Annotated in this window: 44 protein-coding genes, 2 tRNA genes and 3 rRNA genes (1 of these 49 running past the window's edge); 12 read left to right on the top strand and 37 right to left on the bottom strand. The window is 33.6% G+C overall.

All coding sequences use genetic code 11. The features are described from left to right. From AAFU52_RS00245 to AAFU52_RS00235, 3 genes are all read right to left on the bottom strand, one after another. A protein-coding gene (locus tag AAFU52_RS00245; RefSeq protein ID WP_024771206.1) for a tetratricopeptide repeat protein crosses the window boundary here: on the bottom strand, positions 1-1,132 show its 5' portion. It extends 260 nt beyond the left edge of the window; only the first 1,132 of its 1,392 coding nucleotides appear in the window; the start codon lies at positions 1,130-1,132; the stop codon falls past the left edge of the window. Positions 1,133-1,463: 331 nt separating this feature from the next. Continuing rightward, positions 1,464-2,654 carry an aspartate aminotransferase family protein gene (locus AAFU52_RS00240; protein WP_438424574.1) on the bottom strand — a complete coding sequence of 397 codons (1,191 nt, stop codon included), beginning with the start codon at positions 2,652-2,654 and terminating at the stop codon, positions 1,464-1,466. A gap of 65 nt (positions 2,655-2,719) precedes the next feature. Next, positions 2,720-4,495, bottom strand: coding sequence for an OstA-like protein (locus tag AAFU52_RS00235; protein WP_035092386.1), 1,776 nt, complete (start codon positions 4,493-4,495; stop codon positions 2,720-2,722). A 484-nt stretch (positions 4,496-4,979) separates the two neighbouring features. Between AAFU52_RS00235 and AAFU52_RS00230 the strand changes: the two genes are divergently transcribed. Both AAFU52_RS00230 and AAFU52_RS00225 read left to right on the top strand, forming a co-directional pair. Then, the gene (locus tag AAFU52_RS00230; RefSeq protein WP_438424572.1) at positions 4,980-6,341 is read left to right on the top strand and encodes a hypothetical protein; all 1,362 of its coding nucleotides are present in this window, start codon (positions 4,980-4,982) and stop codon (positions 6,339-6,341) included. An 89-nt stretch (positions 6,342-6,430) separates the two neighbouring features. Beyond that, entirely contained in the window at positions 6,431-7,135 is a 705-nt protein-coding gene (locus tag AAFU52_RS00225) for a hypothetical protein (RefSeq protein ID WP_024771202.1), read from the top strand. 69 nt (positions 7,136-7,204) lie between these two features. Here the strand turns inward: AAFU52_RS00225 and AAFU52_RS00220 are convergent, their stop codons facing one another. The 11 genes from AAFU52_RS00220 to thrS all read right to left on the bottom strand — a co-directional run bounded on the left by AAFU52_RS00220 (position 7,205) and on the right by thrS (position 20,325). Further along, positions 7,205-8,476: an adenylosuccinate synthase gene (locus AAFU52_RS00220; protein WP_438424569.1), complete on the bottom strand. Its 1,272-nt coding sequence runs from the start codon at positions 8,474-8,476 to the stop codon at positions 7,205-7,207. Further along, positions 8,476-8,943, bottom strand: a complete 468-nt coding sequence (locus tag AAFU52_RS00215) for a Fur family transcriptional regulator (RefSeq protein ID WP_438424567.1) — start codon at positions 8,941-8,943, stop codon at positions 8,476-8,478. The genes AAFU52_RS00220 and AAFU52_RS00215 overlap by 1 nt, the downstream gene beginning before the upstream one ends. A gap of 176 nt (positions 8,944-9,119) precedes the next feature. Beyond that, positions 9,120-11,327 carry a RelA/SpoT family protein gene (locus AAFU52_RS00210; RefSeq protein ID WP_438424565.1) on the bottom strand — a complete coding sequence of 736 codons (2,208 nt, stop codon included), beginning with the start codon at positions 11,325-11,327 and terminating at the stop codon, positions 9,120-9,122. A gap of 169 nt (positions 11,328-11,496) precedes the next feature. Continuing rightward, a complete protein-coding gene (locus tag AAFU52_RS00205) occupies positions 11,497-12,729 on the bottom strand; it encodes a M48 family metallopeptidase (protein ID WP_438424564.1) in 1,233 nt (410 codons plus the stop codon). A gap of 94 nt (positions 12,730-12,823) precedes the next feature. Further along, positions 12,824-13,633, bottom strand: coding sequence for a TrmH family RNA methyltransferase (locus AAFU52_RS00200; protein ID WP_438424562.1), 810 nt, complete (start codon positions 13,631-13,633; stop codon positions 12,824-12,826). A gap of 51 nt (positions 13,634-13,684) precedes the next feature. Beyond that, entirely contained in the window at positions 13,685-16,459 is a 2,775-nt protein-coding gene (locus AAFU52_RS00195; RefSeq protein ID WP_438424560.1) for an ATP-binding protein, read from the bottom strand. Between the two features lie 6 nt (positions 16,460-16,465). Continuing rightward, positions 16,466-16,873, bottom strand: a complete 408-nt coding sequence (locus AAFU52_RS00190) for a hypothetical protein (protein WP_024771195.1) — start codon at positions 16,871-16,873, stop codon at positions 16,466-16,468. Between the two features lie 176 nt (positions 16,874-17,049). Then, on the bottom strand, positions 17,050-17,394 hold the full coding sequence (gene rplT / locus AAFU52_RS00185; protein ID WP_024771194.1) for a 50S ribosomal protein L20: 345 nt from the start codon (positions 17,392-17,394) through the stop codon (positions 17,050-17,052). A gap of 141 nt (positions 17,395-17,535) precedes the next feature. Continuing rightward, positions 17,536-17,733: a 50S ribosomal protein L35 gene (rpmI, locus tag AAFU52_RS00180; RefSeq protein WP_024771193.1), complete on the bottom strand. Its 198-nt coding sequence runs from the start codon at positions 17,731-17,733 to the stop codon at positions 17,536-17,538. A 60-nt stretch (positions 17,734-17,793) separates the two neighbouring features. Continuing rightward, positions 17,794-18,312 (bottom strand): translation initiation factor IF-3, encoded by a 519-nt coding sequence (infC, locus tag AAFU52_RS00175; RefSeq protein ID WP_084050423.1) that lies wholly within the window; start codon positions 18,310-18,312, stop codon positions 17,794-17,796. Positions 18,313-18,378: 66 nt separating this feature from the next. Further along, on the bottom strand, positions 18,379-20,325 hold the full coding sequence (thrS, locus tag AAFU52_RS00170; protein WP_438424556.1) for a threonine--tRNA ligase: 1,947 nt from the start codon (positions 20,323-20,325) through the stop codon (positions 18,379-18,381). A gap of 832 nt (positions 20,326-21,157) precedes the next feature. Between thrS and AAFU52_RS00165 the strand changes: the two genes are divergently transcribed. The 5 genes from AAFU52_RS00165 (at position 21,158) to rrf (ending at position 26,542) form a co-directional block, all read left to right on the top strand. Continuing rightward, positions 21,158-22,679 (top strand): 16S ribosomal RNA (locus AAFU52_RS00165). A gap of 185 nt (positions 22,680-22,864) precedes the next feature. Beyond that, positions 22,865-22,938: transfer RNA gene (locus tag AAFU52_RS00160), tRNA-Ile, on the top strand. A 198-nt stretch (positions 22,939-23,136) separates the two neighbouring features. Further along, positions 23,137-23,210, top strand: a tRNA-Ala gene (locus AAFU52_RS00155). 230 nt (positions 23,211-23,440) lie between these two features. Then, a 23S ribosomal RNA gene (locus AAFU52_RS00150) occupies positions 23,441-26,260 on the top strand. Between the two features lie 174 nt (positions 26,261-26,434). Further along, positions 26,435-26,542: ribosomal RNA gene (gene rrf, locus AAFU52_RS00145) — 5S ribosomal RNA — on the top strand. The 16S, 23S and 5S rRNA genes sit together here with 2 tRNA genes alongside, the layout of an rRNA operon. Before the next feature lie 112 nt (positions 26,543-26,654). Here rrf and AAFU52_RS00140 read toward each other — a convergent pair. The 4 genes from AAFU52_RS00140 to AAFU52_RS00125 all read right to left on the bottom strand — a co-directional run bounded on the left by AAFU52_RS00140 (position 26,655) and on the right by AAFU52_RS00125 (position 32,285). Continuing rightward, the gene (locus AAFU52_RS00140) at positions 26,655-26,858 is read right to left on the bottom strand and encodes a hypothetical protein (RefSeq protein WP_106794550.1); all 204 of its coding nucleotides are present in this window, start codon (positions 26,856-26,858) and stop codon (positions 26,655-26,657) included. A 133-nt stretch (positions 26,859-26,991) separates the two neighbouring features. Next, complete coding sequence (locus AAFU52_RS00135; RefSeq protein WP_438424554.1) at positions 26,992-29,952, bottom strand: DNA polymerase III subunit alpha; 2,961 nt, start codon at positions 29,950-29,952, stop codon at positions 26,992-26,994. A gap of 135 nt (positions 29,953-30,087) precedes the next feature. Next, entirely contained in the window at positions 30,088-31,302 is a 1,215-nt protein-coding gene (locus AAFU52_RS00130; protein ID WP_438426660.1) for a DNA polymerase Y family protein, read from the bottom strand. A 164-nt stretch (positions 31,303-31,466) separates the two neighbouring features. Continuing rightward, entirely contained in the window at positions 31,467-32,285 is an 819-nt protein-coding gene (locus AAFU52_RS00125; RefSeq protein ID WP_024770542.1) for a hypothetical protein, read from the bottom strand. A 298-nt stretch (positions 32,286-32,583) separates the two neighbouring features. Here AAFU52_RS00125 and AAFU52_RS00120 point away from each other — a divergent pair, with 298 nt between their 5' ends. Beyond that, positions 32,584-33,093, top strand: coding sequence for a DinB family protein (locus AAFU52_RS00120; protein WP_438424552.1), 510 nt, complete (start codon positions 32,584-32,586; stop codon positions 33,091-33,093). A 22-nt stretch (positions 33,094-33,115) separates the two neighbouring features. On the opposite strand, the gene AAFU52_RS00115 is transcribed toward AAFU52_RS00120, so the two are convergent. From AAFU52_RS00115 to AAFU52_RS00040, 16 genes are all read right to left on the bottom strand, one after another. After that, complete coding sequence (locus tag AAFU52_RS00115; protein WP_438424550.1) at positions 33,116-33,349, bottom strand: DUF6095 family protein; 234 nt, start codon at positions 33,347-33,349, stop codon at positions 33,116-33,118. Next, entirely contained in the window at positions 33,339-34,151 is an 813-nt protein-coding gene (gene murQ, locus AAFU52_RS00110; RefSeq protein ID WP_438424547.1) for an N-acetylmuramic acid 6-phosphate etherase, read from the bottom strand. The genes AAFU52_RS00115 and murQ overlap by 11 nt, the downstream gene beginning before the upstream one ends. Positions 34,152-34,380: 229 nt before the next feature. After that, entirely contained in the window at positions 34,381-35,196 is an 816-nt protein-coding gene (locus AAFU52_RS00105) for a DUF4249 family protein (RefSeq protein WP_438424544.1), read from the bottom strand. Between the two features lie 115 nt (positions 35,197-35,311). Beyond that, positions 35,312-37,690 carry a TonB-dependent receptor gene (locus AAFU52_RS00100; protein ID WP_438424541.1) on the bottom strand — a complete coding sequence of 793 codons (2,379 nt, stop codon included), beginning with the start codon at positions 37,688-37,690 and terminating at the stop codon, positions 35,312-35,314. A 227-nt stretch (positions 37,691-37,917) separates the two neighbouring features. Then, positions 37,918-39,108, bottom strand: coding sequence for a serine hydrolase domain-containing protein (locus AAFU52_RS00095; protein ID WP_438424539.1), 1,191 nt, complete (start codon positions 39,106-39,108; stop codon positions 37,918-37,920). A gap of 171 nt (positions 39,109-39,279) precedes the next feature. Continuing rightward, a complete protein-coding gene (locus tag AAFU52_RS00090; RefSeq protein ID WP_438424537.1) occupies positions 39,280-39,495 on the bottom strand; it encodes a hypothetical protein in 216 nt (71 codons plus the stop codon). Continuing rightward, complete coding sequence (locus AAFU52_RS00085; RefSeq protein ID WP_438424536.1) at positions 39,488-40,159, bottom strand: hypothetical protein; 672 nt, start codon at positions 40,157-40,159, stop codon at positions 39,488-39,490. The genes AAFU52_RS00090 and AAFU52_RS00085 overlap by 8 nt, the downstream gene beginning before the upstream one ends. A 122-nt stretch (positions 40,160-40,281) precedes the next feature. Continuing rightward, complete coding sequence (locus tag AAFU52_RS00080) at positions 40,282-41,388, bottom strand: hypothetical protein (RefSeq protein ID WP_438424534.1); 1,107 nt, start codon at positions 41,386-41,388, stop codon at positions 40,282-40,284. Further along, the gene (locus AAFU52_RS00075; protein WP_438424533.1) at positions 41,369-41,905 is read right to left on the bottom strand and encodes a hypothetical protein; all 537 of its coding nucleotides are present in this window, start codon (positions 41,903-41,905) and stop codon (positions 41,369-41,371) included. Before AAFU52_RS00075 ends, AAFU52_RS00080 begins: the two co-directional genes overlap by 20 nt. Before the next feature lie 4 nt (positions 41,906-41,909). Then, positions 41,910-42,449, bottom strand: coding sequence for an RNA polymerase sigma factor (locus tag AAFU52_RS00070; RefSeq protein WP_024770531.1), 540 nt, complete (start codon positions 42,447-42,449; stop codon positions 41,910-41,912). A 193-nt stretch (positions 42,450-42,642) separates the two neighbouring features. Beyond that, positions 42,643-44,868, bottom strand: coding sequence for an NADP-dependent isocitrate dehydrogenase (locus AAFU52_RS00065; RefSeq protein WP_438424531.1), 2,226 nt, complete (start codon positions 44,866-44,868; stop codon positions 42,643-42,645). 967 nt (positions 44,869-45,835) lie between these two features. Beyond that, the gene (rplS, locus tag AAFU52_RS00060) at positions 45,836-46,186 is read right to left on the bottom strand and encodes a 50S ribosomal protein L19 (protein WP_101449762.1); all 351 of its coding nucleotides are present in this window, start codon (positions 46,184-46,186) and stop codon (positions 45,836-45,838) included. A 268-nt stretch (positions 46,187-46,454) separates the two neighbouring features. Further along, positions 46,455-47,132: a tRNA (guanosine(37)-N1)-methyltransferase TrmD gene (gene trmD, locus AAFU52_RS00055; protein WP_438424527.1), complete on the bottom strand. Its 678-nt coding sequence runs from the start codon at positions 47,130-47,132 to the stop codon at positions 46,455-46,457. 65 nt (positions 47,133-47,197) lie between these two features. After that, on the bottom strand, positions 47,198-47,815 hold the full coding sequence (locus tag AAFU52_RS00050) for a tRNA (guanine-N1)-methyltransferase (RefSeq protein WP_438424525.1): 618 nt from the start codon (positions 47,813-47,815) through the stop codon (positions 47,198-47,200). Positions 47,816-48,167: 352 nt separating this feature from the next. Then, positions 48,168-49,616, bottom strand: coding sequence for a glyceraldehyde-3-phosphate dehydrogenase (locus AAFU52_RS00045; protein ID WP_438424523.1), 1,449 nt, complete (start codon positions 49,614-49,616; stop codon positions 48,168-48,170). Positions 49,617-49,755: 139 nt separating this feature from the next. Beyond that, positions 49,756-51,165 (bottom strand): trypsin-like peptidase domain-containing protein, encoded by a 1,410-nt coding sequence (locus tag AAFU52_RS00040; protein ID WP_438424520.1) that lies wholly within the window; start codon positions 51,163-51,165, stop codon positions 49,756-49,758. Positions 51,166-51,330: 165 nt separating this feature from the next. On the opposite strand from AAFU52_RS00040, the gene dapF reads away from it, so the two are divergent. The 4 genes from dapF (at position 51,331) to AAFU52_RS00020 (ending at position 54,665) form a co-directional block, all read left to right on the top strand. After that, the gene (gene dapF / locus AAFU52_RS00035; protein ID WP_438424519.1) at positions 51,331-52,116 is read left to right on the top strand and encodes a diaminopimelate epimerase; all 786 of its coding nucleotides are present in this window, start codon (positions 51,331-51,333) and stop codon (positions 52,114-52,116) included. After that, entirely contained in the window at positions 52,110-52,637 is a 528-nt protein-coding gene (locus tag AAFU52_RS00030; RefSeq protein WP_024770522.1) for a GNAT family N-acetyltransferase, read from the top strand. The genes dapF and AAFU52_RS00030 overlap by 7 nt, the downstream gene beginning before the upstream one ends. Further along, positions 52,627-53,670, top strand: coding sequence for an endolytic transglycosylase MltG (mltG, locus tag AAFU52_RS00025; protein ID WP_438424515.1), 1,044 nt, complete (start codon positions 52,627-52,629; stop codon positions 53,668-53,670). The genes AAFU52_RS00030 and mltG overlap by 11 nt, the downstream gene beginning before the upstream one ends. A 353-nt stretch (positions 53,671-54,023) precedes the next feature. Beyond that, on the top strand, positions 54,024-54,665 hold the full coding sequence (locus tag AAFU52_RS00020) for a hypothetical protein (protein WP_024770520.1): 642 nt from the start codon (positions 54,024-54,026) through the stop codon (positions 54,663-54,665). A 14-nt stretch (positions 54,666-54,679) separates the two neighbouring features. Here the strand turns inward: AAFU52_RS00020 and AAFU52_RS00015 are convergent, their stop codons facing one another. The 3 genes from AAFU52_RS00015 to dnaA form a co-directional block, all read right to left on the bottom strand. Then, positions 54,680-55,408 carry an SAM-dependent methyltransferase gene (locus AAFU52_RS00015; protein ID WP_438424513.1) on the bottom strand — a complete coding sequence of 243 codons (729 nt, stop codon included), beginning with the start codon at positions 55,406-55,408 and terminating at the stop codon, positions 54,680-54,682. Between the two features lie 270 nt (positions 55,409-55,678). After that, the gene (locus AAFU52_RS00010; protein ID WP_438424511.1) at positions 55,679-56,143 is read right to left on the bottom strand and encodes a low molecular weight protein-tyrosine-phosphatase; all 465 of its coding nucleotides are present in this window, start codon (positions 56,141-56,143) and stop codon (positions 55,679-55,681) included. A gap of 100 nt (positions 56,144-56,243) precedes the next feature. After that, the gene (gene dnaA / locus AAFU52_RS00005; RefSeq protein ID WP_024770517.1) at positions 56,244-57,671 is read right to left on the bottom strand and encodes a chromosomal replication initiator protein DnaA; all 1,428 of its coding nucleotides are present in this window, start codon (positions 57,669-57,671) and stop codon (positions 56,244-56,246) included.

The raw sequence follows: 57,671 nt of genomic DNA, 5'->3' as shown, positions 1-57,671 counted from the left end.
AACGATTTAACCAGGTTTCTAGTTCATAGTTTCCTAGCTCAATAGCTTTTCTATATCCTCGTTCTGCTTCTTCAAAAAATGCAAGTCTATTGTTTATTTTTGCATAGCGTTTCCAGTATAAAACATTCTCACTGTCAATATTTATAGCCTTGTTAGTATAGTATAGTGCTTTTTGATAATCGCGTTTACGCATATAGAAATCGGTAATGGCTATCCATCCCTTGTCTAGTAATGGATCTTCATGTACGGTCTTAGAATAATGTTGAATTGCCAGATCATCTACACCTAATTTTTCATAACATTTTCCTATTCTTAACAGAGCAAAAGAAGTAGGGTCATCCAGTTCTAATGTTATTCTGTAGTTTTCTATAGCTTCATTATGTCTTTTGAGCTTTTCTAATACTTTTCCTTTTTCTAAATAAGCACCAATAAAATATTCATCACTTATAATTGCAAAATCATAAGCCGCAAGTGCTTTTTCATATTCTTCTAAATCAAAATATTGTTTACCAACCTGATGCCAAGCTACTTCACAGTAGGGATTTTTATTTAGAAACATGTTTAAATATTCGATGGCTTCTTCGTGTTGTTCAAGAAAATCAAAACAATATATAACATTGTACAAAGCAGAATAATCCTGATCATCTGCTTCGAGGCATTTCATAAAATTGACTTTTGCATTTTCAAAATCATCCATAAAAAGATACTCCATTCCTATAAGGGAGTACACATCTGCTGCGTCATTTGTATAACTAAGAGCCATCATTAATAACTCTATAGCTTTTATATGATCATTTTGTTTAGAAAGAATATTAGCTTTTTGAATGTAGATTTCCTCATTTTCTGGTTCTATAGCATGTAGCTGAGCCAAAAGATTATCTGCTTTATCTAAGCGATTTTCAAAGACGAGAACTTCGACTTGCAATAATTTAAGATTAACAGAAGACGGATGTTGAGAAAGGCCTAAAGAAATTGCCTTTTTTGCTTTAGCAATTTTTCCGTTTTCCAGATAGTGATGAATAATAGATTCAAATTCATCTGAATCAAAAAATTTTACATCATTAGATCTCAGCATAGACTCGTATCGAGTAATCGAGAAATTATTTTCTTCTTCTTCGTGGTTAAATCTCATACACGTTGATTAAAGATGCTCAATAAATCATAAAATTGATGTAAATACCATTTTTGTCTTCCCCAACAAACAAAAGTATTTAATAAATCCATTACTTAATCTATTTTCGCATTATTGATTTCCTCAGTATTAAAATTACAAATGAAATCGAATGATTATACTTCAAAAACCAATTGTTTTTAACAAACTAATTAACAAAATACGTACCATTATATGATAATGATATAGAGTTTTTCTTTTATAGAAGCCGAAATGTATTAAGGGATTTGTGAAAATAATGGATGGTCTACTAAATATACGATTTTTTTAATAAGAATTCAATAATTGCCGTTTAAATTTTGATGTCTTGTATTTGGTCTAAAACAGTAAGAATGATTTGACACCCTTCTCTGATTTCACTTTCAGATATAGTGAGTGGCGGTGTAATACGTATTGCAAGGGGTTCAAAAAGTAACCAAAATAATATTAATCCATGGTCTTGGCATTTTAATATAACTTGATTCGTTATTTCTGCAGAAGGAGTTATAAAAGCTAGCATAAGGCCTAAACCTCTAACTTCTTTGATTAATGGATGAATTAATAATGATCTGAATAGTTTTTCTTTTTCCAGAGTAGCTGCCATTACGTCACTCTCGGTAATTTCCTGTAATGTTGCCAAAGCGGCAGCTGCAATGACAGGATTTCCTCCAAACGTTGTAATATGACCTAATTTTGGGTTATCCTGTAATTGATCCATCATTGTTGTTGAAGCTGTAAAGGCTCCAATCGGAAGTCCACCACCCATTCCTTTACCCATTACAACAATATCCGGAATGATATCATAATTTTGAAAACCAAATAATTTACCAGTTCTACCAAATCCAGGTTGGATCTCGTCTAAAATTAACAGTGCTCCAACTTCTTCACACTGCTTTTTCACCTTTTTTAAATATTCGTATTTAGGCTCAATAAATCCTGCTCCTCCTTGTATGGTTTCTAAGATGACTGCTCCGGTTTTGCGCGTAATCTGTTTTATATCTTTTTCATCATTAAACGTAATAAAAGCAGTATCAGGAATTAATGGTCTAAATGCTTGTTTACGTTCTTCATATCCCATTACACTCATAGACCCCATAGTGTTACCATGATACGCTAGTTTTGCTGCAATAATTTGGCTTCGACCTGTAACTCTTCGGGCTAATTTTAAAGACCCTTCAATAGCTTCGGTTCCTGAGTTGGTTAAGTAAGTTTTTTCTAATGGATGGGGTAGGTGAGAAGCTAATAGTTTAGTGAGTTCTACAGCGGATTGTTGTATGTATTCCCCATACACCATGACATGTAGATATTTATCTAACTGATCCTTTACTGCACGTATAATTCTGGGATGTTTGTGCCCTAAGCTACATGCTGAAACTCCAGCAACAAAATCCAAATACTTCTTGTTATTAGTGTCATAAATATAACTGCCGATAGCATGTGAAACTTCTATAGCTAAAGGATGCGGAGTAGTTTGGGCTTGATATTTGAAAAAATCCTGTTTCAAGATTGTTTTTTTACTAGATTATCTAGTTTTAATACATTATCCGATATTTTTTGCACAAAAAGAGATTAATGTTCGATGTTGGTACTATCTTTTTGATTTTTTTTCTTTTCGGTATTAAGTTCTTCTTTTACTTTCTTTTTTAAAGGAATAGAATCTAGTTGTTCGTTAGTTTCTTTAAGTTCAGCATCTTTGAGTTCTTGCTCTAGTAGTCGAGAACCTTCAGATTTATTATCCTCCAAACGTTTCACTGTTTCTTCATCAAAGAAATCTGCTTCGTCTTTTGGTAATGGGATTCCTGTTATTTTAATAAGTTCTGGAGGAGATTCTCCTCTAAATAAATCAGCCTTACTATTAATGCGTTCATCACCACGCCAATTAAAACCAGAGAGTTCACGAGCGTTTTCTGGTAGATCAATTTCACGATATAATGTACCATCGATATTCTGATAATAATAGACATCTTCTATTTCACGATTATTTAGTAATAATTTAATAGAACTAGAGAGTACTTTATTAATACCTATAAGTTTTAATTCACCTTCACTTTCTCTTTGATAAAATATAGTTTCTGTGTTTTTATCGATATCTACCTGATAGAGCTCATTATCTTTAAATAAGCCATAAAGTATTTGACCTTTTACCTGGTTGTATCCAGCTTTAAGGGTGTCTTCTTGAACCAAAAAAGCATTTTGATATACGATAAGTGAATCTAATTTTTCTGTCTTTGTATTTGAGATAATTTTTATGGTATCACCAGTCATTTGATTTCTTTGTGACCAAATAATAGGCCGGCCAATCATTTTCGTATAGCCTGTGGTTTGATCTACATTAATAGAATCACTTTTACCACTCATATTACTCTTATAGATTCTTACATCATAAAAACCAGTCATTATTCTTCGTTCGGGTTTACCAGTAACCATAAGTGTATCACTGTGAATGAAAATAGAATCTTTTTCTTGCAAAGTGGCTGCAAGTGCTCTCTTTGTAATAAAGACAGAATCTTTTTCTTTAAAAACCTCTGCATAATGGCCAGTAATTACAGAATTATTAGCTGTATCTAATACTCTAATATTATTAGTGGCCGATGCAAATTGATCAGCACTATTGTAAAAAATACTATCTCCAAAAACAGTACGTTTATCATAATCGATTTTGGCATTTTTGATGGCATATCCAGTCTTAGCTTTAGTGTCATAGAACCCTCGTTCACAATATAAAGTACTTTCTTTACCTTTAACTGTCGAAGGACCATACAGATATGCATGACCATTTTCTGTATAGTAATCTAATCGATCCGAATCTACTGTATTTTCTGGATTTACAATTTTTACTGTGGTATTAAATGAATATTGTTTTCGGTCCATAAAATACCTTCCAATTTGACTCGTCAATGTATTTGAAGAATCCCGAACCGTCCCACCACTACGGTAATAGGCTTGTTGTCTAAGTCGATCAAAGAATAAAGTATCAGTGCGCAATGTATTAGAGGGAGTTTCCATAAATACATTATCACTAGCGTATGCGAATTGAGTATTACCATTGTACTCGGCATATTTACTAGTCATAATAATGGTGTCTCCTTGTTTCATTTTTACATTTCCCAAAGCCTTGACAAACTTATCTTGACCATAATGAATAGCCTGATCACACCATATCTCAATCCCTTCATGTTGCATATATACCTGTTTGTCTACTTTAGCCAGGATAGTTGCCCCAGGAAACCGATTTTGATCTTTTATGGTACGATCAGATTGAACTTTGATTTGTTTTCCTTCCTGAGCAAATGATGCTACCGAAAATATAAAAGCAAGTATTATATAGAAGAATTTGTTTTTCAAGTGTTTCAAATTTGTATGCAAAATAACGAAAATTGTATCTAATGATTGTGGCTATGACGGTAAAATAAAAAGTAAGTCATTTTCAATTAATAACTTTATGTCTCATCTCATGTTACATTTTAACATGTTTTACCTCTATAATAACTTAAAAGCAAGTGATTTCTGTAATTGATGGATTGTTGTACATCAATAAAAAAAAGGATAATGTGTAAGTTTTGTACGATCAAAGGACTAATACCGATAAAAAGAAGCAAACAAAAGAAATTTTCGAATTTTTTAACACTAGATCTACTTAAGCATCAGTAAATTGCGATAGGAAACAACAAGGGAACGATCAATGCTATGGGGATAGCATCATCTTAACTTTTTATTTTTTATCAAACGCAAATTTGTTTATTCTGATTCATTTTAAGAATAGATATAGAGCTATTTTTTTAGAAAAAGAAAAGTTTAGGTCGTTATACTATTAACAAAAGGATAATAGATGGTTTTGAAAAAAAACTTAGGGGCTCTATTTTTTTTGTTTTTTTGGGGTGCTGTGTTTTCTCAGGAAAAACAGCTGGAAAAAGCAAATGAAGCTTTTAAAAAGTATGCCTATATCGAGGCAAGGGAAATGTACTTAAAAGCTATAGAAAAAGGAGGTAAATCAGTAGAGTTATATGAAAGATTAGGGGATTCATATTACTTTAATGGTGAGTTAGAAAAAGCAGCGCAATGGTATCGAGTATTGTCTTCTTTGTATCCAGAAAAGATAAAATCAGAATATCGAAACAGATATGCACAATGTATTAAGAGTACCGAAGGGTATAAAAATGAAGATGATATAGCTCATTGGTTATATGCAAATAATGATGTAAGAGAACAAAAAGCATGTGACTCATTAGGTGATGTTTCATCAAAGAGAGATAGGTCAGAGGAGTTTATAGTTGATGTCCTAAATATCAATTCGAAATATTCGGATTATGCTCCTAGTTTTTATAATGACGAATTGGTATTTGCATCTTCACGAGACACCAATAATTTTTCTACAGTATTACATGAATGGAATAATCAACCTTTTTTAGATTTATATACAACTACACACGTTTCTGAAGAAAAAAGTGTTGAAAAATTAAAAGGAAATATTAATTCGAAGTTTCATGAGTCTTCAGCAACTTTTAGCAAGGATAGAAAAACTGTATATTTTACTAGAAATAATTATTCTAAAAGAAAATCTAAAACGAATACAGAAGGTGTTGTTTTGTTAAAAATATATAGAGCACATTATGATAAAGGAAAATGGGGAGATATAGAAGAATTACCGTTTAATAGTAATGAATATTCGATAGCACACCCTGCGTTATCTTATGACGAGAAATTTTTGTATTTCGCAAGTGATATGCCAGGAACTCTAGGGAAATCAGATTTGTATGTAGTCGAAATAAATGAAGATAAGAGTTTTGGAACTCCTAAAAATTTGGGAGGTTTAATTAATACTTCAGGGCGTGAAACTTTCCCTTATATTAGTGATAAAGGAAAATTGTTTTTTGCAAGTGACGGGCATAAGGGATTAGGTGGTTTAGATATTTTTATGGCTATTCCAAATGAAGAGGGAGTGGTAGAAGTTTATAATTTAGGAAACCCTATTAATAGCCCCAAAGATGATTTTACCTTTATTATTAATGAAGAAAATAAAACAGGATATTTTGCAAGTAATCGTAAAGGAGGTAAGGGTGATGACGACATCTATGGTTTCAAGCAGATAAGTTCATTTCCTGAACGCTATTATCGTAAGCAGAAGATTATTCGAAAATTAGAAAGAGTAATAGAGTTAAAATCTAATAAAGAAGGGACTACTTCATTATAATATTTATAGATTGATAAAGAATATCTTTTAGATTTATTTTCTAATAAGTGTTTTTGGTTTTATATATTTATGGCGAAAGAAGTAACTATATGAGAGCAAAACTATTTTTAATTTTCATTTTTATATCCCATTTTTTTTATTCTCAGGTAGATAGGAATTCTATATTAGGGCTGCCTAATGTTACTACTGCCGAAATGAATGGTATTGCAACCCCTAATGAAGGGTCCATAGTGTATAATACTACAGATGATAAGATATATTACTGGGATGGAACAAAATGGGTTGCTGCAAATGAATCAGCATCAGATGGAGATGTGAAATTTAGTGTTGTTACTGCAGATCATGGTGGATGGTATATTTTAGATGGTCGTAGTACTGCAACACTTTCGGCTACTGCTCAAGCAGTTGCAACTAGTTTAGGATTTGCTACAAACTTACCCAATGCAACAGATAGAGTCTTAAAACATCCCGCAGGAGGAGAAAATATTGGAGATACAGGAGGCCAGGCAAATACAACCTTAGTTCAGGCAAATTTACCTAATGTGGATTTTACAGGTACAACTACAACCAGAGGGAATCATAGACATGGTTTTGCTGGTTTTTTTTCTAATCAACGTGTGCAAAATGGGGTAGATGCTAATAGAAGAATTTTATTAGCCGGAGGAAATACAAATACAGGTAATGCAGGTAATCATAACCATAATGTAACACTAAATAGTGGAGGAACAAATCAATCTTTTGATCGCTATCAACCTTATCTGGTAATTAATACTTTTATTTATTTGGGAAATTAATAGAGTATATATAAAAAAATAAGAGTGCTTGTTTTTACAAGCACTCTTATTTTTTTATAACACTATTTTTTACCTGTGTATGGTTTGCGTTCTATCTGGTCCTACAGAAACAATCGTAATTGGTGTTTCTAATTCTTTTTCTAAAAACGAAATATATTCATTTAACTCTTTAGGTAATTGAGAAGGATCTGTCATTCCAGTAAGGTCTTCAGACCAGCCTTTCATTTCGGTATAGACCGGAGTTACATTTTCAGGTTCTATATTGTAAGGTAAATGAGTAATTGTTTTACCTTGGTATTTATAAGCGGTACATATTTTTAAGGTTTTAAACCCACTTAGTACATCGCCTTTCATCATCATTAATTTTGTTACTCCGTTTACATGTACGGCATATTTCAGAGCTACAAGATCTAGCCATCCACATCTTCTTGGTCTACCTGTGGTAGCCCCAAATTCATGACCAACTTGCGCCATTGTTTCTCCATCTTGATCAAATAATTCGGTAGGGAACGGTCCACTACCAACTCGAGTAGTGTATGCTTTGAATATACCAAAAACATCTTTGATCTTATTTGGTGCAATACCTAGGCCTGTACATGCTCCTGCTGCGGTAGTATTTGATGAAGTTACAAAAGGATACGTGCCAAAATCTATATCTAATAAAGATCCTTGTGCCCCTTCAGCTAAAATTGTTTTTCCTTCTTTTTGTGCCTGATGAAGATATTCTTCACTATCAATAAAAGTAAGTGTTTTTAAAACTTTAACCGCTTCAAAGAATTCATTCTCTAATTCTACAAGATCGTATTCTATTTTGGAATCATAAAAATCAATCATTGCTTCGTGCTTATTAGCTAAAGCACGGTAACGTTCTTTCCAGTCATTTAATTCTAAATCTCCAACTCTAATACCATTTCTACCAGTTTTGTCCATATATGTAGGACCAATCCCTTTTAAAGTAGAGCCTATTTTTGCTTTTCCTTTAGAAGCTTCAGAAGCAGCATCCAGAATCCTATGTGTAGGAAGAATTAGGTGGGCTTTTCTAGAAATTAATAATTTGGATTTATAATCTAAATTAAATTTATTAAGATTATCTAATTCTTTTTTAAAAATCACAGGGTCTATTACGACACCATTTCCAACCAAATTAATGGCCTTGTCATGAAAAATTCCACTAGGAATAGTATGCAACACATGTTTGATTCCATCAAATTCTAAAGTGTGACCGGCATTGGGTCCACCTTGAAATCGTGCAATAATATTATAATCTTTTGTAAGAACGTCTACAATTTTTCCTTTCCCTTCGTCTCCCCATTGAAGACCAAGTAATAAGTTTACCGCCATTAGTTATCTTTATTAGTTGGGTTTTTTTTAGTTCCGTAGAAATACAAAGAATGATTTGTAATATCTACATCAAAAATTTCTTCTATTGTTTTTTTTATAGATTGAATTCTAGGATCACAAAATTCTAATACATCCCCTGTATCAGTTAAAATTAGATGATCATGTTGCCTGTCGAAATATGATTTTTCGTATTGAGCTTGATTTTGTCCGAACTGATGTTTTCTAACTAGTTTACAGTCTAATAAAAGTTCTATAGTATTATAAAGTGTGGCACGGCTTACCCTATAGTTTTTATTTTTCATTTTGATGTATAATGATTCTATATCAAAATGCTCATCACTTTCGTAAATCTCTTGAAGTATAGCGTATCTTTCGGGTGTTTTTCTATGACCATTTTCTTCTAAGAAACTGGTGAAAACATTTTTAACGATTATCTGGTCGTTTTGTGTAGTTGCTTTAGTACTCATACGTTTAAAAACGCAAAGTTACATTATTTTTTATTAGTGAGACTCTGATTTAAAAACGATTATTTAAGGATTTTTAAAATTAGCTGATTTGAACTGACCTTATCATAAAAAAGAATCTTTATAGAATAGTATAATTCTTAATTCATTATTCTTTTTAGAATAAAAATACCAGGTTTTTATTCTCTTACCACTTTATCAATACCACTTATTTTTGAAAGATTTTTCATAACTGTTTTCAAGGTATTTTTATTTTTAACACCAACTGTTATTTTACCGGTAAAAACTCCATCATTAGTATCAAAATTCATATTGTATATGGCAAGACTCATATTGTTTGAAATAATTTGAGTTACCTCATTTACTACTCCAATATTGTCAATGCCGTTAAGCCTTATTACAGCCTTGAATTCTTCTTGACTAGAGTCAATCCACTTCGCAGGAATAATACGATAAGCATAGTTGCTTTGTAACTGTAACGAATTCGGACAATTATTTTTATGAACTTTTATGCCTTCATTAACTGTTATAAAACCAAAAACATCATCTCCAGGAATTGGATTACAACAATTTGATAATTTGTATTCTAGTTTTTCTGAATCTTTTCCAAAAACAAGAAGATCGTATTTAGATGTAATTTCATCTTTATTGACGTCTTTAATATTACCTCTTCGAATTCTATTTTTGATAAAATTCATGAAGACATTACTTCGAGTAGTAGCGAACTCTTTGATTTTTTGATTGTCAATAGTTCCTATGCCTACTCTATAGAATAGATCCAAACTTGTTTTAAGTTTAAAATAAAGTACAAGTTCGTTAACCACTTTTTCGCTCATTGTTATTTTCTGAGAGCGAAGTTTACGTTTTAAAACGACTTTGCCATCTTCGGCAATTTGTTTTTTCTCGTCTCGTAAAGCAGATTTAATTTTGGCCCTTGCTCTTGCTGTAGTGGCATAATCCAGCCAACTAGAAGAAGGTTTTGATTTGGTCGAAGTAATTATTTCTACCTGATCACCACTTTTAAGCTCGTGGCTTAGCGGTACTAATTTACCATTTACTCGTGCTCCTCTAGTTCTTAATCCAACCTCGGTATGTACACTAAAACCAAAATCGAGTGCAGTTGCTCCTTTTGGTAATGATTTTAAATCTCCTTCTGGAGTAAAGACAAATATTTCTTTTGCATAAAGGTTTAGTTTAAATTCTTCTACAAAATCTACAGCATTTGTTTCAGAATTTTCTAATGCTTCCTGTAACCGATTAAGCCACCCATCTAATCCTTGATCCTGCTTTTCTTCGGTATTCTTATACTTATAATGTGCAGCGTATCCTTTTTCAGCAATTTCATGCATACGCTCACTACGAATTTGTACTTCAACCCATTTGCTGTCTGGGCCAATAACTGTTATATGTAAAGCTTCATAACCAGTGGACTTGGGTTGAGAAATCCAATCTCTTAATCGAATAGGGTTTGGCCTGTAATAATCGGTTACCACAGTATATATTTTCCAGGCAATAAACTTTTCATTCTCTACATTATCAGACTTGTATATTATTCGTATTGCGAATTTGTCATATACTTCGTCAAATGCGATGTTTTGCTTTACCATTTTTCTACGAATCGAAAAAATGGATTTTGGTCTTCCTTTTATTTCATAATTTAACCCTTCTTTATCAAGGCCTTCTCTAATTTGATCAGAGAATTTTTTGATATACTCATCTTGTTCCTCCTTACTCTCTTTAATTTTTTCCAGAATATCTTTATATACTTCGGGTTCGGTATATTTTAATCCCAGATCTTCTAATTCTGTTTTGATATTGTATAAGCCGATTCGATGAGCAAGAGGAGCGTATATATATAAAGTCTCAGATGCAATCTTTACCTGCTTATCTGGCCTCATAGCATCCATCGTTTGCATATTGTGTAAACGGTCGGCAATTTTAATAATAATAACCCTTACATCATCATTAAGTGTAAGAAGCATTTTTCTGAAATTCTCTGCTTGTAAAGAAATATCTCTATCCTTTTTAAGAGATGAGATTTTGGTAAGACCATCTACAATACGAGCTACTGTTTCGCCAAACATTTGCTCAATATCGACCAAGGTATATTCTGTATCTTCTACAACATCATGAAGTAATGCAGCTGCAATTGATGTAGCATCCAATCCAATTTCACTAGCTACAATTTTTGCTACGGCTATAGGGTGAAAAATATAAGCCTCACCACTTTTACGACGCTGATCTTTATGTGCATCAACAGCAATATCAAACGCCTGTCGTATAAGTGTCTTATCCTCTTTAGTAAGGTCTCTATAACTAATACGAAGCAATTCTTTGTATTGCTTAGCAATCTGTTTATTTTCTTTATCTATAGCAGCTTCAGTCATAACATAAAGTTTTTTAAGAAAGCCCTATTAAGTATCGTGTGTGATATCCCCGAGTAATATTAACCGACAAAATTGTGCCTTGAGATTAATGAGTAAACTATATTTTTTTTGTCATTAATAATTAAAAATACAATTAAGAAATGTAACCACCAAGTCTTGAGTAAGGGATTTATTTCCTAAGATTTTTAATTCTTTGTAAAAGAGTAGGATGTGAGTAATGAATAAATACCATAGCAGGGTGAGGGGTTAAGTTGCTAAGGTTATTTTTTGAAAGTTTTTTCAAACTATTAATTAAGGCTTCGTTATTATAAGTTTCCTTCGCATAGTTATCTGCCTGGTACTCGAAAGCTCTAGAAACTATATTCATTATTAACCCCGTTATTTCAGAAATCGGACTATACAAAATCCCAAAAGCTATAAGCCCAATATGAAACGAAGGAGTTTCTACTCCAAGTGCTTCAGATAGGAGTGGATTTGCAATAAAAAGAGATAAAAACCATAATGTTAAACCTGTAAGTGCAATGGATAAAAACAAATTAACGATCACATGTCTTTTTTTATAATGCCCAACTTCATGTGCTAGTACTGCTACAATCTCTTCATTATCAAGGTCATTGACTAATGTGTCATAAAGAGTGATTCTTTTTTCACTTCCAAAACCAGAGAAGTAAGCATTTGCTTTAGTACTTCTTTTAGAACCATCAATAACAAAAATGTCTTTTAATTGAAAACCAACTTTCTTAGAATAAGCTTCAATCGTATTTCTTAGTTCTCCAGGTTCTAAAGGGGTTTGTTTATTAAAAATTGGAACAATAAGTTTTGCGTAAAACATATTCATTGCCAATGTAAATATAGATACTAATGTCCAGGCATAAATCCAAAAAGAGTTTCCTGTAATTTGATAAAACCATATAATTAATGCCAAAAGTCCTCCTCCTACAATCATCATCATGATAATGCTTTTTATTTTATCAATAAAAAAGGTTTTTGTAGTGGTTTTGTTGAAACCGAATTTTTCTTCAATAACAAAAATTTTATAGTAAGTAGCAGGAGTAGAGAGAATATCACTACCAATCATTATAATTCCAAAAAAAAGAAGACCAACTATAATTGAATTATCTGAAATACTCCTTGATATCGTATCTACTAAGGCAAATCCATCTAAAAAGAAAAATGCAAGCATTATACACAATGAAATAGTAGAGGAAACTAATTTAAATTTGAAATTAGCTTCTTTGTATGCTATGGATTTCTGATATTCTTCTTCGGGGTAAACGTCTGTAAGTTCTTCGGGAATTTGATTGTTATAGTGTCTAGAATTAAGAATGTCTAATAAAGAATCTATTAGAAATACAATAATAATAATAGCTATTAATAAATAAAAAAGGGAATTGGGGGTCATTGGTTTAGAGCAATTAGTAGTTTAAAGATTTGGGATATGTAGGAAGTGGTAAGTTAATAATTTTTAATTGATTTTCAGTACTATTTTTAATCTTTTAGACTGTGAACCCTCGTTGACGCTTTGCTTCAAAAATAAGAATTCCGGCAGCGACCGAAACATTCATAGAGTCTATTACGCCACTCATTGGTATTTTAATATTTTGAGTTGCGCTTTCTAAAAAAATGTCACTCAATCCTGTAGCTTCGGTACCAACCACTATAGCAGAGGGATTAGTGTAATCCTGGGTGTGATAATCTATTGATTTTTGTAATGCCGCTCCATAAATGTTTATGTTGTGCTTTTTTAAGAAGTCTATAATATCACCAGAAGATCCGGTTGCTATTTTGTTGGTGAATATACATCCAACGCTAGATCGTATAATATTGGGATTGTATATATCTGTTTTTGGGTTTGCAATGAAAACAGCATCTAATTGAGCAGCATCTGCAGTACGCAATAATGCACCGATATTACCAGGTTTCTCAGGAGACTCGGCTACAAGGATCAAAGAGTTTTTTGATGATAGTGCGAAATTATTAATGTCAATATCTTTTGAAATAGCCATAGCTAAGACTCCTTCTGTTGTGGTTCTATAGGCTAATTTTTGATATATTTCTGAAGTAATCTCAAACAGTTCAATTTGATGTTGAGAAGCAGTAATTAGTGTCGAAATTTCTGAAAGAGGAATAATGGAAGAACAATAATAAAGTTGAGTGATCGTATATCCTCCCTGGATGGCTAATGTAATTTCGCGTTTACCTTCAATAATAAAACGTTTCTCTCTTTTGCGAACTCTCGATTTTTCTTTAAGTTGGTTAAGAAATTTTATTTTATCATTCTGAAAGCTTTTTATCTGGTTTTGCATAAACGCAAAGATAATAATAGCCAATAAAAAATGTTTTCTTTTTTTATGTATTTAAGAAGATAAATCTTGTATATGCTGATTGATTTCTTCGATGATTTTAAGGTAAGATTGATCTAATGTCAGAAAGTATTCTTTGAGTAGACTAAATTCTAATTTTTCTTTTGAAGAATATTCTATTTTTTGTAGAATATCTGTTTCATTTTTTAAGCCAATAGTTTTAAAACTGGATTTAAGTTTATGAGCGATTTCTTGTGTCACGTCCCAGTTTTTTTCTTCAATGGCCTGTTTTAGTTTTTGATAATCCTTGGGGGTTTCATCAATGAACATTTGTAAAACTCCCTGAATGATTTCGGTATCATTATCAAAAGTTTTTTTCAGAAAAGACAGGTCGCAGAGTCTTTTAACTTCTAAAGATTCTGACGTATCGGTATTATCAATATTGCTAGAAATAATGGTGTCGTTTTGTAAGTTTTTTGATTGGATACTTAACAGTACTTCTTCAAGAGCTTGTTCACTTAATGGTTTAGTAAGGTAAAAATTCATTCCCGACTCTATTGCTTTCTTTTTTGATTCTGGGAACACATCTGCCGAACAAGCTATTATAGGTATTTTATTAATTTTATCATCATTAGAACTTCTTATGATTTTTGTAGCCTCTGGACCATCCATTACCGGCATATGCATGTCCATGAGTATTAGGTCATAGGTAAAACTCTTAAGTTTTTCTAATGCAATCATTCCGTTATCTGCTATATGCGTATCTATATGCCAATTAGAGAATAATTGTTTTATAAAGAACTGATTCATTTTGTTGTCTTCAACAACCAGTACTCTCATCCCGGATAGGTTATGGTTATTTTCAGACATAGTAGTATGTTTCTTATTTATTTCTGTAGATCTAAAATTACTTTTAGCATATGTAATAGAGAAATCAAAAATGGACCCGAGTCCTGGTTTACTTTCAGCATTAAGTATTCCTCCTTGTAATTCAATAAGTTGTTTAGAGATTGAGAGGCCAAGCCCTGTTCCTTCTATCTTATTTTTTCCTGGTTTGTGCACTTGATAAAAGCTTTCGAAAATATTCTTAAGCTTATCTTCAGGGATACCAACTCCTGTGTCTTTAACAGAAAAATTGATAGTGATTCCTTCTGTGTTTGATTCTTCTGTTTTTACCTGTATCGTTATCTCACCGGTTTGAGTGAACTTTATTGCATTACCTATTAGGTTGATTAGAATTTGATTTAGCCTAAGCTGATCTCCAATAATAAATTTAGGTACAGAAGGGTCAATAAGCGTTGTGTATTTTAAACCTTTTTCATCTGCTTTTATTTTAAAACCACGTGAGATGTTAGTAATTAATTCCTTAAGACTAAAATCTGTATTATGTAATGTGAGTTTCCCAGCTTCAATTTTAGAAAAATCAAGAATGTCATTGATTAATATCAAAAGGTTTTCGGCAGAAAATTGAATTCCGTCCAAGTTTTTTTTGTCAATTTGAGAAGTTGTAAAGTTGCTTTTTTGTAAAATACCTGTAAGTCCCAAAATAACATTAAGAGGAGTCCTGATTTCATGACTCATATTAGATAGAAAAACGGTTTTTGCCTTAGCAGATTTCTCTGCTATAACCTTAGCTTCTCTAATTTCATTATCAATAATTTTTCGATTTGTTATATCTCTGAAAAAACCGTTGAAAAGATAATCATCTTTGGTTTCAATAGCAATGACTGTAAGTTCTATATATACAATAGAACCATTTTTTCTATTTACCGAGGTTTCTACTCTTTTATTGATCAGTTCATCGTCTCCGGTATGTATATAGTTGCTAAAACTCCTTTTTAACTCTTGTCTAAGCTTATATGGGACTAATGAGTAGATACTGTGACCAATCGTTTCTTCTCTTTTTAGCTCTAGTATGTTTTCTGCTTGTTTGTTCCAATTTAATACAATTCCCTTACTATTTACCAAAACAACACCATCCATTGCTGTCTCTAAAATAGTTGTGTTTAAATGCTCACTATATTTTAATTCTTCCTCTACTTTTTTTCTCTCAATAACTTCTTCGGTAAGCCTTTCATTGATTTCCTCTAGGCTATAGAGCTGTTTCTGCAGCATCTTATGCATTTGTTGTTTACTAGGGAAATTGATAAGATCTTTAGCAAGAATTTCTTCGGGAATTACATTTAGTGTTGCAGTAAATGAGTCTAATAAATGATAAGATTGAAAATGCTTTTTATAGATAAGTAAATAGATATTAGTAATTGCGTTTATACCTAAACTGTTTTTGATTTTAAGAAAAATCTGATTAGAAAACTCTAATAGGTTTTTTCTCTCCTTGATTAGGTCAATAGTTCGAAAATCATATGGAGTATTCAGATATTTTTTGATCTGAATAATTTTAGTATCATTATAACTACCAATCAGTTCTGAAGATTTCTCTAATACTTTAGAGAGAAAAACTTTACATAAGATTAATTCTTGTTCTTTTAATGGATCAAATATTAATTTGAAAGATGTGTGTTTGAATACAGAATTATACCTTTCTATAATTTGATTACGCACAAATTGTTTGCTAGGCCGGCGTACCGTATTTTTTTCTGTAATATACTCTTCTAGAAATAAGTATAGTTCTGGTAAAAATTCAATTTTTTTTACATAAGAAAATTCTCTAAAAGCTGTAACTTTTATTTTTAGATTAGAAGTATTCTTAGATATGTCAATCTCTTTCCAAAGAAAATCAATTAGATCAATAATTTCTTGCTCTTCTTGGCTTTTTTGAGGACTGGTTTTCTTGGCGGTCGTTATTCTTTTAAACCATTTTAAGATCATCTAGGGTCATATTTTGCTAGCTTTATATATTTTGTAAAAGCCTAATGCTGATAAACCCCATGTCAGAATTAGTGCGATAAACCAAATGTAGTTGCCAAAAGTATTTCCAAATATATTCTTGAAAATATTATAGCCAAAGATATGAGCTATCTGCATATGGAGATGTCCAAGAGCCATAACTACAAACCCCCAAGCAAGTAGCGTCATTCCTGATCCAAATTTCCCTCCTTTTAACTTTGTTGCTGTAAGAAAACTAAACACAAGTGCAATGGCAAGAAAAGGCATTTCTAAAAGACCAAAAATTTGCTCTGCTCCTAAATTGCTATTATTAGAATGTGTAGTATGATCTTGTGCCAGTAATCCCTGGCTTATTAAAAGTAAAGTTGATATAAGCAAAAAGTGTTTTTTTTTCATATCTATTCAGTTTTCTTAAAAGTAATGAAAAAATACCAATCTTTATTCTTTTTAACGGATTAAATGCTGTTTTTTTACGATGAAATGCATTATGTCTTAAATGTTAGGTATAAAAAAAATCCTGCTTCAAAAGCAGGATTTTTTATAAGTGAGATTGTATTATTTTACTAAAAGAATTACTTTACTTTTTCTACAATTGCTTGAAAAGCTTCTGGGTTGTTCATCGCTAAATCGGCAAGAACCTTACGGTTTAATTCGATATTATTAGCTTTTATTTTTCCCATAAATTGAGAATAAGACATACCATGTAAACGGGCACCCGCATTAATACGAGTAATCCATAATGCACGGAAAGTTCTCTTTTTTGCTCTACGGTCTCTATACGAGTATTGCATCGCTTTATCAACCGCATTTTTCGCTACTGTCCAAACGTTTTTACGACGTCCGAAATAACCTTTTGCTTGCTTGAGAACTTTTTTTCTTCTAGCTCTTTTAGCAACAGAATTTACTGATCTTGGCATAATTTAAATTTTTTAGTAGTAGGCGGTCGACAATCGACACTTGATCTTTTAAACTTTAAATCTTAATTCGAAAATTGTGAATCTAAAATTTATAGGCCTAACTCCTGGGTTTATACTAATTCTAACCTGATTAAAAAAGAATTACTTTAAACGTAATTGTTCTTTAATACTATTTTCATCGCTTTTGTGCACTAATGTTGCGTGCGTTAAGGCAAGCTTACGTTTTTTAGATTTTTTTGTCAAAATATGACTCTTAAAAGCGTGCTTTCTTTTGATTTTACCAGTACCGGTAAGCTTAAAACGCTTCTTTGCACTGGATTTTGTTTTCATTTTAGGCATTGTATCCTTGTTTTTATAATCTCACTTATTATCTTAATTATTCCTTATAATAGGAATTTCTTATTTTTTTGGAGCGATAAACATAATCATTCGTTTACCTTCGAGTTTTGGCATTTGTTCTACTTTACCATACTCTTCTAACTCTTGTGCTAATCTAAGCAGTAGAATTTGACCTTGATCTTTGTATATGATAGAACGTCCTTTAAAAAAGACGTAAGCTTTTAATTTGGCTCCTTCTGATAAAAATTTAATAGCATGTTTTTTCTTAAATTCATAATCATGCTCATCGGTGTTGGGACCAAATCTAATTTCTTTAATAACAACCTTAGTCGCCTTTGATTTTAAGGCTTTGTCTCTTTTCTTCTGCTCATAAAGGAATTTTTTATAATCCATTATTTTACAAACAGGAGGCACTGCTTTAGGCGAAATTTCTACAAGATCAAGTTCTTGCTCTTCAGCAAGTTGTAGCGCTTTTTTTGTTGGGTAAACACCAACTTCTACATTGTCACCTACAAGGCGCACTTCATCAACACGAATTTTATGATTGATTTTGTGTGCATCTTCTTTGATTACTCTCAGTGGTTTTTGAGACCTTCTTCTTCTTATTGCTATGACTTAAAATTTTAAATTAAACTTAATTTATCGTTATCCATTAAACGGTTTTAGCGTTCTTTTAATTTCTTCTTTTATTATTTTAGAAAACTCTTCAATTGATATAGCTCCTAAATCTTCACCACCATGTTTGCGAACAGATATGGTGTTGTCTCTCTCTTCTTGTTCCCCTAAAATGATAATATAAGGAAATTTATTCATTTCTGCCTCTCTAATCTTTTTACCTATTGTTTCATTTCTATGATCAGCAAGGGCGCGAATTTCGTCATTTTCTAACAAATTTAAAACTTTTTCAGAGTATTTTTCATATTTCTCACTGATAGAGAGTATAATAGCTTGTTCCGGCATTAGCCATAGAGGGAAATTACCTCCCGTATGTTCTAGCAAGATAGCAATAAATCGTTCCATACTACCAAAAGGAGCTCTGTGAATCATTACTGGTCTGTGAGATTCATTATCACTACCCTTATAAGTAAGGTCAAAACGCTCAGGTAGATTATAATCTACTTGTATAGTTCCTAGTTGCCAATTTCTGCCTAATGCATCTTTTACCATAAAATCGAGCTTAGGTCCGTAAAAAGCAGCTTCTCCGCTTTCGATTACATAATTTAACCCTTTATCTTTTGCTGCATTTATAATAGCATTTTCTGCTTTTTCCCAATTTTCTACATCTCCAATATATTTATCAGGATTTTCTAGATCTCTTACAGATACCTGAGCTGTAAAATTTTCAAAACCTAAAGAGCTAAAAACATACAAGACTAAATCAATTACTTTTTTGAATTCTAGATCTAATTGATCGGGAGTACAAAAAATATGAGCATCATCCTGAGTAAACCCTCTTACGCGAGTAAGCCCGTGAAGTTCTCCACTTTGCTCGTATCTGTATACGGTGCCAAATTCTGCATATCGTATAGGTAAATCTCTGTACGACCATGGTTTGGTATTATAAATCTCACAATGATGAGGGCAATTCATTGGCTTTAGCAAGAATTCCTCACCTTCAGCGGGAGTGTTAATAGGTTGAAAACTATCTTCTCCATATTTTGCATAATGACCAGAAGTTACATATAATTCTTTTTGACCAATATGAGGTGTAACTACCATTTCATAACCAGCTTTCTTCTGTGCTTTTTTCAAAAACTGTTCCAAACGATCACGTAGAGCAGCTCCTTTAGGAAGCCAAAGAGGTAATCCTTGACCTACTTTTTGAGAAAAAGTAAAAAGTTCAAGTTCTTTACCTAGTTTTCTGTGATCCCGTTTTTTAGCTTCTTCGAGTAATTCTAAATATTCTTTTAATTCTTTTTGTTTCGGAAAAGAGGTTCCGTAAACTCTTGTTAATTGTTTATTATTCTCATCACCACGCCAATATGCTCCTGCAACACTCATAATTTTTACAGCTTTAATAAGCCCTGTGTTAGGAATGTGTCCTCCTCGGCATAAATCAGTAAAAGTATCGTGGTCACAAAATGTTATTGTGCCATCTTCTAGGTTTTCAATTAACTCAACCTTATACTCATTGTTCTCTTCTTTGTATTTAGCCAAAGCATCAGCTTTAGAAATAGATCTCATTTTGAAATCATGCTTTCCTCTTGCGATTTCAAGCATTTTGTCTTCGATAGCTTTAAAATCTTTTTCAGAAATAACTTGATCCCCCAGATCTACATCATAATAGAATCCGTTATCTATAGCCGGGCCAATAGATAGTTTAACCCCAGGGTATAAATCTTCAAGAGCTTGAGCCAAGACATGAGATGTAGAATGTCTAAATGCTGTTTTACCTTCATCATCTCTCCATGTGAATAAAACAAGGTTACCATCTGTGGTTAATTCTGTGGAGGTTTCGATAGTAGTTCCGTTAAATTTTGCAGAAATTACATTTCTGGCAAAACCTTCACTAATATCTTTTGCAACATCCATAGCAGTAACTTCGCTATTGTAGTCTCTAATCGAACCATCTGGTAACGTAATCTTGATCATCTTTTTCTAATTAAAGGAGCAAAGATAATACGATAATAAAATCCATACAATATATATAAGATATAATTTAACAGATTAATACTATAATATATATGTAGGGTAGGGTAGTCGTTGATATTCGTGGCTTTTAGGGAGGCTTGACTGCTCTTTTTGTAATGTCTTTTATGATTATATGAGAAAGGATAATAATACTGTATTATACCATCTATAATTTTGTTGTTTATGTAAAAGGTGTAATATCAGGATATTAAAAAAAAGTTTCAAAATAGTTAAGAAAAGTTGTTGTTAGAAATAAAAAGGTTTTTATATTTGCCCCCGCAAAACGGGATATTGTTTTGTTAGTTCATTGAGGGTTATTTTTTTTGATTTTAGGGTTAAGAGAAAGTTTTAAAAACTTTATTAAAAAGGTCTTGTCAGAATAAAAAAGGGTTGTATGTTTGCGCCCTGCAAAACGGGATTAAGTTTTGTTAGTTCATTGAGATTTGGTTTAGTTTTTTTCTTAGAATTTTTTTTAAAAAATAAATCAGAAAAAGCTTTGTAGAAATAAAAAGGGTTGTATATTTGCACCCGCTTAGAGAAACAAAGCATAGTTCATAAAAATAGTAGTAATGGTTTAGGGTGTTTTAGTTAGCATTTATGGGGTTCGATTCCTTATTTACAAGCTATAATTAATAGCGATGAAGATCGCTTTATTGATTAAGAAAGTTCATAGACATATTGATTGACAGCGCGTATATAACTAGAGATAGTTTATACAGAGAATAAAGACTAGAAACATATTGAGATACGATTATAATTCCGTTGTATTGTTTTGAATAATATTTAAAGACAAACGATGAAGAGTTTGATCCTGGCTCAGGATGAACGCTAGCGGCAGGCTTAACACATGCAAGTCGAGGGGTAACAGGAGTGCTTGCACTCGCTGACGACCGGCGCACGGGTGCGTAACGCGTATAGAATCTACCTTGTAGTAAGGGATAGCCCAGAGAAATTTGGATTAATACCTTATAGTATCAAAAAGCAGCATTGTTTTATGATTAAAGATTTATTGCTATAAGATGACTATGCGTTCTATTAGCTAGTTGGTATGGTAACGGCATACCAAGGCTACGATAGATAGGGGTCCTGAGAGGGAGATCCCCCACACTGGTACTGAGACACGGACCAGACTCCTACGGGAGGCAGCAGTGAGGAATATTGGACAATGGAGGCAACTCTGATCCAGCCATGCCGCGTGTAGGAAGACTGCCCTATGGGTTGTAAACTACTTTTATAGAGGAAGAAACAATATTACGTGTAATATTCTGACGGTACTCTACGAATAAGGATCGGCTAACTCCGTGCCAGCAGCCGCGGTAATACGGAGGATCCAAGCGTTATCCGGAATCATTGGGTTTAAAGGGTCCGTAGGCGGGTTTGTAAGTCAGTGGTGAAAGTTTTCGGCTCAACCGGAAAATTGCCATTGATACTGCAAGTCTTGAATTATTGTGAAGTGGTTAGAATGTGTAGTGTAGCGGTGAAATGCATAGATATTACACAGAATACCGATTGCGAAGGCAGATCACTAACAATTAATTGACGCTAAGGGACGAAAGCGTGGGTAGCGAACAGGATTAGATACCCTGGTAGTCCACGCCGTAAACGATGGTTACTAGCTGTTCGGACTTCGGTCTGAGTGGCTAAGCGAAAGTGATAAGTAACCCACCTGGGGAGTACGTTCGCAAGAATGAAACTCAAAGGAATTGACGGGGGCCCGCACAAGCGGTGGAGCATGTGGTTTAATTCGATGATACGCGAGGAACCTTACCAGGGCTTAAATGTAGATTGACAGGTTTAGAGATAGACTTTCCTTCGGGCAATTTACAAGGTGCTGCATGGTTGTCGTCAGCTCGTGCCGTGAGGTGTCAGGTTAAGTCCTATAACGAGCGCAACCCCTGTTGTTAGTTGCCAGCGAGTCATGTCGGGAACTCTAGCAAGACTGCCGGTGCAAACCGCGAGGAAGGTGGGGATGACGTCAAATCATCACGGCCCTTACGTCCTGGGCCACACACGTGCTACAATGGTAGGTACAGAGAGCAGCCACTGGGTGACCAGGAGCGAATCTATAAAGCCTATCACAGTTCGGATCGGAGTCTGCAACTCGACTCCGTGAAGCTGGAATCGCTAGTAATCGGATATCAGCCATGATCCGGTGAATACGTTCCCGGGCCTTGTACACACCGCCCGTCAAGCCATGGAAGCTGGGAGTACCTGAAGTCCGTCACCGTAAGGAGCGGCCTAGGGTAAAACTGGTAACTGGGGCTAAGTCGTAACAAGGTAGCCGTACCGGAAGGTGCGGCTGGAACACCTCCTTTCTAGAGATTTCCTTTTATAAGGAAACCAGAAATGATACGATGGAATGTATCTTGGTTGCTTTTAGTCTTTATGCTGTTAATTAATAATTTTTTTAGTATTGAGTACACTGTGTATTAAGTATTAAGTAAGATTGTTTTAGATTTTGATCTAACTACTCATTACTAACTACTCACTACTAACAAACAGTCTCATAGCTCAGCTGGTTAGAGCGCTACACTGATAATGTAGAGGTCGGCAGTTCGAGTCTGCCTGAGACTACGAAGTCGAAAGACAGACAAGAAGTTTATCCTGAGTTTATCGAAGGGAGTCTGCCTTAGACTACGATTTTTGATTTGTAGATTACAGATTAGAGGTTAAAATAAGTTCATACAAAATATTGAAAAGGAAATTCTAGAAGATAGAGTTTAAGTCACATTATTCGTAATTCTAAATTCGACATTCTGAATTTCAAATAATGGGGGATTAGCTCAGCTGGCTAGAGCGCCTGCCTTGCACGCAGGAGGTCATCGGTTCGACTCCGATATTCTCCACGATTCTTTAGATATAAGGATTGATAGTTTATAAAGCACAGGATTCATGATATGAAAAAGTCTTTATACTCATTAGTTTTATATTTTTGATAAGAAAAACGTTCATTGACATATTGATTTAAAAATACGAGCATTAATTGTTTACAATTAATGAACATAAAAGAGGTTGATACTAATTTAGTTACTTTATTAGTATCGACAAAAACTAAAAGAGCAAGTTAAAGCAAGACGCATAAGCTAATTAAGGGCGTATGGGGAATGCCTAGGCTCTCAGAGGCGAAGAAGGACGTGATAAGCTGCGAAAAGCTACGGGGACAGGCACATACTGATTGATCCGTAGATATCCGAATGGGGCAACCCACTATATTGAAGATATAGTATCCAGCAATGGAGGCGAACCCGGAGAACTGAAACATCTAAGTACCCGGAGGAGAAGAAAACAAAAGTGATTCCGTAAGTAGCGGCGAGCGAACGCGGATTAGCCCAAACCATAATTGTTACGGCAGTTGTGGGGTTGTAGGACTACGATATAAGAGATGTGATGAATTAGAATCCTTTGGAAAGAGGAGCCATAGACAGTGATAGCCTGGTACAAGTAAAGATCATTAATTTAGTAGTATCCTGAGTAGTGCGGGACACGTGTAATCCTGTATGAATCAAGCGGGACCATCCGTTAAGGCTAAATACTCCTGAGAGACCGATAGTGAACCAGTACCGTGAGGGAAAGGTGAAAAGAACCCTGAATAAGGGAGTGAAAAAGATCCTGAAACCATACGCTTACAAGCGGTCGGAGCGCATTTATGTGTGACGGCGTGCCTTTTGCATAATGAGCCTACGAGTTACTTTTACTAGCAAGGTTAAGATGTTCAGCATCGGATCCGAAGCGAAAGCGAGTCTGAATAGGGCGATTAAGTTAGTAGTAGTAGACGCGAAACCGTGTGATCTACCCTTGGGCAGGTTGAAGCTTTGTTAATCCAAAGTGGAGGACCGAACCCGTTGACGTTGAAAAGTCTTGGGATGACCTGAGGGTAGGGGTGAAAGGCCAATCAAACTCGGAAATAGCTCGTACTCCCCGAAATGCATTTAGGTGCAGCGTTGGTATAGTTTTATAGAGGTAGAGCTACTGATTGGATGCGGGGGCTTCACCGCCTACCAATTCCTGACAAACTCCGAATGCTATAAAATGTTTACCAGCAGTGAGGGCATGGGTGCTAAGGTCCATGTCCGAGAGGGAAAGAACCCAGACCATCAGCTAAGGTCCCAAAATATATGCTAAGTTGAAAAAACGCGGTTGAACTGCTTAGACAGCTAGGATGTTGGCTTGGAAGCAGCCATTCATTTAAAGAGTGCGTAACAGCTCACTAGTCGAGCGGTTCGGCATGGATAATAATCGGGCATAAGCATATTACCGAAGCTATGGGATAGAAATATCGGTAGGGGAGCATTGTAGTGGCGTTGAAGGTGTACTGTGAGGTATGCTGGAGCATCTACAAAAGAAAATGTAGGCATAAGTAACGATAATGCGGGCGAGAAACCCGCACACCGAAAGACTAAGGTTTCCTCAGCTATGCTAATCAGCTGAGGGTTAGTCGGGACCTAACGCGAACCCGAAAGGGGTAGTGGATGGACAACAGGTTAATATTCCTGTACCTGCTCACGTTAAAAGTGACGGAGGCGAATAGTTAGTGCGCACTGACGGAAATGTGCGTTGAAGGGAACAGTAATGTCCCGATAGTACACTAAGACTACGGTCGAGGTGATAATCTAGCGAATCGACTTCCAAGAAAAACAAGTGAAGCAGCCCGTACCGTAAACCGACACAGGTAGTTGGGATGAGAATTCTAAGGTGCTCGAGAGATTCATGGCTAAGGAACTAGGCAAAATCGACCCGTAACTTCGGGAGAAGGGTCGCCCATCTTCGGATGGGCCGCAGTTAAAAGGTCCAGGCGACTGTTTATCAAAAACACAGGGCTATGCTAAATAGAAATATGATGTATATGGCCTGACACCTGCCCGGTGCCGGAAGGTTAAGAGGAGATGTTATCTTCGGAGAAGCATTGAATTGAAGCCCCGGTAAACGGCGGCCGTAACTATAACGGTCCTAAGGTAGCGAAATTCCTTGTCGGGTAAGTTCCGACCTGCACGAATGGTGCAACGATCTGGACACTGTCTCAGCCATGAGCTCGGTGAAATTGTAGTATCGGTGAAGATGCCGGTTACCCGCTGTGGGACGAAAAGACCCCGTGAACCTTTACTATAGCTTAGTATTGACTTTGGATAAGTAATGTGTAGGATAGGTGGGAGACTTTGATCATGCGTCGCCAGGCGTGTGTGAGTCATTGTTGAAATACCACCCTTTGCTTATTCGAAGCCTAACATCGTGAGATGGACAGTGCTTGGTGGGTAGTTTGACTGGGGTGGTCGCCTCCAAAAGAGTAACGGAGGCTTCTAAAGGTTTGCTCAGTACGGTTGGTAATCGTGCGTAGAGTGCAATGGCATAAGCAAGCTTGACTGAGAGAGATACAGCTCGATCAGGTACGAAAGTAGAGCATAGTGATCCGGTGGTTCCGTATGGAAGGGCCATCGCTCAAAGGATAAAAGGTACTCCGGGGATAACAGGCTGATCTCCCCCAAGAGCTCACATCGACGGGGGGGTTTGGCACCTCGATGTCGGCTCGTCACATCCTGGGGCTGGAGAAGGTCCCAAGGGTTGGGCTGTTCGCCCATTAAAGTGGCACGCGAGCTGGGTTCAGAACGTCGTGAGACAGTTCGGTCTCTATCTACAGTGGGCGTTAGAAATTTGAGTGGATCTGACTTTAGTACGAGAGGACCGAGTTGGACGAACCGCTGGTGTATCTGTTGTTCCGCCAGGAGCATTGCAGAGTAGCTACGTTCGGAAGGGATAAGCGCTGAAAGCATATAAGCGCGAAACCCACCACAAGATGAGATTTCTTTAAAGGGTCGTGGGAGACTACCACGTTGATAGGCTATAGGTGTAAAGGCAGTAATGTCATAGCCGAGTAGTACTAATAACCCATAGGCTTATGCGCACACTCCGATAGGCAACTATCGGAGTGGAGAATTGCTTTGCAAGCTAATTTTAGTGTTCTTTTATCGTATATTAAATCAATATGTTAAGATATTTATTCCCGTGAAGACGGGAATTTCCTAGCCAAGGTTAGCGAATCTGTTAAAAAGATTCCTTCCCTACGCAGGAATAAGCTTAAGGTGGTTATAGCATCGGGGCTCACCTCTTACCATTCCGAACAGAGAAGTTAAGCCCGTTAGCGCCAATGGTACTACAATCGTGGGAGAGTAGGTCGCCGCCTTCCTTGAAAACCCTTCATAATATTATGAAGGGTTTTTTTTATGCAATATTTATTGCATAAAAAAACCCTCTTTACCTAAATAAAGAGGCCTCGTAATTATTATACATATTTTCAACTAAAAAGCACCATAACAGCAGCCATGCGAACAAAAAACAGGAAAGCCCGGTTCAAAAGGCCTGCATTGATCTGAAGTACTACAACTTTGACCTGTATATCCACCACCTGGCCTACAACCACCAAAGTGCGCTCCTTTAATTGTAGATTGATCAGTTTTACTTAGCTTTTTGACGCCTTTCACGATTAAAATTTTTGTGTACATAATAATTAATTTAATAGGTTAATAATTTTTTAAGATGATATGAAGTTATAAAATTTAGATTATGTTTCCTTAGAAAGCGTGAAGTATTCTAAAAAGAAGTGTTGTTAACATGTTGTTTTTTAGCTTATTTAGTTTATGCATACCTAGGATCTTGGATATAATCTTGTTTTATGATTTTAATAACTTCTATGCTTAAAAAATCAAACTCTTTAACCACCTTACCATATATACGATAAATACCTCTTCCTCTTAATTGATACTTCTCTTGTATTTTGGGAAATAGTACAGTATCAAAGATATTTCCAGATTGATCTAGAAACGTGCCAAAGGCCATACGCTTTCCTGTATTAGTTTTAGTGTTTTTCATAGCTATGAGATACCCATATATATCTATGTTTTTATTTAGATAATCATATAATTGATTAGCATTATTGCTGTTTTTGGGTGCTGTAGCTAATATTTTGAAGTAACCGCAAAGTGGAAACCCGAAAGCTTCGATTTGTTCAAATATAGTCTCTAGTTTTGATGTTTTTAACTCTGGAAGTGTATGTTCTACTCGTTTTTGATTAAATAAAAGAAATTGATTTTGGTTATTTGATGGAATACTGTTTATTTTAAAATGAGCCTTCCATAGTAGTTCATGTTTGTTTTTGTTGGTAAACCTAAATGCATCAATCTTGATGAGAATACTAACTTGCTCTATACCTATTTGTACTCTATCAATGAAATTGTCTAAAGAAGTATATGGACCATTTTGAGAACGATTACTCAAAATGTTTTCTGAAATCTTATACTCTAGATTTCTTAGTACCATCAATCCTAAAAATATACTTTTGCCATTTATGGTATGTTCGTAGTCACTGGTATTGATGCAAGGGGATAGTATTGTAGCCCCTAATATTTTGGCTTCATGAAGATATATTTCGGGACGATAGAAACCGCCTCCATTGTTTAGTGTAGCTACTAGATACTCTAACGGGAAATAAGCTTTGAGAAATAAACTTTGGTAGCTTTCTACAGCATAAGAAGCAGAATGCCCTTTAGGAAATGCATACCCGGCAAAACTTGCTATCTGATCCCAGATTTCGAGAATTAAAGATTCAGTATAGCCTTCATTTTTACAGTTATTTATGAATTTATTTTTGACATCCTTAAATTCTTTTCGAGATCTAAACTTACCACTCATACCTCGGCGCAATACATCTGCCTCATCTAAGGTTAGTTTTGCAAAAAAATGAGCTACTTTAATCACATCTTCCTGGTATACCATAATACCATAGGTTTCACTCATCAAATCAAGCATAATCGGATGTGAGTTTTTTCTTCTTTCTTTGTCATGCTCCCGTAAAATATACTCTCGCATCATTCCGCTTTTAGCAACTCCGGGCCGTATAATTGAGCTTGCTGCTACTAGTCCTAGGTAATTGTCTGTTTTTAGCTTACTCAAAAGCATGCGCATCGCAGGAGATTCTACATAAAAACAAGCCAGGCATTTTGCATCTCTTATTAAAGCATTTATTTTTTTATCTTTTTTGAATCTCTTTATATCATGAATATCAAAATCAGCTAATACCGGTTGATTGTATTCTATAATTGTAATTGCGTCTTTAATTTTTGCTAATCCACGTTGTCCTAAAATATCAAATTTGTATAGTCCCAGGTCCTCTGCAATGATCATATCATATTGTACAGTGGGAAACCCTTTAGGAGGAAGATCTGTGGCAGAATAATAATGTAGAGGGGATTCGCTAATCAATATTCCACTAGCATGTATGCTAAGATAATTAGGGATACCCCGTATTAGATTACTATAGATGACTACCAGTTTATGAATTTGATCAAGGGAACTATAATCATAATCTCCTTCGCTTAGCTTGTCGATTTCAAATTTTGGAAGACCGAATACTTTACCTAATTCTCTTATTGCCCCTTTATAATGAAAAGTGATGTAGGTTCCTAGTAATGCTACATTGTCAAATTCTTGAAAAATAAATCGAGTGATATCTTGCCTGTCTTTCCATGAGAAATCAATATCAAAATCAGGAGGACTGGTACGGTGTGTATTGATAAACCGCTCGAAGTATAGGTCTAATTCTATTGGGTCTACATCTGTGATGCGAAGTAGGTATGCTACAATACTATTTGCCCCACTACCACGGCCTACATAATAATATCCTTTACTCTGTGCATAAGAGATAATTCTCCAGTTGATCAAAAAATAGGAAACAAATTCCATTTTTGTAATTAGTGATAGTTCTTTTTTTAATCGATCTAATACTTTTTTTTTGGGATTTGGATACCGATAGACAAGACCTTCCTGACAGAGCTTTTCAAGCAGTTTATTATCTTCTTGTATACTGCTAGTGTATGTTTTTTGGTTTAAAGAAGGGTTGTTTTTTGAAAAATTAAAATCAATAAAACACTCCTCTTGAACAGTAAGGGTGTTATTAATAATGAAATCAAATTCTGAAAATTTATTTTCTATTTCTTGATTGGGGATCATTTGCTCTGAAAAACATGCCTGTTGATCGTTGGGTAAACGACTTAGTAGTATGTTATTGTCAATAGCTCTTAATAATCGGTGAGCATTAAAATCTTTTTTGTTTCTGAAGGTAACAGGCTGTAGTGCTATGCATTTATCTTTCAGTTTTCGCAAATTAGAAAGACGAAGTTTAGGGATATCTTTTATAGATATACCTATAAATTCATTATCTGTAAAGTTGGTTTTGTTTATAGACAATACATGTTGAAGAGGATATATGATATAAGAATTTTTTAAAGAAGGAGCTATTTTGGGGAAATCGATTTTTTTATAAGAATAGTATGATAAAAAATCATTTAGCTCTTTATATCCTTCATTGTTTTTTGCCAGACCGATGTATAAAGGTTGGTGATTGTTTCTAAAATCTATTCCTACAATAGGTTTAATCTGATACTCTTTTGCTTTTCTAATAAAGTTTAAGCAAGCAGAAGTATTGTTAATATCGGTTAGAGCAAGGCAACTTATTTTGTTTTCTTTGGCCAACTCTAAAAGATCGATTTCAGAAAAGGTTCCGAAACGCAAACTATAGTATGAATGACAATTAAGGTACATATAGTTTCATATTTTGAGTTTTGCATCAGGGGTAGCAACGACATCCTGTTTCTGCCAATTCATTAGAATTGACAGAAACAGATATAGTGAATAACCCGCCCGGATGCCATTATTATGATACCGATGATTAAAAAACTATTGTTTTCTATGGGCTAATACAATAGGAGGTTGCCCGTTAAATGGGTTTTGCATTCTACCAATAGTTTTTGATCCTATAGCAGCAGCTCTTATTACACTTCGGTCTCCATATCGAATTCTAATAGTATCTAACGCCTGATATAGGTTAAGCTGTTTCTCACTATCGTCAAATAGATTGATCTGGTAATTACCACCAACTAAGTGGCTAAATCGTATGCCTATTAATCGAATTAATAATCGTTTTTGATATAGTTTTTCGAATATTTCCAGGATTTTAGGGATAAGGATATGATCTGCACTGGTGTATGGTATTTTATGTTGCTTAGTATATGTGTTAAAATCAGAGTATCTAATTTTTACAGCAATACAAGCGGTTAACTTATTTCCTCTACGTAATTGATAGGAGAGGTTTTCTGTCATTGCTATTAGAAGATTTCTAAGTTTATATATGTCTATAGTATCTCTGTCGAATGTTCTCTCTGTAGAGATTGATTTACGTTCAGAAAATGCAATGACAGGTGTGTTGTCTATCCCATTAGCTCTTTTCCAGATGGTGAGGCCGTTTGCTCCAAGTACCCCTTTCATGACATCTACTGGCATATCCTGGATAGTTTTTATATAACGAACACCTAGATTTCGTAAAGTTTGATATGTTTTATCACCTACCATTGGAATTTTTTTAACCGATAGCGGAGCTAAAAACGGTTTTTCTGTACCAAAATCTATCTTTAATTGGTTATTAGGTTTTGCTTCGTTGGTAGCTACTTTAGACACTACTTTATTACCAGAAAGCCCAAATGATATTGGAAGTCCCGTTTCTGAAATAACTTTTTGACGTAATTCTAAAGAATATTTATAGGTTCCAAAGAATTTATCCATACCAGAGAGATCTGCATAGAATTCATCAATACTTGATTTTTCGAATACGGGCACATTTTCTTTAATGATTTCTGTAACCATATCAGAGTATTTACTATATGTTCCGGCATTGCCTTTTATAACAACAGCCTCGGGGCATAGCTCTTTGGCAATTTTCATAGACATACCAGAATGTATACCATAGGATCTGGTTTCATAACTGCACGCAGCTACAACGCCGCGATCAGTGATCCCGCCAACAAGGAGTGGTTTTTCTTTTAAAGTGCTGTTAATCATTCGTTCTACAGATACGTAGAATGTGTCCAGGTCAAGATGTAATATAGTTCTCAAAATATTAATTATGGAATTATTCCAAAAATAAGGAATAATTCCATAATTAATTATATTAAGACAGTTTTTTTATTCACAACAGGATAAAAAAAACGACATCTCGCAAGAAGAGAGATGTCGCTTGTAAAAATTTTATTTTGGGGCTACAAAATAAAATTCAGCATTAATTAATTTTCTACCATATTATAACCGGCAAATTGTTGCATAGCTGTTTGGGTAAGTTCTTTTGCTCTATTTACATAGAATGTTTTTGTATCGTCTAGTGATTCGTTCTTTAGATCATTTTCACTTCGCACATAATCAGCTTGTGATTCGAATTTAGATTCTTCGTTTAGAACTACGCTTAGTTCTTGTAGTGCATTTTCTAATTTTTGTAGTGCCATTTCAGCTTTTGATTTCATCAATGACTGTGCTTTTAATTCAGCAGCGCGCTTAGCTTCAAATTCGGCTTTTATTTTATTTTGCTCAGCTATTTGTTGCTCAAGCTTTTGTTGTTCAATTTCTAACTGACGACGTTTTTCTTCTAATTCTTTTTGTTTGCTGGCAACTTCTTGAGTAGCTTCTGCTAATTCGTTTTCATCTTCTGAAGAGGCTACCTCTTCATCTGCATAATTATCACTATTAGCTTGGCAAGAAGTTAATTGCTCTAGGAGTTCGGACCCTAATTCTTTAGCTCGTTTTGCAAAAAATCTACTACGCTCATAGGTATCTTGTTCTAGTGAACTTTCCATATCAACTCTAGCTTTGTATGCAGTTTCATTGGCTACTTTACAGCCACATTTATCTGCTAGATCTTCTACTTTTTGGAAAGCTTCTATAGCTTTATCTGCATATTCTTGGGTATGAAAGACGTTATTTGCCCCGTGTGCTTTTTTACTGTGTGAGTACGCATAACTGGCAGCAGTTAGTGCATCGTCGTATATATTTTGAGCGTTAGTTCTGGGGATAAAACATAGCAAAAACAGTATAAGTGCAATTTTTTTCATTCTTTGGGGGCTTTTAAATCACATAGCAATAATACAATATTTTATATGTAACATCCAAAAAAAACAGTCATTAATCGACGAAATACGCATTTTGTCTTAATTTTTACGGGTAAACCTTATTCTTGGTGATAAATATCCTACTGAGTGTGAGAAAACTAGATGATTGTTACTGTAAATCAATATCTAAACGATGATTTGGGCGTAATATTATTTGCGATATGACTTTTTTGAAAATTAAATTTATAGTCTTATCGATAAAATTTGTAAGTTAATTATGTATCTTACGTCTAAACGGCTCATGAAACAACTAGTTATCTCTTCAATAAATTATAATCTTAGTAGCGCTGTAGACTTACTTAACGCTATAGATTCTACTACATATCTAAACAGTTCGGTTGGGCCATATTACTCTAGTATAGGTTCGCATATACGGCATACTCTTGATTTTTTTGATTGTATAATTAATGGGTTAGATTCTAATAACATTGACCTTACTGCCCGTAAGCGAGATGAAATATTATCTACAAATAAGGAGTCTGCAATACACCACATATACCAACTTCAGGAAACATTATTATCATATATTGATACAAATACGGATTATTTAATTCATGTTACTGATAATTTGGGACAAGGAAAAGTAACTGTAAACTATACGTTAGAGAGTATCCTTGCTCATGCCAATAGCCATGCGGTACATCATTATGCAACTATTGGGTATATTCTTAATCGGTTAGGAATAGAAATAAAAATTCCGGGATTTGGTTATAATCCAACAACACCGATTAGTAAAAGAGAAGGAATTTAGTTAGAAATGATTTTAAGCTATTTTATTTTTTACCAAATATTGATTCCATAATAGTTCTGATACCTCTAAAAGCCATAAATATCGCAAATCCAGCACCAATTATTCCTAATATCAATATAGGGATATATAATGGGTGATCCTGATTTTTAAAAGCAGAGTGAATAATAACCGGACTAATAAACATAAAAATAAGTGCTATAGCCATGCGCTGCACTCCTTTACCTAATAAGTCTTTATTTGTTCTTTTAGGCTCCATACTTGCTTATTGCATCACGTACGTTTCCATACTGTTCTAATACTGCGGAAGCCTTTGCACGATCGATTGATAATTCTTCCATAATCATGCGTATTCCACGATCTACTAATTTGTTATTACTAAGTTGCATATCAACCATTTTGTTACCTTTTACTCGCCCTAATTGAATCATAGTAGCTGTAGAAATCATATTCAAAACCAGTTTTTGGGCAGTACCAGCTTTCATACGAGAACTTCCGGTTACAAATTCGGGGCCTACAGTAATGACAATCGGAAATTGAGCAGTTAGAGCCAAAGGACTACCTTCATTACAGGTAATACATCCTGTAGTAATATTGTTTTTATTACATTTTTGTAACGCACTTATAACATATGGAGTAGTACCCGAAGCTGCAATACCAATAACGACATCTTTTTCTGAAATCTGATATTCTTCTAAATCTTTCCAGCTTTGATCTGTGCTATCTTCAGCATATTCTACGGATTTACGAATTGCGGTATCACCCCCAGCAATTAATCCAATAACCAAATCGGGCGAAACACCAAAAGTAGGTGGGCATTCGCTGGCATCTACAATTCCTAATCGGCCGCTTGTTCCAGCTCCAAGATAGAAAATTCGACCGCCATCTTTTAGTTTTGGTACAATTTGAGCAATCAAAGCTTCAATCTGCGGAATAGATTTTTCTACAGCATCAGGAACTGTTTTATCTTCTTTGTTTATGTTGGAAAGCAACTCATTAATGCTCATTTTCTCTAAATGATCATATTCTGAGGATTTCTCTGTAGTTTTTGTAAATGACATACTTCAAAAATACTCATTTTTTGATTTCAAGACAGAGAGTAACTTTCTTTTTTTAATGAAGTTATTTAGACTTTCTATGATTCGTTATATTATGCTATCTTTTTTTATTCAAAAACCATCTTTTTATTATTTCATAACTATGTCATGCAACGCAAAAAAGACTTCTTTTAAGCAAAAAACTATTTTTTAGCCAAATCTAAAAAGTCAAAACAAGTTTAATCATAAGGTACTATTCTTTTATAATGAAATCAAATCGATTCGCTTCAGAAAGGTTAAAGTATCCTAAGGCAAAATTATCAATATTAGTTGTGTTAATGATATTACCTCTTAGTAGGGCAGGAGGTGTTTGAAACGGGTTTCCTCCTTCTTGTTCACTTTGCTCAATAAGCAGGTTTGCATAATTGTAGTAACGCTCATCAATTCCTAATATTTTGATAGTTACATTACGCCCATTTACCATATTTTCATAGAAATAAGAAAAATTGAAAGCTTCGCCTTGATAAAAACGATCTTCACTTGCCAGAAATAAACTGAAATCAAAATCAAAAAGATAAAAATCATCACGAGTTCCATCGTCTGTAAAGAAAATAATAACTTCGGTTTCATCATCGAATAAGGTATTATCACCTTGTACTACATTATCAATAGGAACAGTGGGGATAAGTTGTGCAGTAGCAATAAAAGTTTCATTGTTGTAGACAACAGTAAGTTGATATGTAGTATTGAATTCTGGAGTAAATGCAGTTGAGGCTGGAGCATAAAATCCTGGCTCTGTTGATTCGGTAAAATTGATAACCGAATTATTAGAGAGATCTGTAATAAAGACAGTAGCATCACTTACAGTAGGAGTATCTTTATCAAAGAATGGAGCCGATAATGTAAGCCTTACTCCACCTTCGATATCAACTGGGTTTTCGTTTAAGTAATATTCAAAAGAAGCATCAATTACTAATCTTTGTTTTCCATTAGGTACTTCTATATCAATTGCGTCTTCACAGCTAATCGATGTCGTTAGAATTACCAGTATATAGATTAATTTCTTCATTTTATCTGTTTCTAATTTTCTTTTCAGCGATCAAAATTAAATTTACATAACCTCCATTTTTAATGGTAATATGTATGTCTTGATTACTATGTATACCTTTAATTGTATTCATTTATTAGAATTTAAAATTATAGGTCACAGCAGGTATAATTCCAAATATAGAAGTTCTTACGGCTTCATTTAAGTAGGAATCCTGATTTCTTTTAAAAGTAATTGATGCTGCATTTTTACGGTTATATACATTATAGATACTAAACACCCACTCTCCATGCCATTTTCTGGTTTTGTTTTTTCCTGGTGTTAAAGTAGCTGATATATCTATTCTATGGTATGCTGGTAATCGTTCACTATTTCGTGGCCCATCAAAGACCGGTACTACTAATCCTTGAAATTCGAATTGCCCTGTTGGATAATTGGTTGGTTGTCCTGTTTGAAATATGAAATTAGCTCCAAATTTCCATTTTTTGTTTAATTCATAACTTCCATTAAAGGATATATCGTGGGTTTTATCATATGGAGTACTATACCATTTGCTATTGTTGATTCCTGGTTCTTGCGGCGTTCTACCGGGAGTTCTTTGTTCTGATTTTGATAAGGTATAGGCTAGCCAACCTTTAAATTTTCCTTGATTTTTTCTTATTAGAAATTCTAAACCATAAGCACGAGCTTCTCCATTTAAAATATCTCGCTCGATAGCATTATTAGCAATTAGGTCTGCGCCATCAATATAATCGATACGATTTTTTATGTCTTTATAAAAAACTTCTGTTTCTATGGAGTATTCATCATCATTAATACTTTTAAAATACCCTAGTGCATATTGATTAAGTAATTGTGGTTTTATGTATTTACCGCTGGGAGTCCATACATCTAAAGGAGTAGGGGAGCTGGTATTTGATAATAAATGAAGGTATTGTGCCATTCTGTTATAACTAGCTTTTATTGAAGTATTATCATTAAAAGCATATGCCAGGGCTATTCTGGGTTCTAAATTGGTAAATGTTTTTATTTGATCACTTCTGCTAAAACTTTCGGTACCTATTGGTTTTGCATCTTCATAAATCTGCAATTCTTCATTAAATAGAAGAGGATTGTCATTTTGATAGATATTAAGCTCATTTTGCCCTAATCTTATAAAATTGCTTAGCCTAAGTCCATACTGAAGTGTTAAGTTATTAGAGATTTTATGTTCTGCATCGATATACGCTCCAAATTCATTTGCATATTTATCGATAAGCTTTTCTCTATTGATTCCAGAATCTTCACTATTGGGTTTTATTTCACCGGGATTAAATCTGAAATAAATAGTATTGATTCCATAATTAAGCTGAAAATTATCACTGATATAGTGTTTGAGGTCATATTTTAGGTTGAAATTTCTGATTCCAGAATCCCATTCGAAACCTACAAAATCGAGTTCTAATCCGTAGAAATAATCAGAATATATTAGGGATAGATTAGAGAATAGTTTATCTGAAAACAGATGATTCCATCTTAGATTGAGTACCGTGTTGCCATACGTGTTTTTAAAAACTTCATCTATAGCAAATACATCTCGACCAAAGTAACCAGACAGATATACATTATTATTGTCATTAATCTTATAATTTAGCTTGGTATTGAGATCATAGAAATATGCAATATTGTCATTATCAAAAAGAGGTAAAAAAAGATGAGCATAAGAAGCTCTACCACCTACCAAAAATGCACCTCGATCTTTTACAATAGGACCTTCTGCCAGCAATCTACTTGCTACCGCCCCAAGGCCGCCATTAATTCTAAATTTTTTGCTATTTCCTTCTTTTTGATAAATATCTAATACTGATGATACACGACCACCATATCTAGCTGGGATTCCGCCTTTGTAGAGTTTGATGTCTTTTATTGCATCTGGATTAAAGACAGAGAAAAAACCAAAAAGATGGGAAGAGTTAAAAATGGTAGCTTCATCTAATAAAATAAGGTTTTGATCAGTTGATCCTCCTCGTACATTAAATCCAGAGGCTCCTTCACCACCACTAGTTACTCCTGGTAAAAGAATAATTGCCTTGATTACATCGGCTTCTCCAAGAACAACTGGAATTTGTTTGATAGTTCCCGCAGTGAGTTTATTAATACTCATCTGAGGATTCTTAATGCTTAATTTTTCTGTTTTTTCTGTAATGATTACTTCATCGAGAACCTCTGAAGATTCTGTAAGTTGAACATTAAGTTTTTTATCTTCATTAAGGTCAATTTCAAGTATATTATCTGTGAATCCTAAATAACTAATCTGTAGTTTGTATTTTCCCTTAGGTAAGGTAATAGAATAAAAACCGTATTCATTAGTAACTATACCTTTTCCTATTTCTGGAAATATGACGTTGACTCCGATAAGTGTTTCGTTACTGGATTTTTCTGAAATAATCCCGCTTAATGTGAATTTTTCCTGACTTTGAATTGAGAACGATGATAAGAATACTAATATGAGACCAGATAATATATATTTATTCAAAAGAAAGTATTTTATCAATGAGTACTAATAATGTAACCGTAAAGGAAGAAATATGTTACGAGTTCTACAATTAATTTATTGTTAATTATCGCTTTTAGTACTGATTTTTTCTTGTGTTTTGAATTATACTCGTTTTGAAGTTTAATTAGTGTTGTTATATTACCCCTAATTATATAGCAAAACTTTGTTATAAAATCTTAATATATAATTAGGGGTGAATTCTATATTTAATAGTTACGATCGGGATTTTCGTTAATCAATGTTTTCCAGATTTTTTCTATTGATCTTTCGATATTAATATTAAATTCTTCACTCGTGTTTGTTACTAAATAATATCCCCTGTTTTTTATGGGATCAAACATACATGCTGTTATTATACCTGGATCTCCGCCTGTGTGTCCTATTGTTTTATTGTCATTAATATCCCAGAAAATACCACCCATCGCTTCTTTGATTTCACCATGTTTTGATTGAAAACGGAACATTTCTTTATAGGATGCTGCTGATAATAATTTTCCTTTCCCTTGGTAGCCTCTCATCATTTCTATCAAATATTTACTAAAATCAGAATTACTGGTTATTAGCCCACCATCTGCTTTAGTCACTAAAGAATACTTGGGGACTTCGAAATCTTTTGCATAATAGAGTGTAGCATGATTTTGCATATTTACGTCATTAAAACTCCATCCTGTGGCATCCATATGTAAAGGGTCAAAAATATATTTATGAGTATAGTTCTCATAAGAGATGCCTGTAGCATTCTCTATAACAAAAGCAGCTAGAGCTGCTGCAATATTGCTATATTCATATTTTTCTCCCGGAGCATTTTCTAGAAAATTTTCCTGATAATACCATGGACCAGATGTAGATAGTACATTTTCAAAAAAAACAGATTCATCGATTTTTTCATTTGTTTTAATTAACTCTACAATAGGTTGATAATCTTCTGGGAAAGCAGATATATCGACTTGATTGGGATTCTCAAACACATAACTTCTATAGTATACTTCTCCATCTGTAATTCCAGAAGTATGAGTTGCTAAATGCCGAACGGTTATTGGTTTTTCGGGATAAAGGGGGTGTATTACATCAAATGGTAAGTATGTATTGATGTTGGTGTCTAAGTCAAGTTTCCCTTGTTCTACAGCTTTCATTACTGCTAGTGCGATAAAAGTCTTGGATATAGATCCTATATTTTGAATTGTATGGCTAGAATATCTTTTATTTTTATTAATATCTGCATGTCCAAAAGAATTTTTATAAAGCACTTTTCTATTATCTACTATGGCTACAGAAAGTCCTACTAGTTCTGACTCGTCATATAATTCTTGTAATTCTATGTGTGTGTGAAGAATATCATCCTCTATTCCACATGAGAATATTAAAAAAAGAAGAAGTAAAGAGGTTGCCTTTTTCATTTGTTTATTTTTTAAGGTTTTAAAATGATAACTAAAATGTTTAATGCATCAGGATTAAATTATTAGGCAATAGATGTAGTGTCGGATTTATTTAAAAATCTGATTATTAGTAATTTAGTAATTTTAAAAGGGGTAGGTACTATAGGGTGCTATATAAGAATGTGTTCTTAATTAATAGCTTTCATCTACATTTTGAAATCTCATACTTTTTCTTAAATCCATTAATGATTTCCATTGAAAATTAATTGGAAACCATTCTTCATGTATTGTTGAAGTTTGATTATGAGGTTCAGAACATGTACTGTTTTTAACATAAACCTTGTCGTTTTCTGAGAATACATAGACAACATTCATGTTTTTTTTGCGGTTTGTTTTTAATTCATTCATGATTTGGTATGTTTTTTTTATAGCGATTTCTTCCAAGATTGAATACTCCCATTTTTACACCGAATCCAGCCGAAAAACCGTTGATTCGAGTAATTTCATCTGGTGATAATTCTGCTTTACTAGAGAACCTGTACTTAACTCCCATTTCTAACTGAACGTATCGCGAAATATTATACAAAACATTCACTCCTGGCTCTACAACAAATATGGCATCCCATTGATTTTCTTGATATCGTTCTGCTTCCTCCTCATCACTCCAATTCGTATTAATGTATCCCATTGCACCACCACCTATTAGTACCGGAAAAGAAAGATTGATTTTGGCTTTACTAAATAATATTGGTTCTAAATGAAGACCTGAATAAACTGCTCCCAGATCTGCAATCTCTGGTGAGAAAATTCCAGGAATGTTTTGATTAGAAAAGAGGCCTTTTGTTACAAAACCAATTTCAAATTTTTGATTAGCAACATAGGCGATCTTAAGTCCGGCAATATATGTTTCTTTGCCTTCAATTTCACCATAACCAGCATGTACTCCCAGATAAACACCATGTACAATATTTTTTCGGTCATTAAACTCGATATAATTCTGAGATTCTTGAGCTATACTTGGATACATATAGCAGGTTAAAGCAAAAAGTAATATAATTTTCACGTGTTTCATTATACTTGATTTGTTATATCATTGACAAGTTAAATTTGTAATAGTTGCATGTAATTCGTTTCGATACTGTTAAATTTATCATAATCAATGATCACTGGGGTAATTAAAAGAGAGACGTATACTCATTCTTTTAATATGACCACTCCTTTTCTACCTGTGATATGAAATTTTCCTTTTAAACTACTATTTCCATAAGTAGCACTAATTTCTCTAATTTTTCTTCGTTTATCAATCACATCGGTTTTTATATTTGTAAATGACTTGGGGATTCTTAATAGCCCTTGTTCAAGAGAAGCATTAAAATCTATAGACATTCCTGAAACATTTATGCTTAGTTCTGAAGATTCTTGATCAATAGTTATATTAGCGTTGGTTTTTTGAATGTTGGAAACCCAAACGTCTGCTACTTCTGTAACAAGATTAATATTTTTATATACTGTATCTATATTCATAGTGCTAAACATAAGTTCACCATGAATACTTCCTAGTCTTTGAATGGTAATCTGATCCTTACTGGAGTGCATTTCTAATGACTCTACATTTTCAATTTTTATGATTGTTCCGTTACTATTTATTTTAAGATCATTGGATGATTCTATATCGATTTCTCCATTTTTGAATCGTATGTTACCATAAGTAATAGATTTGGTTTTTAGTTTTCCAAATTTCATTTCTATACTAGCGTTATTAAGGTCTTTATTTACCCACATATCGCCATGTTGTACATTAGCTTTTAATTTTCCGTTCCATTCACTTATAATGATATCTCCAAATTTATTTATAATATTAATTTCAGCATTAAAAGGCAAATAAATAGTGTAATCTATTTGAATATTACCTTTGTCAAAATCAAAGAAACTTGTTTTGTCGAAGAGTTCTTTATTAAAGAATCTAGAAATCATACTTGTGTTTTTTTCTTCAATTACAGAAGAAATACTCACAAAATCTTCGGTGTTATTAATAGCAGGGTTAATACGTTTTAATAATTCTTTTGCATCTTCTTTTTTCTTTTTGACAACCTGTATGTCAATATCAATTTGTATTGTTTTTTTATCCCATCCTTGAATAGTTACATTTCCATATTTATTTTCTAAATGTAGTTCTCCTGCATTAGTTAACGGAAATGTCTTTTCAATTTTTTTTGACACTTTTTGCTGTGCCCACACACCATTTGCTATGAATAGCAATATGGGCATCAGTAAAAGATATTTATAAGATATAGCCTTCATTTTCATTCGATTTTTTAGAATCATTGATCTGTTTCAACAGATTTTCAATCAATTCGATTCTTTTTTTATAATTATTAACAATGGCTTCTAAAATGTATTCATTGTTCAAGTTTTTTGCCATTTCTGTTTTAAGGGTATCATATTCTTCATCCAGCTCATCCATAAAAGACAAGAATTTCTTTTTGTCTTCGGGTTGCAATTTTGAATTGTTTTTTACAAGTTGTACCTGAAAAGATACTAGATCCTTATAATAGGTGTCTATATCTCGTAATTCCTGATGTACAATATTATTTTGGTTGCTATTGTTAAATCCTGATGCGATTAGATTTACTATTGAAAAAGCTCCTATCAGAATCAAAATACTTGCAGCTATTTTTATTAGGGGAGACCTCCACAGGCGAATTGTTTTTGAAGAGTCTAAGTTAGACTCAATTTCATTCCAGATTTTTGATTTATCTGCTCTATGTTCATCAAAAAGATGTTTATTTTCTGCTATATATTTTTCAAAATCATCCATTGTACTATAATGTATTTACAATTTCAATTAATTTTTTCTTTGCTCTGTGATATTGCGATTTCGAAGTTGAAATAGTGATACCTAGTATCTCTGCAATTTCTATATGATCATACCCTTCGATTAAATAAAGATTTATGATTTGTCTATATCCATCCGGAAGAGTTTTAATTCCTCTTTTTATTTTGCTAATATCATTCGGTTTAACGGGATCAATTATCTCCTCGCTAATATGATATTCGTGTTGGTCAAGAGGTGTAACTGGTATTTTTTTTAGCTTTAAATGGTTTAAGCTTTTATTAATTACTATCCTCTTTAACCAAGAGCCAAAAGTACTTTCGTATCTAAAAGATTTTAAATTTTTGAAAGCCTCTACAAAACTATCTTGTACGACATCTTCTGCATCTTCTTTTATGCTTAGCATACGCATACTTATATTATACATGGCATCGACATAGAGCTCATATAATCGGTATTGCGAATTCCTATCACCAGACTTGCTTTTTTCTACAAGATCCTTGTGCGTATAAAGAATATTGGTTTCCAATTAGTTTTACTTGATTGTAAATTTCTTTAAATGTACTTCTCTTTTGGTTATTATCATTGACAATTTAAAAATCAAAGGGTTGCATGTAATAAGAAATTAATATGAATATTTTTAATAAAGAAATAAGGAAGTATTAAAAAAAGCCTGTGGGATTAATATCTCACAGGCTTTTTTAATGTATTGTTTACTTATATTATTTTTCAATAATAGTATTAAATGTCTCACTTGGGCGCATTGCAGTAGAAACTTTATCTGCATTTGGCCAATAATATCCCCCCATATCAACAGTACTACCTTGCGCATCATTTAGTTCATTGATAATTTTAGTTTCATTATCAACAAGTTGTTTAGCAACTATAGAAAACTCGTTTTGTAATTCTTTATCTTGAGTTTGTTCTGCAAGTTCTTGTGCCCAGTATAGAGCCAGATAGAAATGGCTTCCTCTGTTGTCTAGTTCATTTACCTTACGGGAAGGAGATTTCTTATTCTCCAGAAATTTGATAGTAGCTTGATCAAGTGCTTCTGCAATAATTAAAGCTTTGGTGTTATTATTGGTTTCTCCAAGGTGTTCTAGAGATACTGCAAGAGCCAGAAATTCTCCTAAAGAATCCCATCTTAAGTGACCTTCTTTATTAAATTGTTGTACATGCTTTGGTGCAGAACCTCCTGCTCCGGTTTCGAATAAACCACCTCCATTCATTAGAGGAACAATAGATAACATTTTTGCACTTGTACCCAATTCTAGAATAGGGAAGAGGTCGGTATTGTAATCACGTAAGACATTTCCTGTTACAGAAATGGTGTCTTTACCAGCTGCAATTCTTTCTAATGAAAAGCGAGTTGCTTCAACAGGAGACATGATTCTGATATCTAATCCAGTAGTATCGTGTTCTGGTAAATATGTGTTTACTTTTTTGATCAGTTCGGCATCATGTGCTCTATTTTTATCTAACCAGAAGATAGCAGGGATAGTTGTTGCTTTTGCTCTATTTACAGCAAGTTTTACCCAATCTTTTATTGGAGCATCTTTGGTTTGACACATTCTCCAGATATCACCTTGTTCTACAGGGTGTTCTATTAGTGTGTTTCCAGAAGCATCGATAACACGAACAGTACCATTACCTTTGATTTCGAATGTTTTATCATGAGAGCCATACTCCTCGGCTTTTTTAGCCATAAGTCCAACATTTGGAACAGTTCCCATAGTGGTGGGATCAAAGGCTCCATGTTTTTTACAAAAATCTATAGTCTCTTGGTATATACCAGCATAACTACTATCTGGGATAACCGCTTTAGTATCTTGTGTATTTCCTTGTGCATCCCACATTTGACCAGAATTACGAATCATAGCTGGCATAGATGCATCGATAATCACATCACTCGGTACATGCAGGTTGGTAATTCCCTGATCAGAATTTACCATTGCTAATTTTGGTCCTTTTTCGTAACATGCTTGTATATCAGCTTCTATTTCCGCTTTTTTAGTATCTGGTAATTTTTTTAGTTTATTGATAAGGTCTCCAAAGCCATTGTTTACTTCAACACCAATTTCTTCAAGAGTAGCAGCGTGTTTTTCGAATACATCTTTAAAAAACACTTCTACAGCATGACCAAATATAATGGGATCAGAAACTTTCATCATTGTTGCTTTCATATGTAAAGAAAACAATACATTTTTCTCTTTTGCATCAACTATTTGTTCCTCAAGAAAAGTGATAAGCGCTTTTTTGCTCAATACTGTAGCATCTATAACTTCTCCTTCAAGTAAAGTTATTTTTTCTTTTAAGATTGTTGTGCTTCCATTTTGATCTGCAAACTCAATTTTTATGTCTCCAGCTTTATCAACAGTAACTGATTTTTCGTTTGAGCAAAAATCTCCACTAGACATGGTGGCTACGTGAGTTTTAGAATCAGAACTCCAAGCACCCATAGAATGTGGGTTTTTTCTAGCATATTGCTTTACTGGTTTTGGTGCTCTACGATCAGAGTTTCCTTCTCTTAGGACGGGGTTTACTGCACTACCTTTTATTTTGTCGTATCGAGTTTTAATTTCTTTTTCTGTGTCGTTCTCAGGTTCTTCAGGGTAGTTTGGAAGATCAAATCCTTGAAGTTGTAATTCTGCAATTGCAGCTTTTAATTGAGGTACAGAAGCACTTATGTTCGGCAACTTAATGATGTTTGCTTCTGGTGTTTGAGCAAGTTGACCTAATTCTGACAGAGCATCGGCTTGTTTCTGTTTGTCGGTTAATTTTTCGGGAAAACTAGATAAAATTCGAGCAGCAAGAGAAATATCTTTTGTTTCAATATTGATATTTGCTGCTTTAGTAAATTTTTGAACAATAGGTAAAAAAGAATAGGTAGCTAAAGCTGGAGCTTCATCTGTTTTGGTGTACACTATTTTTGAGTTATCAACTCCCATATTTTTGGTTTTTTATTTAGGGATCTAAAGGTTTTTAATACCTGAAAAGTAGTAGACTCCCTAATTTTATTATACTATTTATGTAAGGAAATAATTAGTCGTTTAATTTTTCTTAGACAAACAATATTGGCTGATCTTTTTAGTATTGATTCTATTTGGATTTACAATTTTGTAGTCATAGATTTCCGAGCGCGAAGATACAAATCTAGTCGCCTAAATGCAACCTGTGTGTTATTAGTTTTGAGTTAGAGAGAGTTGAATTATAGTTTATTGAATATTCAAGTGAAAAAAATGTAAGATGTTGAAATTTTCATCTGTTTTTAGGTGTATTCTCAAAAATAAAAAGCCATATCAAGAATACGAATATTTTGATATGGCTTCATTGAAAATAATTAGGATGTTAGCTGTTTTACCCGCTATTAAATAAAAACTTTCGTTATTTATAACAAAATACTTATTTTCAATTTTGAGCAGATTTAAATTTGTCAAATAATGATTTGTATAATTTGTTTCTACTCTTGAGACTAATACGTGTGTTTGTGTTTCTAAATTACTTTTGTAATTTTTCAGTTTTTCACCCGGATAGTCAAATGCCATTTACAATTAAAAAGGTGTCAAAACTTAATTTTTTCTTCTGAATTTCATTTTGAAATGATTCTAAAGTAAAGCCCTTAAAGTGATTTCAAGGATGTATTCAAAAAAATAACTTTCGTTCTATATTTATTTTAATTCTAAACTGGTCTTAATATGTTCAGAGAACGTTTGTTTAGATATACAGCCAAGAATCCTTGTGTCATCTTTTGCTATATGTAATTCTAATATAAATATAAGGAAAATTGATTTGCGGTCTGTTAATTCTTATCGTATTAGTTATCAACCGTTTATGAACTTGGGTTATTAACTTTTGTTCATAAAAAAAAGACTTCCAATTGGAAGTCTTTTTTGATTTGTAAAAAGAAATAAAGAATTAGTTTCTTTTTTCTCTAATACGTGCTTTTTTACCGGTAAGTCCTCTAAAGTAGAATATACGAGCTCTACGAACTTTACCTCTTTTATTTACTTCAATTTTTTGAAGTGCTGGTAAGTTTATAGGAAAAATACGTTCTACACCAATAGTTCCTGACATCTTTCTGATTGTAAATGTTTCAGTAGATCCAGAACCTCTTCTTTGGATTACAACTCCTCTAAAGAACTGTGTACGTGTTTTATTTCCTTCTTTAATTTCGTAATAAACAGTGATTGTGTCACCTGCAGAGAAGTCAGACATCTCTTTTTTTGTAACAAATTCGTCTTGAACGAATTTTACTAAATCTTCCATTTTGATATAGTTTCTTGGTTTTATTAAAGCAACATTCGCGATTTTCGCCAGAGGTTGGTCTAATCAGGGTGCAAAAATAATTATTATTTGATGATTTGCAAGTGTTTTCCGATTATTATTACTTCTCTGTTAATTATTCATTTTCAATTTATGACAAGATGTTATGGAAAGTGAGTTTGTGATTACATTTTATGTATAAAACAAAATCTAAAAGACTTTAGCTTAGAATAAATACCTGATTAAGTGTTGATACTATGATGTATTTATTTTATTCATCCAACAGATCAGGTCTGCGATCTTTTGTTCTTTGGTACGCTTGTTCTTCTCGCCATGTTTCTATTTTAGGAAAATTACCAGAGGTTAGAACTTCTGGTACTTTCCAGCCTTTATATTCTGCGGGTCTTGTGTAGATAGGGGGGGCTAATAAATTATCCTGAAATGAATCAGTTAATGCAGAGGTTTCGTTACCGAGTACTCCTGGGATCAGTCTAATGATTGTATCACATAAAATTAGTGCACCCAGTTCTCCACCAGATAATACATAATCTCCTACAGATATTTCTTTGGTGATAAAATGATCTCTTACACGTTGATCTACTCCTTTGTAGTGACCGCAAAGAATAATTAGGTTTCCTTTTAAAGATAATTGGTTTGCGGTTCCTTGATTTAAGGTCTCACCATCTGGAGTCATATAGATGACCTCGTCATAATCTCTTTCTGATTTTAATTTGGAAATACATTTGTCGATAGGCTCTATCATCATAACCATGCCTGCACCACCTCCAAATTGATAATCATCTACTTGTTTGTAATTTGTATCGGTATAATCTCTAAGATTATGAAACTGTACTTCGACTAATCCTTTTTCTATTGACCGCTTCATTATAGAGGCTTCGAAAGGACTTTTTAGTATGTCTGGTACTACAGTGATGATATCTATACGCATCTTTATCTAATTCATTTATGGCTGCAAAGATGCAAAAGAATATGGTGAAAATCTAGAAATTAGAACTACTTAGCGCCAGCTTTACGTTGTTTATTGATTTCGTCTTGAAGCTTACGCATTACTTTTTGCTCTCTTTCCAGAGCTCTTCGTCTGTGATCCTCAAACTCTGCTTCGGTTTCAGCTAATACTTTCCTGGCTTGTAGTGTTATTGTATTGCTGTTTTTGAACTTGTATATGAAGAAACTAAGTAAAGCGATGAGAACACCAATAATAACCCACATAATGGTTTTGTAACTGGATTTAGTTAGTGCCACTCCAAAAAAGTTAATACTGTCTTTTTCCTTAGTAACGGTAGTAAGATCACCATTTGTTTTAGCAAGTGATTCTTCGAGTCCGGTTATTGTAGATTTTTGTTCATCAATCTTAAGATTGGTTGTATTTAGTTTTGATTCTAATGTCTTAAGTGTGTCTATGGTGTTGCTTTTAAGTTTGTTTAACCAAACCAACTTCACTACTTTGTATTCTTGAAATTTCCCTGATTTTTTTATCACCATATCAAATTGCCCTTCAATCTTTTCCTGCCTTAAAGCATCAGTAACAGTTGCATTTTCTTCTTGTGCATATGTAGTTTCAGAAAAGGATAGAAGTAGTATTAAAACTAGTAGATACTGTGGTAATTTCATATTGTTATTCTTAATTTTTTAATGGTTAGATACGGTATTCCTATAGTGAGGTGGTAGTTAGAGAATAAAATAACTAATGACTTGTAGTATAGGGAATATTTATATGTCGTTTCTTTTTGGTTATTAATTTCTTCTGTAACGGTAATAAATGTACGATATTGTAAGTAATTATAAAGTTTTTTTTACAAGAATTCATGTATGGGTGATTTTAAAGTTAATTTATTGATAATTAAAATCTTACACCTTTTTAAAACGAATTTTGAAAATAACACTTTTTCTTTTTGAAGAATAGCGATAAAAAAAGTCGTTATTTATTCAATAACGACTTTTAATATTTTGATAAAAACCACTTCTAATAATATGTGAAACGTCTTACTTTGGCAATGTATTTTGATAGTCTTATTACTTGATGACTATATCCATATTCGTTATCATACCACACATATAAAATGGCATTATTTCCTTTTGCATCCACAATGGTAGCATTGCTATCGTATATAGAGGGGGCAGAAGAACCAATAATATCGCTAGATACTAATTCGTTGTCTAATGAATATTTTATTTGCTCTACCAAATCTCCTTCTAGTGCATATTTTTTGAGTACTGCATTCATACTTTCTTTAGAAGTTTCCTTTTCTAAATTAAGATTAAGAATCGCTAATGATCCATTTGGTACAGGAACTCGTATTGCATTAGATGTTAATTTCCCTTCAAAACTTGGCAATGCTTTAGAAACTGCTTTTCCTGCTCCTGTTTCTGTAATTACCATATTTAGAGCAGCAGCACGACCTCTTCTGTATTTTTTATGCATATTATCTACTAGGTTTTGGTCATTAGTATATGCATGTATTGTTTCTAGGTGACCATTAACTACACCAAAACTTTCGTCTACAGCCTGTAGTATTGGGGTAATTGCATTGGTGGTACAAGAAGCAGCAGAAAAAATATCTACTTTGTCTGGGTCATGTTCTTTATGATTAACTCCATGTACAATATTAGGAATTCCTTTTCCGGGAGCGGTAAGTAATACTTTGTTTGCTCCTTTTGCTGCCAGATGTCTGCTTAATGCTTCTTTGTCTCTAAAAGCGCCCGTGTTATCTATTATCAAAGCGTCCTGGATACCATAAGATGTGTAATCTATATCTTCTGGATTATTAGCACTAATAATTTTTACAGTAGTACCATTTATGATCAAAGCACTATTTGGCAAATCTGTTTCTACAGTACCAGCAAAATCTCCATGTACAGAATCACTACGAAGTAACGAGGCTCTTTTTTCTAATACATCTTGAGTTATAGCTCCTCTGGTTACTATGGCTCTAAGTCTTAATTGACTTCCTTTACCTGTAATGGTCATCAATTCTCTGGCTACCAAACGACCAATTCGTCCAAATCCATAAAGGACTACATTTTTTGGAGAAATTGGTTTGAATGTCTTTGCGTCTTTTAGCTTATTTTGTACAAAGCTATTTATCGAACTGTACTCATCACTTGCTAAATGATACTCATACGTAAGTTTACCTATATCCAATTTTGAAGGAGGTAAATTCATTAATTTGATAGCTTGCGCAATTTCTGCAGAATCAAAAATTGAAATAGGTTTTTGTACAAATTCTCCAGCATATTCGTGTAAATTGATAATTTCACTTACGTTTTTATCAATTAACTGATTACGGAAAAGTACCAACTCGATAGAATTGTCGTACCAAAGATCGCTTACAGTCTTTATAAATGCTACTGTAGCGCGACGTCTGTCTGCCTGAAAGGCTAATTCTTTTTCATAAACTTCGTTAGAGCTCATAATGTGTTGTGTTTTAAAGTCTTGAAATTTCGTGCAAAAGTATATATTTCAAACGTTTTCGTGAAACCTTTTGTGAAAAAAAATCCCATTACTTTATAAAAGTAATGGGAAGTGCTATTGTATTTGTGTTTTGTGATGCTTATTGAAATACAAATTCTCTTTTCTGACCACTTCGGTCTACCAGACTAATGGTGATATCATCGTCTTTATATTTACCTTCTATTATTTCTTTTACTTCAAGAACATCTCTTACCTTTTTCCCGTCTATTTCGCTAATAATCAACCCTTCTAGTTTGTATCTTTTCATTCTCGAGCTTAGTGCTTTACTAATTACAACTCCATGATCAAGTTTGAAGTTGTCTAAATATCCTTTAGGAGGATTTCTAACTTCTACACCAACATCATCTATATTGTATTTTTGAATTTCGTATTTTGATAAGGTAACGGGTAGAGTTATTTCTTTTCTCTTTCTTATGACTTTAACGTTGATTACATCTTTTGGTCTCTTACTATTTACATATCCTGTTAAATCAGCAAATTTATTTATAGGTAGCCCATCTATTTCTTTTATAACATCACCTTCAAGAAGACCAGCTTTTTTAGCACCACTATCATCTGCGACCGAGGCTACAAATACGCCCTGAGAAACCGAAATGTCATATTCTTCCATAACTTTTGGGTTTATAGTTCCTCCTTGTATACCTAATATCCCACGTTGTACACCTCCAAATTCAATGATATCATCTATAATTTTCTTAGCATTATTGGATGGTACTGCAAAAGCATATCCTACATAGCTTCCGGTTTGCGAGGTTATTGCAGTGTTTATGCCTATCAATTCTCCTCTTACATTAACTAATGCACCACCACTATTACCAGGGTTAATTGCGGCATCGGTTTGTATAAAAGACTGAATTTTATCATCAGATTCATCAAGATCTCTTGATTTGGCGCTTATAATACCTGCAGTAACAGTAGAAGTAAGGTTAAACGGATTACCTACGGCAAGTACCCATTCTCCAATTTTAGCCGAATTAGAATCACCAAATGGGATATATGATAACTTTTCTTCTGCATCAATCTTAATAAGTGCTATGTCAGACTGCGGAGCAGTACCCACTACTTTGGCTTTGTATGATTTATTATTATTTAATGTAATTTCTAGATCAGTAGCTCCGTCAATTACATGGTTATTGGTCACAATGTATCCATCCTCTGTAATAATAACCCCAGATCCAGCACCTTGAATTCTTCTTTCTTGCGCTCCACCATTTCTAAAAAATTCCATTAAATTCCTTGGTGTACGCGAAATTCCATATTGCTTAACATGAACTACTGCATTTACTGTTTTTTCTGCAGCGATAGTGAAATCAATACCAGAAACAGATGCATTAGTATTGGTTAGGGGATAATTTACAGGAGTTAGATTTGGTTTGGCTTCACTTTCTTTAACAACGATAGCTTCAGGTTCTAAAAACATTTTATATGCACCTAAAGTAAATATACCTGCTAGGATAGCTACAACCAATAAACTCAAAAATCTTTTCATTTTCTTCTCTTTTTTTGTTTGATTTATGTAATACTAATCTAATAGACTTGTATTAACTCTTAAAATTACAATTATAGTATACTTTTTTTATGAAATTTAACTCACAATTAACAACAGTTTTTTGATAACATTCTTTGTACCTTTGCTCTCATAATCGAAAGAATAATGACCCTTACATTTTATAAATACCAAGGTACTGGGAATGATTTTGTGATCATTGATAATAGAGATGCTATACTCTCCAAAAATGATACCAAATTATTTGCTAGACTTTGTGACAGAAAATTTGGTGTTGGAGCAGATGGTTTAATGTTGCTAGAACTTCCTCAGGATAAAGAGGATGACTTCACGATGGTTTATTTTAATGCAGATGGTAACGAAAGTTCTATGTGCGGGAATGGAGGGAGATGCTTAGTTGCTTTTGCAGCTTTTTTGGGAGTTGTACAGGATAAAGCAACGTTTACTGCAATTGATGGTAAACATAAGGCAGAAATTAAAGATGGATTAGTGTATTTGCAAATGCAGGATGTATCTGAGATTGAAAAATATGATACGCATTTGTTTTTGGACACAGGTTCTCCTCACCATGTTGCAATGGTTGAAGATTTAACCAATTACGATGTAGAAAATATTGGTAGAACAATAAGAAACGGAGCTCCTTATTTTGAAGCAGGGAGTAATGTTAATTTTGTAGAAAAGAAAAACGGAAATGCATTTGCTGTACGTACTTATGAAAGAGGGGTAGAAAATGAAACCTTATCTTGTGGTACAGGAGTTACTGCAGTGGCTCTTTCTATGCATGCAACTAAAATAACAAATGATCAGGAAATTGATATTCATACCCAAGGAGGACAGCTAAAAGTTACCTTTCAGAAAAACGGGAATGGATACGAAAATATCTTTTTGATAGGGCCTGCAAAACAGGTTTTTAAAGGAGAGATCACATGGTAACATTAAAAGGAGAAAATATTTATTTGCGAGCTCTTGAACCTGAAGATCTTGATTTTGTTTATATTGTAGAAAATGATGAACAGATATGGGAAATGAGCTCTACCCAGACTCCGTACTCTCGATTTTTGATTAAAGAGTATTTAGAAAATTCTCATAAAGATATTTATGAGGTAAAACAATTACGGTTGGTTATTTGCTCTAATGATCATGCGACACTAGGTTTAATAGATTTGTTTGACTTCAATCCTACCCACAATAGAGCGGGAGTAGGTATTTTGATAGCAGAAAAAGAAAATAGAGGCAAGGGCTATGGAGCAGAAGCTTTAGAGCTTATTGTGAATTATAGTTTTGCTCACTTGCATTTACACCAATTATATGCAAATATCTCTGAAGATAATGTAACTAGTATTAAATTGTTTGAAAATAAAGGGTTTAATAAAGTAGGAGTAAAGAAAGAGTGGAATCTCGTAAAAGATATTTATAAAGACGAATTTTTATATCAATTAGTATATGTACATTAAAAAAATACTATTAGCTATTGCATTATTAGGTTTAATTGCAGGAGGAATTTTTGCATATTATGTCTATCAAGCGGTTTTTTCTCCTAATACGAGTTTTGAAACCGAAACAACAACTATATATATCCCTACGGGAGCTACCTATACAGAACTTATTGAAACAATAAGCCCAGCGGTTGCTGATATTTATAGTTTTGATAGGGTTGCAAGAAGGAAGGGGTATATTGATAAAATTAAAGCAGGGCGATATATTTTGCGCAAAGGTCTTAATAATAATGAGATTATAAATGTTTTACGTAGTAAGAACTCACCTATACATATTAGTTTTAATAATCAAGAAAGACTGGAGAACCTTGCAGGTAGGATTGCTTCGCAAATCGAATCCGATAGTGTTTCTTTGCTAAAAGTGTTTAAAGAGGAATCTTTTTTAAAAGCAAATGGTTTTTCTTTAGAGACTGCTTTAGCAATGTATATTCCTAATAAGTACGAATTCTTCTGGAATACTTCTGCAGAACAGTTTAGAAAAAGAATGTTAAAAGAGTATAGTCGATTTTGGAACGAATCCCGTGTGTCAAAAGCAAAGAAAGTTGGGTTAACTCCAAATCAGGTTATTACCATTGCTTCTATTGTGCAAAAAGAAACTGCAAAAGTAGATGAACGCCCAAGAGTAGCAGGAGTATATATGAATAGGTATAATAATAATTGGAAATTAGATGCAGATCCGACCGTGATCTATGCAATTAAAAAACATCGTGATGATTGGGATGCAATTATAAAACGTGTTTTATATAAAGATTTAGAGCTAGATAGTCCTTATAATACTTATAAATACACTTCGTTACCTCCAGGGCCAATAGCAATGCCTGATATTTCATCAATTGATGCAGTTCTTAACTATGAAAAACATGAGTATTACTTTTTTGTAGCTAATGTAGAAAACTTCGGATATCATAAGTTTGCCAAAACGATCAATCAGCATAATCGTAATAAAAAACAGTATGTTGATTGGATTAATAAGCAGGGCGTAAAACGATGATTATCGATCAGTCTTTTTGTAGGAAAAAAACAGCAATTTCTTCTTTTTGAATAAAAAATAACACGAACTTATTAACAAAATTGTGTATTTTTTTGTGAATTACTGACAAGTATAGTGGTTTAGTTTTTTCCGATTAAAATGCTATGTTTGACGTTTAAGTGTCATTTTTAAGGTTTTTTATAGGTGTTTTAACCGTTTTTAGTCTTGTTTTTTATTGTAAAACACTGTTTTTCAGCATTATAATTATTTTAACATTTGACTCTTGATAGTTTCTGAAAAAGCTGTATATTTGCACGGCAAAAATTTAAGTAGTGGGGGACGTCATTTATGGTGACTACTTAGAAATTTTTTATATGATAAAGAGGATAATAGGATTATCTATATTACTTACAACTGGGGGAATACTTTTGCTAAGTTTTAGAACAAAAGAGAACGTAGATCTTAGTTCTTATAGTACAGCGGGTTTAGATCTGTATTACATTGCACCAAATTTTAATGAAATAGAAGACGATAATACATTTATCTCTCCTGAGCTTGGAAAATCTTATATTGGGTTTAAAGAAGCTGTTGCTTTTAAGGAGTCTAGAGGAGATTATGGTGTAGTTAATCAATTTGGTTATTTGGGGAAATATCAATTTGGTAAAGGAACACTTGCTCTAATAGGGATTAAAAATGTAAAAAGAAATAAATTTCTTAACAACCCAGCTCTTCAGGAAAAAGCATTTTATGCAAATTTATCCAGGAATAAGTGGGTTCTACGTAGGGATATAAAATGGTTTGTTGGTAGAAGGATGAATGGGGTAGAGGTGACAGAGTCAGGGATTCTGGCTGCTGCTCACTTGTCTGGACCGGGCGCTGTAAAAAAATATTTACGTAGTGGAGGAGTAGAAGGATTTGCAGATGCTTTTGGTACAACAATTCGTTACTATATGAAACGATTTGGAGGATATGATACTTCTTTTGTTGTTTCTAATAGAAGAGCAAAAGCAATCTAGTTTTTCTCTTAGGCTTAGTCTCTTTGTATGATGTATATTGTAGGTCTTTTATGAAGATCTATCTCTTCTTTTTTCCATTCTTCAACTGTTTTGGTAGCTATAAACTCGGTGGTTAATGTGATGTCACATGCAATGCATAATCGAGTATTGGCATTTAGTATAGTTTTGAGGTCAGAAAACATTTTATCATTGCGATAAGGTGTTTCGATAAAGATCTGTGATTGATTCTTTTCTAAAGAGATCTTTTCTAGATGTTTAATGGTTGATTTTCTTTCGTTTTTATCAATAGGAAGATAGCCGTTAAAGGTGAAATTTTGACCATTCATTCCGCTACTCATCATAGCTAGTAGGATCGATGACGGCCCGACAAGTGGTGTTACTGGTATGCCTTTTTCGTGAGCTATTTTAACAACTTCTGCTCCTGGGTCAGCAATTCCAGGGCATCCGGCATCTGATAATAAGCCGATAGATTCTCCATTAAGGCAAGGTGTAAGGTAGCTTGGTATTTCAGAAATATCTGTGTATTTGTTAACGGTGTGTATGACAATAGAGCGTTGTGACTTGCTGGGGCTAACCTTTTTTATAAATCGTCTTGCGGGTTTTTCATTTTCTGCAATATAATGATTTACTTGCTCTAATACCTTTTTAATAGATATAGGAAGTACTTCTAAAGGGACATCATCTCCTAATCGTGTTGGGATTAGGTATAATTTTCCTTTGGGATCTAGGGGTTTAAATTCCATAGGCTTTTTATAACGGGTTTTTTAAAGATCTTTTTGTTGATATTATTATTTGTAATGAATGTGTTTTAGTGTGTCAAAACGTATGTATGTTATCTAATAAATTAACCCTTAAGGTTTAAGAACGTGTATATCCTTGATAGGGTATATACTAAAATAGTATTATTTTTTTTATTGTTATCTATTGTAACGCTATTATTTGCAATGATAGTATTTGATAAGGGGAAATGATGTTGATATTAACATTGTTGTTAGTTGTTATTAAGCGAAAGACTAATCAGATTCTTTAAGTTTTAAAGCAATGTTGTCGCATGCTTTATTGAGCATTTGAAATACATCTTCAAAACCTTGTTCTCCTCCATAATATGGATCAGGGACATCAAGATTACTGTTAGGGTGTAATTCGTTTAAGATGTGTTTTACTTTGTTTTTTTCATGATCATTACTGGCTAGATCAATTATATTTTCATAATTAGAGCTATCCATGGCGTATATGTGATCGTAAGTTGTAAAGTCGCTAACCTTAAATTGAGCAGCTCTTTGGTCTGTGATGTCAATACCGTGTTGTCTGGCGATATCAATAGAACGTTGATCAGGCTTGCTATTAATGTGATAGCTGCTTGTGCCACAGGACGCTACATTGTAATGACTAGGGTTTAGTTTAGATTTTAAGATGCCTTCTGCTAAGGGGGATCTGCATATATTGCCTAAGCATACCATTAGAATTTTAGCTTTCATGTGGTTTGTTTTGCTGTTTTAAAGTAGTGTGTGCTTTTTCTTACTAATACTGTAGCTTAGCTATGGTATTAATTTTGATTTGCTCTTTAAAAGTGTAAAATTATAATGTAAGCTTCTTTCCTAAATCTTCTACGTATTTTCTAAATTGCTTGTCTGTAGATGATAGGTTGTCTACTGTTTTACAAGCATGGAGAACGGTAGCGTGATCTCTTTTTCCTATTTGTGTGCCTATACTGGCTAAAGAGGCTTTAGTTAATTTTTTGGCAAAGAACATTGCTAATTGCCTTGCTTGCACGATATGGCGTTTTCGTGTTTTGGATTGTAGTGTCTCTACATCCATTTGGAAATAATCGCTTACTACCTTTTGGATATAATCGATAGATACCTCGCGTTTTGTGTTTTTAACATAGTTGTCTACTATGGTTTTTGCAAGGTCTATTGTGATATCTTTTTTGTTAAAAGAAGAGTGAGCTATTAATGATATAATTGCACCTTCTAATTCTCGGATATTAGTTTTGATATTGTTTGCTAGAAACTCAACTATTTCTTCAGGCATTTCTACGCCATCACGATATAATTTATTTTTAATGATCGAAATTCTGGTTTCAAAATCGGGTTGATGCAATTCTGCAGATAACCCCCATTTAAAACGAGATAGTAATCGTTGTTCTATATCCTGCATGTCTACAGGAGCTTTATCACTCGTTAGGATTACTTGTTTCCCATTTTGATGTAAATGGTTGAAAATATGAAAGAATACATCCTGAGTTCCTGCTTTACCAGATAATAGTTGAATGTCATCAACAATTAAAACATCAATAATCTGGTAAAAATGAATAAAATCGTTTCTGTTATTCTTCTTTACAGATTCAATATACTGTTGAGTAAATTTTTCTGCAGAAATATATAAAACTGTTTTTTCTGGGTAATTGTCTTTTATGTTTACACCAATTGCGTGAGCAAGGTGTGTTTTTCCTAAACCAACTCCTCCAAAAATAAGCAAAGGGTTAAAAGAGGTGCCTCCGGGCTTATTAGCTACGGCCATACCTGCAGAGCGAGCTAATCGGTTAGAATCTCCTTCTAAGAAATTTTCAAAATTATAACTTGGATTTAATTGAGATTCTATTTTTACATTTCGTATTCCAGGAATAACGAATGGGTTTTTTAGCTCGGGATTTTTACTTTTAATAGGAACGTCAACTTCTTGTGAGTTAACAGGGGTTCGGTTAGAACTTGGAATTTTTTCAGTAAATGGCTTTTTATTGCCATAAGTGTTTTCCATTTTAATAACATAAACCAACTTAGCACTTTCTCCCAATTCTCGGGTTAAAGATACTTTGAGTAGATTAACGTAATGTTCTTCTAGCCACTCATAAAAAAATTTACTAGGGACCTGAATACTGAGAGCGCTATCTGTAAGCTTTACAGCTTTGATTGGTTCAAACCAAGTTTTAAAAGCTTGGGGTGTGATATTGTCTTCTATGAAAGACAAACAACTATCCCAAACTGATTGCGCGGTTACATTCAT

It is taken from the genome of Aquimarina macrocephali (assembly GCF_051627225.1).
In the GTDB taxonomy this organism is placed as follows: Bacteria; Bacteroidota; Bacteroidia; order Flavobacteriales; family Flavobacteriaceae; genus Aquimarina; species Aquimarina macrocephali.
Note: the sequence above shows the minus strand (reverse complement) of the source record. Positions and strands in the feature narration are given on the sequence as shown.

Excerpts from the sequence above, each read along its gene's own strand:
- AAFU52_RS00195 (WP_438424560.1), bottom strand. The coding sequence starts at position 16,459 with ATGATCTTAAAATGGTTTAAAAGAATAACGACCGCCAAGAAAACCAGT.
- AAFU52_RS00210 (WP_438424565.1), bottom strand. The coding sequence starts at position 11,327 with ATGACTGAAGCTGCTATAGATAAAGAAAATAAACAGATTGCTAAGCAA.
- AAFU52_RS00140 (WP_106794550.1), bottom strand. The coding sequence starts at position 26,858 with ATGTACACAAAAATTTTAATCGTGAAAGGCGTCAAAAAGCTAAGTAAA.
- AAFU52_RS00225 (WP_024771202.1), top strand. The coding sequence starts at position 6,431 with ATGAGAGCAAAACTATTTTTAATTTTCATTTTTATATCCCATTTTTTT.
- rpmI (WP_024771193.1), bottom strand. The coding sequence starts at position 17,733 with ATGCCTAAAATGAAAACAAAATCCAGTGCAAAGAAGCGTTTTAAGCTT.
- AAFU52_RS00105 (WP_438424544.1), bottom strand. The coding sequence starts at position 35,196 with ATGAAGAAATTAATCTATATACTGGTAATTCTAACGACATCGATTAGC.
- AAFU52_RS00045 (WP_438424523.1), bottom strand. The coding sequence starts at position 49,616 with ATGAGCTCTAACGAAGTTTATGAAAAAGAATTAGCCTTTCAGGCAGAC.
- AAFU52_RS00215 (WP_438424567.1), bottom strand. The coding sequence starts at position 8,943 with ATGAGTACTAAAGCAACTACACAAAACGACCAGATAATCGTTAAAAAT.
- dapF (WP_438424519.1), top strand. The coding sequence starts at position 51,331 with ATGACCCTTACATTTTATAAATACCAAGGTACTGGGAATGATTTTGTG.
- AAFU52_RS00095 (WP_438424539.1), bottom strand. The coding sequence starts at position 39,108 with ATGAAAAAGGCAACCTCTTTACTTCTTCTTTTTTTAATATTCTCATGT.
- AAFU52_RS00065 (WP_438424531.1), bottom strand. The coding sequence starts at position 44,868 with ATGGGAGTTGATAACTCAAAAATAGTGTACACCAAAACAGATGAAGCT.
- thrS (WP_438424556.1), bottom strand. The coding sequence starts at position 20,325 with ATGATCAAGATTACGTTACCAGATGGTTCGATTAGAGACTACAATAGC.
- AAFU52_RS00120 (WP_438424552.1), top strand. The coding sequence starts at position 32,584 with ATGAAACAACTAGTTATCTCTTCAATAAATTATAATCTTAGTAGCGCT.
- AAFU52_RS00010 (WP_438424511.1), bottom strand. The coding sequence starts at position 56,143 with ATGAAAGCTAAAATTCTAATGGTATGCTTAGGCAATATATGCAGATCC.
- AAFU52_RS00075 (WP_438424533.1), bottom strand. The coding sequence starts at position 41,905 with ATGGATGATTTTGAAAAATATATAGCAGAAAATAAACATCTTTTTGAT.
- AAFU52_RS00015 (WP_438424513.1), bottom strand. The coding sequence starts at position 55,408 with ATGGAATTTAAACCCCTAGATCCCAAAGGAAAATTATACCTAATCCCA.
- AAFU52_RS00200 (WP_438424562.1), bottom strand. The coding sequence starts at position 13,633 with ATGCAAAACCAGATAAAAAGCTTTCAGAATGATAAAATAAAATTTCTT.
- mltG (WP_438424515.1), top strand. The coding sequence starts at position 52,627 with ATGTACATTAAAAAAATACTATTAGCTATTGCATTATTAGGTTTAATT.
- AAFU52_RS00220 (WP_438424569.1), bottom strand. The coding sequence starts at position 8,476 with ATGGCGGTAAACTTATTACTTGGTCTTCAATGGGGAGACGAAGGGAAA.
- AAFU52_RS00030 (WP_024770522.1), top strand. The coding sequence starts at position 52,110 with ATGGTAACATTAAAAGGAGAAAATATTTATTTGCGAGCTCTTGAACCT.
- murQ (WP_438424547.1), bottom strand. The coding sequence starts at position 34,151 with ATGTCATTTACAAAAACTACAGAGAAATCCTCAGAATATGATCATTTA.
- AAFU52_RS00135 (WP_438424554.1), bottom strand. The coding sequence starts at position 29,952 with ATGTACCTTAATTGTCATTCATACTATAGTTTGCGTTTCGGAACCTTT.
- AAFU52_RS00080 (WP_438424534.1), bottom strand. The coding sequence starts at position 41,388 with ATGAAGGCTATATCTTATAAATATCTTTTACTGATGCCCATATTGCTA.
- AAFU52_RS00230 (WP_438424572.1), top strand. The coding sequence starts at position 4,980 with ATGGTTTTGAAAAAAAACTTAGGGGCTCTATTTTTTTTGTTTTTTTGG.
- AAFU52_RS00020 (WP_024770520.1), top strand. The coding sequence starts at position 54,024 with ATGATAAAGAGGATAATAGGATTATCTATATTACTTACAACTGGGGGA.
- AAFU52_RS00050 (WP_438424525.1), bottom strand. The coding sequence starts at position 47,815 with ATGAAATTACCACAGTATCTACTAGTTTTAATACTACTTCTATCCTTT.
- AAFU52_RS00040 (WP_438424520.1), bottom strand. The coding sequence starts at position 51,165 with ATGAAAAGATTTTTGAGTTTATTGGTTGTAGCTATCCTAGCAGGTATA.
- AAFU52_RS00190 (WP_024771195.1), bottom strand. The coding sequence starts at position 16,873 with ATGAAAAAAAAACACTTTTTGCTTATATCAACTTTACTTTTAATAAGC.
- rplT (WP_024771194.1), bottom strand. The coding sequence starts at position 17,394 with ATGCCAAGATCAGTAAATTCTGTTGCTAAAAGAGCTAGAAGAAAAAAA.
- dnaA (WP_024770517.1), bottom strand. The coding sequence starts at position 57,671 with ATGAATGTAACCGCGCAATCAGTTTGGGATAGTTGTTTGTCTTTCATA.
- AAFU52_RS00090 (WP_438424537.1), bottom strand. The coding sequence starts at position 39,495 with ATGAATGAATTAAAAACAAACCGCAAAAAAAACATGAATGTTGTCTAT.
- rplS (WP_101449762.1), bottom strand. The coding sequence starts at position 46,186 with ATGGAAGATTTAGTAAAATTCGTTCAAGACGAATTTGTTACAAAAAAA.
- AAFU52_RS00205 (WP_438424564.1), bottom strand. The coding sequence starts at position 12,729 with ATGACCCCCAATTCCCTTTTTTATTTATTAATAGCTATTATTATTATT.
- AAFU52_RS00085 (WP_438424536.1), bottom strand. The coding sequence starts at position 40,159 with ATGAAACACGTGAAAATTATATTACTTTTTGCTTTAACCTGCTATATG.
- trmD (WP_438424527.1), bottom strand. The coding sequence starts at position 47,132 with ATGCGTATAGATATCATCACTGTAGTACCAGACATACTAAAAAGTCCT.
- AAFU52_RS00125 (WP_024770542.1), bottom strand. The coding sequence starts at position 32,285 with ATGAAAAAAATTGCACTTATACTGTTTTTGCTATGTTTTATCCCCAGA.
- AAFU52_RS00115 (WP_438424550.1), bottom strand. The coding sequence starts at position 33,349 with ATGGAGCCTAAAAGAACAAATAAAGACTTATTAGGTAAAGGAGTGCAG.